The sequence below is a fragment of the Virgibacillus profundi genome (assembly GCF_002287375.1).
GTDB classification, from domain to species: domain Bacteria; phylum Bacillota; class Bacilli; order Bacillales; family Amphibacillaceae; genus Virgibacillus_K; species Virgibacillus_K profundi.
This window is the reverse complement of record NZ_NPOA01000011.1, coordinates 57,672-114,864: the sequence shown is the minus strand read 5'-3', so window position 1 is coordinate 114,864 and position 57,193 is coordinate 57,672. Positions and strand designations below refer to the sequence as shown.

Genomic DNA, 57,193 nt, shown 5'->3' with positions numbered 1-57,193 from the left:
GATTTTAGCCCCTTGTGCATTTAAATTCATAATGGTGTATTCATCAAGATCATTCGAAGCATAAATTTGGGAATCAACAAATCCTGCTTGATCTAATAATTTTCTTGCTTCTTTGGAAAGGTAAGCCAAATCTCCACTATCTAACCGAATGCCTACAAAATTTATTTTATTGCCTAGTTCCTTGGCAACTTTGATTGCCGTAGGAACGCCTGATTTAAGCGTGTCATAGGTATCCACTAAAAAGACACAATTTTTGTGACGATTTGCGTATTTATGGAAAGCAGTGTATTCATCTTGATATGCTTGAACAAAAGAATGAGCGTGCGTTCCTGAAACAGGAATACTAAATTTCTTCCCTGCTCGAACATTGCTTGTGCTTGAGAATCCACCAATGAAAGCCGCTCTTGTCCCCCATAATGCAGCATCAAATTCATGTGCACGTCTTGTACCAAATTCTGATACGGGTTCGTCACCCACGACTTGTTTGATTCGAGAAGCTTTGGTTGCAATAAGCGTTTGATAATTAACGATATTTAACAAGGCCGTCTCAATAAGCTGAGCTTCAACTAATGGTGCCTCGACACGAAGAATTGGTTCATTGCCAAATACAACTTCTCCTTCTTTCATGGCACGAACACTTCCTGTAAAACGTACAGTTCGTAAAAAGTCAACATAATCTTCCTGGTAGCCAAGTTCTTTTAAATAATCCAAATCGCTTTCTGAAAAATGAAACGTTTGAAGATAGTCAATGATTCGTTCTAATCCAGCAAAAGTCGCATAGCCATTTCCAAATGGCAATTTTCGAAAGTACAATTCGAATACAGCTTTTTTGGTATGAATATTGTCTGCCCAATAGGCTTCTGCCATATTGATTTGGTACAAGTCCGTGTGTAGGGCGAAGCTATCGTCAATATAGTTGTTCATCATAATTTCCTCCTAAACTAACAAAATATGCTCGGACTTGCTTGCGATAAGCAGATTTTCCTTATTATATTTTCTCAAATTAATTTTCACTGCTTTTCTGTAAAAGGTCTTTTGCAAAGTCAACAAGTCCATATGCTTCCGCTGTCCGAAGAAACTTTACATCTAAACCATCAGGTCCGAGACGGAAGCGATCGAGTGCGTCAGCATCCTTGAAAACCTGATACAGCAGCACGCCTTGTTCACTGTGGTCAAGTGATTTCCTAATCCCTGACAAACCAAGCGAATCATCCTGGTCATGGTAATAGGTGATATAGTAGGTTAACTCATCATAAGGCAAATTGTGCTCACGGCAGTAATCTTTGTAATACGCTGCCGCACGACTGCCGTGTCCCTTATCAATCCCATCATCAAGACGCCTGGAATCGTGGAAAATAGCTGCCATTCCTAATTTGTCCTTCTCCACATCACTCAGACCTTTTTCATGTCCGATGAGAAGTGCCAAGAGCAGCACTCGGGCAGAGTGAGCTTTCGTATGCAACTCACTATCCGGCAGCCAAAATTCTACCTTTTCTTCCATATATTTATACCATCGTTCATAAGGCTTTTTAATTGGTTTGCAGACAGGATCATCCAAAATATTTGCTAGAAACATCTTTTATTCTCTCCTCCGTTTCTAATAAATCCGCTTATTTTATCAACACTAATTGTTCTAACACTTCCGTAATATTGCCATCGACACCAATCGATTTGTCGGCAATGGCATCTGGAATATAAAGCTCCCTCCCTTTATTTAGGGTAATATAGGTAGCATTTTCTTCAAGGCTTGTTAACTTCATGAGAGGCGCTTTAATCAATTGATTTCTTGCACCCACACCTAATTCCAGCAGAACCATCTTTTTACCATGCGCATTCTTAATAAAATCCTGATATGCTTGATAACTGGCTTGCCACGCTTCACCTTGCAGAAAGTTCCGGTCTACTTCGAGATGAACTTGCATTGGACCGTCACACTCAGGACACTTGGGAATAAGATCCTGAGGGACTTTACCATTTTCTTGTTTTTGAGCCATTTCGCTCAGAATGTTGTCACCTGGATAAATTTGATTATGACAGCCATTCGTACATTGCAGATTCCGACAATTTCCTTCTATTTCGAAGAGACGGTGCTCTGGAAATCCTGTCTGTCTAAAATGATCATCTATATTAGATGTAACTACAAAGTAATCTTTATCCTTTACCAAATCATAAAGATTTTTCATTACCGAACTTGCTTCTCCGGTATATAAAAAGTAATCGTACATTCGGCTGAAGAATGCCCACTTTTCTTCCTCAGATGGAAATGGGTAAAAGCACCCCTGTATGATACTGCGAAAACCATACTTTTCACGGAAGTCACCGAAATTTTCCAGAAAGTCCGCGTTTTCGGCAAATATATGAATGCCTTCCGAGATGGACAGGCCGTTACTTGCCCCGACAACAATCCCGTCAGCCTCTTTAATTTTTGTTATTATCTCAGCGTATTTCTCTTTCATATGACTTTCCCTCCTAAATGAAGCCAATAATATTTATCTAAATTACATTAAACTAGTTGAATATCCACATTTATCGTATTACTCTAATCTACCCTATCAAACCGCACCTTGTTTTCTATCTTTTTCCAGTTCAGCTTGAACATCCCTTAGTACGAGTGCTATATCTTCATGAATGGCTAGTCCCTTATCCTTCAATTGCTCGGGCAGCAACGCGTCATTTGGATTGATAGTAATATAGAATGCATCCGGCCAACTGTAAGTCATGTTCCAGAAGGGTTCTTGGATGAACATCGGAGTCATTCGTCCGACACCCAACTCCAAAAAGAGCACTTTCTTATTTTGATTTTCCAAAAGAAATTCACGGTATTTTTTATGCTCATCTCTGTATTTGAATCCTTCCAAAAATACAAATGAACGTACCCACAGTTCCATAGGTCCACCGCATTCCGAGCACTTGGGAACCATGCTAGATGGAACCTTCGTTCCTTCCATATGGTCACACATTTCTTTTGCCTGTTCCACAAAAGGATAAACTTGGTCATGACAAGGTCCAGAGCATTGTATCGATGTCCAATCCCCTTGAATGGCACTGACCTTTTCTTCAGGGAACACTTGTAAAAATTGCGTATCCTGATTTGTCGTAAGAATAAAGTATTCTTTAGCTTGCAGGATTTTTTCTAAATCTTTGTAGGGCTCGCCGACAGGAACTTCCGCCACAAAATTGATTAAAGTGGCTAGATAGGCCCAACGTTCTTCCTCTGTACAGAATTTATGGTAAAAACCTCCAAAGATACTATCGATGCCATACTGTTTAGCAAATGCATCAAAGTACTTTCGAAACATCTCATCGTCTCGATACCAGTTATACCCAGCAGCCGCAGACATGCCGGAGGCTCCGCCAACTACAATCGCTTCAGCTTCTTCAGTTTTTTGTAGTACTATATCTATATTGTCTTGATATTGTTGTGAAATCATCATCGTTTACTTTTCCTCCCCTATATTTTATAAGTTATTTTACCTTATTTCATCAGTACTAATTGTTCTAACACATCCGTAATATCGCCGTCGATACCAATGGATTTATTAGCAATTACATCTGGAATATAAAGCTCGCCTTTATTCAGGGTAATGTAGGTAGCATTTTCCTCTAAGCTAGTTAAATTCATAAATGGAGCTTTAATCAACTGATTTCTTGCTCCTACGCCTAATTCCAACAGTACTAAATTCTTATCATAAGCATTCTCGATAAAATCCTTATAAGCCTGAAAGCTAGTTTGCCATTCTTCGCCCTTTAGAAAATTCCGATCGACTTCGACATGGACTTGCATTGGACCACCACATTCCGGACATTTAGGAATAAGATTTGAAGGAACTTTTCCATTTTTTTGGTTTCGAGCCATTTTACTCAATATTTCGTCGCCTTGGTAAATTCGATTATGGCAACCATTAGAACATTGTAAATACCGACTATTGCCCTCTATTTCGAAAAGACGTTCCTTTTGAAATCCTTCCAGTGTAAAATGGGAATCTGTATTAGAGGTAACCACAAAATAATTTTTATCTTTCACCAGTTCATAAAGGTTCTTCGTAACAGGATTAGCTTCCTTGTTGTTTAAAAAGTAGGCATACATACGGCTGAAAAATGCCCACTTTTCTTCCTCGGAAGGATATGGATAAAAGGCTCCCTGTAGGATACTACGAAAACCATATTTTTTACGAAAATCGCCAAAATGTTCCAGAAAGGACGAATCCTCCGCGAAAATATTATAACCTTCCGAAATGGCGAGACCGTTACTTGCGCCGATTAGAATGCTGTCTGCCTCCTTGATTTTGCTTAAAACTTCTTGATACTTCTCTTCCATATGAACCTCCACTTTTTTCTAAAATTTGATGAATCTATTTTGCTTATTAAATTCCTGTAAGGCGAATTCAAATTGCTCAGAACTTATCCAATAACCGCATCTCTTTTTTCCTTCTCGTTTAAAGCATCTTGTAAGGCACGGGCAATATCTTCTTTAATGGCAAGTCCTTTTTCACTTAACTCTTGAGGAACAACTGCATCTTTAGGATTTATTGTAATATAGTAAGCGTCCGGAAAACTGTAAGTCATATTCCAGAAAGGCTCTTTAATAAACATCGGTGTCATTGTTCCAACGCCTAATTCCAGAAAGAGAATCTTTTTATCCTTGTTTTTGATAAGAAACTCATTATATTTTCTTAATTCACTTTGATAAGTGCTTCCTTCGAGAAATACAAAAGAGCGCACCCACGGTTCCATTTCCTGCCCACATTTTGGACATACTGGAATTAACTCTGTTGGAATTCTGGTTCCATCTATATTTGCATACATGTTCTCAACTTGCTCTTTATTAAAATAAACATGATCATGGCAACGGGAGCCACATTGAAAATAACGCATATCTCCTTGAATTGGGGAAACTTTCTCTTCAGGGAAAGTCTTGGAAAACTGTGCGTCTTGATTTGTTGTAACAGTGAAATAGTTTTTTCCTTGAAGTAGTTGCAATAAATCAAGGTAAGGGCGACCAGCTTCTGCATCATATAAAAACTTTATTTCAGTTGCAAGAAAAGCCCACCGTTCTTCTTTTGTGGAAAAACGGTAATAAAAGCCCTCAAAAAGGTTTTTAATACCATATTTATCTGCGAATTCCCCAAAATGTTTGAGAAAATTTTCATCAGTATGATAAAAACTGTGTCCGATAGCCTCAGACATCCCAGCAGCGCCACCAACCACTATCGCCTCAGCCTCTTGTATTTTTTGCCTTAATGTTGCTATGTTGTCTTGATATTGTTGTGAAATCATCGTTTACTTTTCCTCCTAATAATTTTATTCGTAGTCAAGAATATCCAAATTCATAGCATACCTCTCAAATATTCAGGTCCAAAAGTATATTTTGTCTTCCCTATGAATTCCCTTTTACGATTCTAAATACATTATATAGTTGGTATGCAACCGAAAACAAGTATGCACTTTTTTGACATATACTTTCCTATTAGATAGTGTAGTTGGAAAGAAGACATTAACATTACTGACTGTAATTCATTAGTCTAATAAAATTGTAGGCCAATCACAGAGCGACTTGTCTATAGATTTTTTGCTTCCACCAAGTATCAAAAGGAGTTACTGGTAACATCCCATTCACTTATTTTCCTTTCAAGACATCTTGAAGCACGCGGGCAATGTCTTCGTTAATCGCAAGTCCTTTTTCCTCTATCTTTCCGGGAACTACAGCATCATTCGGATTAACACTAATATAGGATGCACTGGGCAAACTATTAGTCATCTCCCAAAATGGCTCTTTAATAAACATTGGCTTCATCGTTCCTACGCCTAATTCCAGGAAGAGAATCTTTTTAAATTTGTTTTTCATAAGATACGCAAAACATTCCCACTTCCAAATACAAATTGAAAAATCGAGGGTGTCATATATATTTTGAAACACAGCTTTACTTGAATCTAAATATATTATATAGTTGATATAAATCAAATAACAAGTATGTACTTTTTTGACGCATACTATCTAGGAGGATAGTGTAAACATGAAAACATCTAAAGTTAATATTGATGACAACCAAGAACCTTTTTTTGGATACACACTTTCCATAATAAACGGGAAATGGAAGCTACAAATTATTTATCAACTATCAAAAAACGGTGCAGTACGCTATAATGAACTGCAGCGTAAGTTAGGCAAAATAACCTACAAAACACTTAGTACTACACTAAAAGATATGGTGAATGATGGTATTATTCATCGTGAGGAATATCCGCAAATTCCTCCCAAGGTTGAATATAGCCTTACTGAAAAAGGGCACACACTCTGGCCTATTATTCAGGAAATGTGCCAGTGGGGAGAGCATAACCAACCGTATAAATATTAGATAACTTAGCTCTCGTCAAGCTTTTTAGGCGAATGCCTAAGTTGCAATCAATAATTGTAAAAAAGAAAAAACCCGGGAAAAGTTAATTTTCATCCCGGGTTTTGTTATGAACTCTTTTTTAATTCATGTCGCACTCAATGGATTGTGTTGTTTGATCTCTTTTATCGATAGATACAAAGAATAATTTCCAAACCTGAGTATTTCATTCAGAAAAAGATTCAATTGTTCTTGTGAATTAACCTTTACTTTCAAATGGTAACATCCTTCTCCTGATACGCGGTGTGCTTCAACCACTTCTTTCCGTTCCTTAATACAATGCAGAAATGGGTCATGTTTTGCTGTTTTCATATAAATTATTACAAATGCTGTGTAAGAAAGACCTATTTTCATTTCGTCAACGATTAGAGAATAGGCTTTAATCACACCACTATCCTCAAGCTTTTTAATCCGATTTCCTACGGCTTGTCCTGTCATATGGATTTGTTCTCCTAAGTCTTTCCACTGAACACGTGAATTTTCAGTTAATAGCCGAAGTATTTGAAAATCAATATTATCAAGTTGCATAATTAATTCCTTTCACCATGAAATGATTTGCTGTAAAAGTGTTTCATCAAAGTATCGATAAAAATCGGGGTATCATTTATCATTATATTGTAACAGAAAATTATATGAGGTGATATTAATGAGTACAGCTTTAATTGTTATCGATATTCAAAATGACTATTTTCCAAATGGAAGGATGGAACTAGTCAACCCTGATAAAGCGGCTTCCAATGCTGCTAAGGTTCTTGAATGGTTTAGACAAAATAACAAAGAAAATATTTTTCATGTTCAGCATATTGCAGCTGACCCAGCGTTAGGTTTCTTTCTTCCAGATACGGAAGGGGTAGAAATAAATGAAGCTGTTCTACCATTGGAAAACGAAACCATTATCAAAAAAAGTTTCCCTAACAGCTTTTTAAAGACAGAATTAGAAAGCAAATTAAAAGAACAGGGAGTAACCAAAGTTGTTGTTGTAGGCATGATGACACATATGTGCATTGATGCCACAGTCAGGGCTGCAGTAGATTTAGGCTATGAAACTACACTTATTGAAGATGCATGTGCAACAAGAGATTTATCCTATCAAGGTAATGCCGTACCAGCTGAACAAGTCCACTATGCATTTGTCGGTGCTCTTGATGGTATGTATGCGGAAGTAACTTCGACTGAGGATTTTCTGAAACAAAGCTAACACACATGTAATCCTATATAAATGGGAGCTTGTTTGAAAACAAGCTCTCTTATTTTTATTAGAGATGCTGCGAGACATTCTTATTAAATAAAAGGGTCACTCTAATTCTGATCCAAATAAGTAAATATCATTAGTTCATCATGCTGTCCAGATTTTCTTGACAGCATGAATTTCATTTGGAAAGTGGCAATGTAAACCAGAATGTATGATTATTAGCTTCTGAACTAAATCCAATTTTTCCATTGTGATGTTCGATGAGTTCTTTTGAAATGGCAAGTCCAAGCCCTGAACCGCCAGTTTCCCGGTTTCTGGAAGGATCAATACGGTAAAAGCGCTCAAAGATTTTCTCTTGTTCAGCTAATGGAATTGCTTGACCTGGACCAGTGACAGTAAACCTATATTCCGACTTAAGATTTTCTCCTTTTAACATGATCGGCCCTGCCCCCTGATAGTAACGAATGGCATTATCAAGCAAATTCGTAATAACTTGAGAAACACCTCCATTGTATACATTTACTTTTCCAGATTCTATTTGAACGTTGACAGAAATACCTGCTTTTTTCAATGACCAACGAAACATCTCTACTGCTTGCTCTACTAACAACTGCATATCTACCAGTTCTTTTTCATAAAAATTCTGTTTTGATACATAATCCCATTCTTTCAATTGTTCAAGCTGCTCAACCATGTTGATAATTCTTTCTGTTTCCTCGTGAAGCGATTGGTAAAGTTTAGGATCACCTTCAATAACTCCATTGGTCAATGCATTTAGGTAACCATTTAAATTTGATAGAGGGGTGCGAAATTCATGTGATAAATTAGATACAAGCTTATTTCTGTGTTGATGATTGTTTTTCAGTTGCTGTACCAGTTCATTAAAATTAGCAATCAACTGCCCTACCTCATCCTCTGATCTCACCTCGATTGGACTGGGATATTGTCCTTTCTTCATCCTTTTGGTAGAATCTATCAATCGCCTTATTGGACGGATCATTTTTCTAGTTAAATAAAAGTGAATCAGACTACCTATTACTATTGCAGAAACACTAAATATCCATAAATAAAGAAAAAGAGTTGAATTAAACTGTTGTTGTTTTTGATTATTCATTGTCCCCATTCCATCAACTAAATAACAAGCTGTATGATAAATTGCCAAGCTGCTTATTACGATAAAAGAGGCAACAACAAATATATTAAGAAATGTTAAACGCCATAAAAATCGTTTTGGAAGTACTGACTTTCCATGTTTATTCATTAACAAATTTATACCCCATTCCCCGAACAGTACGAATTCGTTTAGGTGAAGCAGGACTATCTTCAATTTTTTCTCTAAGTTTTTTTATATGGGCATCAATTGTACGATCCAGAACCGTTCTGTCGGCATAAGGATACAATTGATCGATTAAGTGCTCTCTTGATAAAACTATGTTAGGACTTTTCATGAAATGATAAAGCAGATTGAATTCATGTTTGGTCAAATTCAGTTGTTTGTCATATAGTAGAACCTCGCCTTTTCTCGGTTTAATACATAATCCGTCAAAGACAATCTTTTGACAAAATTGTCCTGTTCGCCGTAATACAGCCTCTACGTGAGCGATAAGTTCATTCGGATCAAACGGCTTCGTCAAATAATCATCTGCACCGATTTTCAATCCGTTTATTTTTTCTTCTATACGAGCTTTAGCAGAAAGCATAATAATGGATATCTCGCCCTGTTCTTGTTCACGGACCCACTTACAATATTCCTCTCCGCTTAATTTTGGGAGCATTAAATCGAGAATAATTAAACATGGGTGGTATTTTAAAAAAGCTTCCTTTGCCGCCATCCCGTCAGCAGCCTGAACCACATCATAGCCGGCCTTTTCCAAATAAATGGTTACAAGGTTACGAATCATGTTATCATCTTCTACAACTAATATGGTTTGCTTCATCTTAGTCACCTCCCCCTTATTGTAGGCAAAAACAGGGGCTATTTCATCTTTTCGAATTCCTGCACCATCAAGTCATAATTTAATGCACCTAAAGCCTTATATTGAATGATCCCATTTGAGTCAATCATAAAGGAAGTTGGGATTGGGCGAATACCATAACTGGTAGCTACTTCAATTTCCTCATCTAATAAAATAGGAAACGTTAAGTTAAATTCATTCACAAAATTTTGTACCTGTTGTGTATTGGGCTCCGTTTCCGTTAAATTGACAGCCAGGATAACAACATCTTTAGCTTGATGGAACTTCTCCATGTCTGGCATTTCAGCACGGCACGGTGGACACCAGGTAGCCCAAAAATTAACCATGACACGTTGACCCAAGTAATCTGATAATTTAGTGGTTTCACCTGCTAATGTCTGCAGCTGGAAGTCTGGAGCCATATCTCCTACGTTTAACCCAACAGCGGCTTGGGTTGCAGTTTCGCTTTTTTCATTAACTACTGTCTCATTTCCCTGACTGCTGACAAAACTAGATTCTTCTTGTTCAGACACCTCATTATCCGGAGCTGCTGAATTATTCGATTGTAAAATCAGATCATACACCGCCCATCCTAACATTCCCACTACAATCACGATAATAATTGTTTTTTTCATTGAATATCACCTACCTTCCTATATTAGATAACCCCAACCATTGGTGCTATTACTCAAGATACTTCTTTCAAGTCATCAATAATCACATCTAATTTCTTTGGATCTGTACCGGAATATCGTTTAATTACTTCCCCTTCCGGAGGCTTTTCCAAAGGGGATTGAAATGATTTGATTGATAACTCCTTGATTGTTTGAAACTCATAACCTGTTAAAAATGACCAGTTGCTTAGGTCGGCCTGATAACTCTCTGCATACTCCTCCAACACTTTAGGTGTATCGTATTCAGGATCCACGCTAAATGAAACAAGCTGAACATCCAGATTTTCCTGCTTGATTTTATCCTGAAGCTTTGACATATTGGTTGTCATTGGAAGGCAGACAGTCGTACAATTTGTAAAAATAAAATCCGCTACCCACCATTTTCCTTCTAAATCTTTAAGTGCCAGCGATTCATTATCCTGTGTTGTAAACTCGAAAGCCTGCACATCTCTTGACATATTTGTTTCAATCTTTTCCCCGCATGCAGTTAGAAAAAGCATAAAAGCAAACACCATAATTAATAAACGCTTCACCCTTATTCAATTCCTTTCCTATCTAAAAGTTTGCTTTAGCATAATTATTGCCATTCTCACTTTTATAAACCCTATTTCCTGATAAAAATACTAAAATGGAAATTTAAAAAGTGGTTGAATTTAAACAGCTATTCCATCATTTCCAGTTGTTGTACCATAAGATCATAATTCATTGCACCCATTGCAGAGAATTGAATATGACCATTTGAATCAACCATATAGGAGGTCGGATATGCCCCAACCTGATAGGTAGTAGCGAGTTCAGAGTTTGTGTCCATTAACACCGGAAAAGTCATTTCAAAGTCTTCTACAAATTGGGCAACATCTTCTTTACTTTCTTCTGTTTCTGTTAAATTGACTGCTAAAATCTCCACATCCTTATTGTCATAAAGCTTTTGCAAGTCAGGAATTTCCTCAATGCATGGTGGACACCAAGTAGCCCAAAAGTTGATTATAACTCGTGTCCCTCTATAATCAGATAAACGTACGGTTTCTCCGTCCAGTGTCCCCAATTCAAAATCAGGAGCTATCTGTCCTAATGCAAGTCCAATCTCTTCAGACTCTGTGACTCCCCCTTCATCATCACTAGGTGATGGAGAAGTAATCATTCCCCCCTGCTCTTCTTCAATGGCGGTTTCATTAGTTGAACTTGTAAAATCATACACAGTCCATCCAAACATTCCTACTACAATCACAATAAGAATTGCCTTTTTCATTGAATATCACCTCTGTTATCCTAGTTTTGCTAACCATGTGTCTTGTACTAATTCAAGCAGAAATCCAGTGATACGTGGCATTAGTCCGAAAAATAAAATCAGACCCATAATAATCATAATAACTGCGCCTACCTTCATAATTATCTGGCTATGCCGAACAATCCATCTCGTCGATCCAAGATAGAAAGTCAAAATAAGAAATGGCAATGAAAAGCCGATAACGTACATAACTGTGTAAAATACACCTTGACCAGGGTTACTTGCAGCCAGAAGTAATATAGATCCAAAAATTGGACCTATACACGGGGTCCAGCCTGCAGCGAATCCAAGGCCAATAAAGAATGTCCCCAAATAGCCTGCTGGCTTTTTAGAATAACGAAAACGCTTTTCTTTCATTAATGTTGGAATGGTAATCCAGCCTGCAACAAATAGCCCCATAATAATGATAAAAATCCCTGCGATTCGTTGAATAAATAACCCAGAATCGCCAAGTAGTAAATCTTGAGCCCATTGCCCCAAAAACGATGCGCTTGCACCCAGGCTGATAAAGACCAGCGAAACCGCAAGTAAGAAAAATAAGGAATGGCTTAGTAACTGACGACGAATTTGAGTATTCTTAGTCCCTTGTAATTCCTTTACACTAATTCCAGTAATATAAGACATATATGCTGGAAAAATTGGCAGAACGCAGGGTGACAAGAAAGATAATGCTCCTGCACCAATCGCTAAAAACATCCCTACAATCAACATTGTATCTGCTTCAATTCCACCCATTACAATCCCTCTTTCTTTTGTGATATATGATTAATGATAAACTTATGATGAAAAACAAACTCACAAACCACGGTGCCATGATATAGCCGAATACTGTAGCAAATGGCTGAATATAGGACAATAATAAAATGCCTGCTGTGAATCCGATTAACATCACGATTATTACCTTACTGACAGGTACACGGTCACGAATAAGGAGGTATAACACAAGGAGGACAGTAAATAGAACTAAGTTTCCGAGTGAATATGTATTGTTATTCCAAACAAGTTGAATAAACTCATACAAAAATGACGAACTAAAAATACTGATAAAAAAGATTCTATAAACAGAAGAATATCTATTTCATTCCGTTTCGACTTATACATAAGTACAATAGCGCTAAACAATAAAGCCAGGTAAAAAGCATCTGAATCACTTGGATACGCTAATATGGCTAATGGATCTTTTATGAATATGAAAAAATTCAATATGATTTTCCCAAGCCAAATAAAGATAATGAAGTTAATAAGTTGTGCAACCATTTCTTCGATATGTACTTTCCTTTTTTCCTTTGGTAAGTCACTCACTATATAGAAGAAAATAAGTCCTGCGACTATACTTATAACAATAATACCGATTGACATTATTTTATCTACTGACGCCATTTCGCATTTTTCCTCCGTTTCATTATCCTGCAAACACTATAATACATAGGCAATGTGAAAATTTGATGAAAGTAATACTATTTTATATGTAAAATATGGAAATTCTAAGACATAAAGCGAAATTTTCAATCAGCACAGAGGTTTCTTACATATATCTTGACTGAAGTTCATAGCATTGTTTGTTTAAATATATGGCAAGGGAAAGTCTGTTGTATGTTTTCAATGTTCTGATAGGTATTATAGCTTTGATAGAAAGCAACAAAGATATCAGATAACTTATGTCCTATTACCGCCTTATACAGTATTTTCTTTTATTTTTTGAATTTACTTTTTTATAGCCATCTAATGGTGAACAAAATAAACTTGTAAATGTTTTTTTGGTGAGGAAAATGAGGTATACTTTATGTAGAAAGTCATAAAAAAATAAAAGACCGACCATGCTGGTACATGGAACGGACTATGGTGTAACAGCCCTTCTTGGGGGCAGCTCTACACGTCCTGAGTTAGAAAGTAATCAACTCAAATGCTCGCTAGGTGTTTAATGGGTGGTTACTTTTTTTGTTGTGACAGTATAGCTACAATTAAGGATGCGAAAGAGATCATCAGAAAAATCTTATCAATACCTTTTTAATAAAAATGGTGAATTGAATAGTGTTCTTTCAATGTAGACATGTACTTAAAGAATAAATGTATATCTCCGTTTTCACTTAATTATTTAAGGGCGATTGTGACTTCGTTATACCACAATCGCGCCCGTTCGTATAATGAAATAACTAAAATGCTTTGAATCCTATCTAATTTGAAGTGTCTATGCTACCGTCAAGCAAATGAAATCCATTAGAAAAAAATTGTTCATAATGGCTATTCACTTATGTAAGTTTAATTTTCCATAACTATTATTATATACTTTCCCTTCTTTGGGATGAGTAAATTTTAACCCAGACCAAAATCATAACCTAATTTGATAACAGTTTTCATAGTTAGATCTGTTCGTAATTTGCCACCTTTGAGCCAAGAAACCCATAACATTCCACTGGGCTTTAAATAGAGCTTCAGCTTGGGAAAGCACTCTTTAAATCCTGCTTTATTTTTAGTAAACAGATGTATATAGTCAAAATTTCTATTTAATTCTGTTAATATATCAAGAGCTGGTAATTCAATATTTTCTATTGCTTCAATATCGCCATTTTTAATGAATGCATTTGTATTTTCTTTAACACCCATTTTCATGGCTACTGTTTTTTCATCTGTTAATATCCCTTTCTTTTATCTAAACTCTTTACTTTAAAATCACGTCCCGATTCTTATTTAATTATATTATCTGTTTTCGTATTATGGAACTTGAAACGCCTTTAGCTTGCAATGTTCATAAAGCTATGAAAAATCATTCATCTTTGTTTTGAATTCCGGAATTCAATATTTCCAAATAGTGAGGATTGTACATGATACCTAGTACATTACCAAATGGATCAATGACGGAAGCCGTGATAAAACCTGCCTCACGGTGTGTGAGTGCCTCGTACTCATTCGACCCAAATGGAGAATAGCTTTTCAAGGGTTGCTGTCACATCGTCTACGTGCCAAAAAGTGACAGTACCGCCTGGTCCAGGAGTCGCACCATCCGGTTCATAGCGTCGATCGATTAGGCCAAGCTCGTGCTGGTAGTCACCGAAGCGAAACTCAATATAAGCAAGCTTTCCGTCCTTACCCGAACGTTCAAAGTATGGTTCAATGCCCAAAAATTCAGTGTACCACTTCTTGGCTGCCACCACATCATCTGCCCAGTAACTGATGGTGGAGAATCCTCGTAGTCTCTGTATTTTACTCATAATCAAATACCTCCGTTAATATCAGTATACAATTACGATTATAATCGACCATCACTGATACCTGCATGTCAGTGGTTCTATTTTTTTGTTCAGCGAAATAGCTTTTATAAGCAAAAGTGGCGCAATTCTTATGCCGTTCTTGCGCCCATTAACGTAACAAATTAGTTCTCTGCTTGCCTGTCATAAAGATACATAATATAATCCGTTGGTACGCTAGGATAACCCTGTTGGCGAATCATAGAGGCAAGATTCCTGCGGTGGTAGGTACCATGATTGACGACAAGCTGCACGAGTTCTGAAAGATGGGTTTCCAGTCTTCCGATAGTCGTATGATCCGTAGCCATAAGTTTGTCCATATCTTCTTGACTATTGAAAAAGGCTTTATACAGTTTGGCCGGCTCTGCATACCCATCCACTATATTTCATTAGCTTTACCCTTAGACATATAGATTGAACATATTTATATCGTAACCAAGCTGCTTCAAATAGTTAAAAAATTGACCTCGATGGTGAAAAAAGTGGGAAACATCTTCAATGAGCCAATGCGCTTGAATTTCACCTTCTTCTAAGTAAAAAGGTTTTGTCTTTTTGGTCAGAAATTCTTGTTCAGACAAAGACAACATATACGCTTTATAACAATCAAATCCATAATACATCGCTTCAATCATGGCATCAGTTGATTCTAATTTATCGTACTTTGCTTCCAACCTTTGAATGGTTGCCCGATCTTTTTCCTTCCAGATGTTGAGATCTACCTCTAATATGGAGACGACATGTTTAGCTAGTTCCTGAAGATTCCGCATATTGTCTGCTAGCCGATATTCCCAATCCTTCTCTTTTACCTTTTTCAACAAACCCTCCATTGTTCGAACACCTAATTTAAGTTCAGCCAATAATTCATTTCTAACAATATCTGTAGCATTCATTGCTCTCATCCTTCCATGTGTAATTTTTTTCATCATACCATGGAATAATGACAAATCATGTCACTATTAATAGATATTTAAAATAAATCAACTATATTGTTCCGAGAGCTTTTTTAGTTTTTGTTTCATATATGTGATAGCATCCGTAGGTTCCAATATTAAGGCTTCATTTCCAAAATTCCAGATGAGATCAACAAAATAAATCAGTTCAGATTTAGGGATATCTGCGTTTATCCTGCCAGTACCATCCTCTCGTACTTTTACAATCCGTTCCAAATCCAACTCAGACTTTGCACGACGAACTCCCGCTTTCGTCAATTCTACGGAAAAAGTAATCGGATCAGAAACCTCTTTATCAAACAGTTCAATCCAATCCATTATGGATTTATAGGACAGGTTCTGCACCTCTGCATCTGTTTTTATTGCTTTTAAAATTCGATCAGCACGGAATAGGCGAATGTCTTTACGAAAGAAGCAATAAGATGGACAATACCAAAATCCATTATGACTATATAAACCAATCGGTTGAATGGTTCTCTCCTTTACACCTTCCTTGCTGTCATAATGAATAAAAAGTGCGAATTGATCAACTGCAGCATTCAGAAGTATTTCCAGATGATCAGTAGGCTGGACACGGTTTGGATTCCAAAAAACTATTCGATCCTTCATTGTATCAATGCGTGCCTTTGTATCTTGGGGTAAATATAGATAGAACTTCTTTAAAACGTAACCCGTTTCCGTTTCAAATGGAAGGGATCCGAAAAATTGCAAAGATTGGAAAGCAAAATAAAGTGCAACTGCTTCCGACTCCTTCAATAAAACTGGTGGTAACATTCGTTCTTTCAATACATGATAACCGCCGTCTGCACCAACTTCTGAATAGAGAGGAACACCTATTGCACTCAATTCATCCAAATCACGAAGAATCGTACGGTAGGAAACGCCAAACTCCTCAGCTAATTCCCTTGCCGTAAACTTACGCTTTGTATTCACAGTCATCATTAATTCAATTAAACGTTGTGCTTTGGACATTATCATTCCTCCAAATTTCTATCACCCATCCGTTGAACTTTCCACAATACGACTGGTTCTTTTACTTGCAGCATACGGTCTATAATTTTACAGCACCGACGAATTTGAAATTGCGGAACAGATTCTATAACTATATTTAAGAGGTTTTAGTCTTTGGTAATTGTTGAAGATATTTCTCTATATTAAATAAGACACCTAATCGTTTGCCGATAAGAGACTTTGTTACCCGAACAGGTTTTTCTAATGCTAACAAAGCTTTGTACAGTTGCTTTATTTTTATACAATACTCATCATCCCTAGCAGACCAATTAACAGTTTTAGTAGCACATGTCTGCTTACGTTATCGGGTAAATGCTTAAATAACCATTCCTTATCGTGTCGATACAGGTGGATATATTCCTTTTTAAAGCATTCTCTAATTTTCGTTCTTGTATCATTAGGGTAATCCTTTAATCCATCAAGCAATAGCTTTTGATACTGCTGAAACAATGGAAGACCTGCTTTACTATCGGCTTTTTCTTTTTGTCTGTTCTTAGATAAATACTTTTTTACGGTCTTAGAATCGACTTCAAACATTTTAGCTATTGCTCGTACGCTTAGATTCTCATTACTTTTTGCTTAGACCTGTAACTTTTGTATATAATTGTCTATATTTTTTGTATTCTTGGCCAGATTGCATTAACGCAGGGTAAGGATCGAGTGAAAAACCCATTTCTGAATCAAGGAAAAATGGAGCCTGTTTCATGATAACATTGGTTAATTGCCACTTTTAATAAATCAAATTACGGTAAGTGTAGTAGAGTTACTTAAAATCTTGAATAAAGTATTTGACATTGCTCGCTAAAGAGAAAATAGGTAAAAATACACTTTTTCATAGATAGTAGTTAGCCTAGTTCTATATGATTAATATTACGTATGGATAATAATATAATGATAACCGCAACAATTGATAGCGCGAGTGGAATATAAAAAATATTTGCTAATGAAAAATCTGATCCGATTGAAGAACTCGTTACCATAACAATTATTAAAGAAGAAATAATTGTTGCTGGTGTTGAGAATTTAATCATTCCAAAATATAGTGGAACAAGTGATGCTCCGGCAGCCATGAGATTAAACATCATCAGACTTATTATTTCTGACACAAAATAATTATTTGGTAGATCAAGTATAGAAGTGAGATGAAAAAATTGGTTTAACCCAGTAAAACTAATGATTATAATTATTGTAGAAAAGAACATCGTAACTAAAGTTAAAGAGAAAATAAGCAATAATTTTGAAGCCATTATTTTTTTGCGATTAATAGGATAGGAAAACATAATAAGACTTGTGCGATTTTTAAACTCATCAATAATCACTTTGGAAATAAGCACAGCTGCAAATACAGTAAAAGTTCCTCTTATAAGTATTCCACTTATCATAAAAAAATCATTAAACGTTCTGAATATAGTTTCGCCCTCAACCTTTTCGATTACTGTAAGCAAACATAACATGCCAAGAATAATTATATTAGCAATTATAGCCCCCTTGATATACCAACCTATTTTATTTTTTTTAAATTCAAGCTTTATTAATTGATACATAAAAATACCTCCCTAAACTTCACTAAATGAAGCACTATCTATAGAATTAAGCTAGTTCTCCTTCTGATCCAACCCAACTTTTTTTATAAAATAATCTTCTAATGTTGTTCGTTTTTTATTCATAGACTCAATATGAACATCATCCACTATTAATGCTTTTGAAATAATTGATTGTGGAACATCTGTAGAATAGATTCGAATAATTTGATTGTCTAATAATTTAAAATTAGTTATATTCAATTTATCATGAAGGATTACAGTCGCTTTCCTCGAATTACTCGTCATTAACTCAATATATTCAGTATTTTTTACTTTTAAAGTCTCCATAGATGCTTCCTCAATTAATTTACCTTTTTCAATTAAACTGACAGTATCTGCAATCTCCTCAATTTCTCCAATAATATGACTAGAAATCAAAAGGGTCATGCCGTATTCTTTATTAAGCATCTTGAATAAAGTTCTCATTAATTTAATTCCAGCAGGGTCTAGGCCATTAATTGGTTCATCTAAAATCAAAAAATCCGGTTTTGTTATAACTGCCCTTGCGACACAAAGACGCTGTCTCATCCCTAGTGAAAAGTCCTTTGGAAACTTATGTTCCACGTTTTCTAGGCCCACCCATTCCATTGCTTCATGAATCGCCTGCTTATTATAGTACCCCATGTATGCGCAATGAAGTTCTAAATTGTCCAACGCAGTCATTTTTTCATAAAAAATCGGGTATTCAATCATACTTCCTATTCTTTTCAGGTATTCAAAAGAATTATTTCGTAAAGGTTTTCCGAAGATGTTTATTTCACCATGTGATGGTTTAATAACGTTATTCAGCATCTTCATAATGGTTGATTTGCCTGCACCATTAGACCCTAGAAAACCGTAAATCTCCCCTTTTTTTATATTCATTGATACATCGGACACAACATCTTGTCCTTGATATGTCTTCGTTAAATGGTTTGTCTGCACAACGTAGTCCATGTTCACCCTCCTTGTTTACCTAACTGTTTTGATTTTAGCAAAAAACATTTTCTTTTCTCTCTCTTAATTCTAACAAAAGTCTAAATAATATAGGAGGTCAACCATTTAAACGTTTCATTGAACAACTAAATGATGTTCTTTCGTATGGCTTAGAATACACAGAGATGCTTCCCTGCATCTCTTCCATTAACCTTTTTGATATGGTTAAACCCAGTCCACTTCCTTGAAATGCTTTATTTCTAGATTCTTCAAGTGTAAACATTCGTTCAAAAATCTTCTCCTGTTCAATTTCATTAATTCCAATTCCCTTGTCGTAGATTTCAAAAAAAACGTACGATTTATCGTAACATAACCTTAAACCTATTAATTTGCCATCTGCACCATATCGGAGGGCATTTGAAATCAAATTGGACAAGACACGATTTAATGCTTCTTCGTTTCCAAGGGCAAAAACAGGTTTCTTTGGTAAATCAATTATTATTTCAAATCCTTTTAAATGAATCAACTCATAAAATAAAAGAATATTTTTTTTACATATCTCAGAAATATTGACTTTACTAAGTGGGATATCCATGTCTCCCGCTTCTAGCTTGGCTAAATCAAAAAATGTATTCATTAAAGTAATGATTTCCTCAGTTTTCTCGTTTACTTGATGAAGAATTCGACTTTGCTCTTTATCAGAGATATTAGTTTGACCTTGGAGCATTTCTATATAACCAGCTATCACTGTAAGTGGGGTTTTTAGATCATGAGAGACATTTGCCAGCATACGCTTCATAGAGAGTTCCATCCTCATAAAACGTATCGAATTATCTCTATTTTTATCAATTAGTTTATTTAACCAAAATAATAGGTTAATCATTTTCTTGTCTTCAGTAACAACCAAAATAGGTCCACTCGATTTTTTTTTAATAATGTGCTCAATTTGATTTTTTATATAGGTAATATGTTTATTTTTTATCCTGTTTGTTTGAAACTGATAAACATTACACGTAAGGAGAAAAAAAATGATACAGATTAAGATGACTAAATTCATTTGAAATCACCCAATTTATAACCAATGCCCCATACAGTCTTAATATAAGCTGGGGTAGCTGGATTATCTTCAATTTTTTCTCTTAGGCGGCTCATATGTACGTTAATCACATGTTCATCTCTATAGTAGTTATCGCCCCATACAGAAGAGTAAATTTGTTCTTTTGTCAGCACTTTTTTCTGATTTTGAAAAAACAACTGTAGAATCTTCCATTCTTTTGAGGTTAATTTAATTTCCAGACCGTTCTTCACGACAAGGTAATTATTTAAATCTAGTTCAATTTCATGAACTTTGATTAATGATGGTTTTTCTGTATTATTGCGTTCAGTATACTGTGTTGACCTTCTAATCGCTGCTTTAACTCTAGCCAAGAGCTCCATCATTGAGAACGGTTTTGTAACATAATCATCTGCCCCAAAACCCAATCCTAACGCCTTATCAACTTCACCATCTTTTGCTGACATAATAATAACAGGAACGTAACTTTCTCGCCTCAACATTTGGAGGAAATCCATGCCACTTAGTTCGGGTAGCATTAAATCGAGTATAACTAAATCATAATGGTTACTTTTGAAGAAATTAACTGCTTCTTTTCCAGTGAAAACAGCTTTAATCTGGAATCCTTCATTACTTAAATAGATTCTTACCATCTCACTAATTGATGGATCGTCTTCAACAAGTAATATTTTCTGCATTAGCAACAACGCCTTTCCTATATTTTAATTGATCATCATTTTTCATATTACCACCTCATTGATACTTCTTGTTAAACTCTTATGTCCAAATTGTTCAATAAACCTTCCTCCATTAAATAGCCCTTATACGTAAGGCGCAGCTCTTTATTAAAGAATAGCGCCCTATTCTGGAAGATCAAAATATAATAAAAGCATATTTTTTATTATGAAGAAAAAAGGGCAACAATAAGTCTAAGCTTCTTCTTAGAAAATGGGGGACGGATTAAGTATGAACTTACAGTTGATTGAAATTTATGCCCAGAGGGATTTCTTAGATATTGAAGAAATTAAGGAAGATTTTCCTGTTATCGCCCATTGGATTTCCGAAGAATTAAAAGAAAGGAAGCTAACATGGATTCTTTTGGAAACAAATGATGTAGAACAAATCCTTAATTATTTGGAGGATTTGTCCGGTGGTAGGGACGCTTATCAAATCATGTTGCTACCTGTAAAAACGTATCTTCCTCGGGAAAAAGAGGACCAAAAGAATGAAGAAAAAGATCTGCAGCGAGCCAGTCGGCACGAATTATATACGGCAGTTGAGAATTCAAGCCGTATGAGTATCAGCTATATCTGGTTTATTGTTTTTTCCTCAGTTGTTGCGACGGTCGGCATTATAAAAAACAGTCCTGCCATCGTAATTGGTCCCGTTACCGCTGTTTCATTTGCTTCCGTTCTCGGCGATTTCAGGTTAATACGCCATTCTCTCCTTACATCATTATTTGGAATTGGAATTCCTATCTTAATCGCCACTACATTTAGTTTATTCTTCTATCCTCCTATATATAGCGATGAGTTTCTTTCAAGGACAGATATTCAAATTATTGATGTTGTTGCTGCGCTCGCATCAGGTGCTGCAGGAGCTCATTCCTTTGTAAAAAGGAATGAGGGTGCTCTTGTTGGAGTTATGAGTTATGGTATCAGTTGCTTTGCTGCCGCCTGCTGTCGTACTCGGTATGATTATTGGCACGGGTAGATGGGGAGAGGCTATTGTTCCATTTACTTTGTTAATGGTCAATGTAAATTCGATACTTTTCTCAGCTGTGATAGTATTCTGGGTAAGTGGCATTAAACCAAACAATTGGCAGGATCTACAAAAGTCAAATATCTTGCGAAAACTTTCTCTCCTGTTTATTTCAACAATCTGTATTGTACTTATAACGGCTATTATTTTTATAAACATTCTCTAATCCATACTCTCTGTTCTTAAACCAAGTTAACCTTTTCCTTTTATTTATTAGGTTATGTTAAAGCTTACAGTTGCTAATTATAGACTATAAGATAGTAACTTCTTGTTTTTTTGGTTGTTACTTATCTTATTCTATTAAATGGACCGTTTGTTGAAAAGATAGTTAGAGCGCACTCTTTAGTAACCTGCCACTTAAAATAACTCCTTCTTAGATACTACCATAATATTCAAATAATATCTCCAGAAAAAAAGACGACTATTTCAATGGTCACCATATTTAATTCTTGCACCATATCGTTGAAGAAGTTAATTCATTATTCGATAAATTATCATTGAAATTCTGTAATACTTAGAGTTTATTTCACACTATGAAAAATATAGGACTTAGCTTTTGATGTCGCTAGTTTAAGCTGCCAATCCACATATGCCTGAACTTTAGTAAATCCAGCCTGATACAATGACTGGCTTATTTCCTCATAGCTACGGAAAATAAGTTGTACCTTGTCTTCAATTACTTTGTTTGTTTTTTCATTTTTTATCTTTTCATAGAAAGTAAAGACGGAACCGTTTAATCCTTCGTATTCTTCCCAGATTGTTAATGTATCCCCTGTGTTCAAATCTTGAATTTGGTCTACTGTATCGTCTTTCTGCCATTCTTCCCATGTCTTCGCATTTGGATTGCGTGTATCAAAAATAAAATGACCACCTGGTTTCAATGCGGAATAAGCATCATTAACCACTGCTTGCCAGCTTTCATCCGTTATAAATACTTGGGCGACATTCGCTGTCATGATAACTACATCATAGACTTCTGGTTTCAAATTTGCACTATCGCCTACAATCCATGTCAATTCTTGTGCATATGCTTTTTGCTTAGCATAATGTATAGCTTCTCCATTTGGATCAATAGCTGTTACAACGATAACCAGCTTTTGCCATTTGAATAGTTATTCTTCCTGTGCCACAACCTAAATCGGCAATCGTATTGGGCTGCGTTGATTCTAGTAACTCCATAGATAAGTCATCATCTTTTCCCCAAGGATTTAATTGATCATATACAAGTGCAATCATATGTTTTTCCCCATCTTTAATACCAAACTAATTTATTAACAAGCCAATCAATCGAAAATCTGTACTTTTATTATGCATTAAACATCAGTTTCTTCTTTTGTAAAAATACCTTCAATAATTAGAAACAAAATTCATTATTTTCTTCCTTTCTAAATAAGTGAAAAAAGTTATGTGTTGTTTGGATTAACTTCTTGTTCCTGTACAACCAGATAGATAAAGAATGAAGTATCCTAGCAAAACGTTTAAAGCATTCTGAAACACATTGTAACTCTCCTTTCAACTTGCCCTAAATTACTATCGTAAAGCTCCACTCTTTCTGCTCAAAGTTTTTCATACTTAGTGTCATTTCATTACCTCCTATGTGAAATGGCATTCAATAAAACACTAATACGTTCATATAATGATTGTGAAGACGAATAACATTCATACCATCCATCAGATACTATTCCATATCTTGTTTTCGTAACTTGCAGTTTTGTTTCAGGAATTAATAAAGAATGATTCATCTTTAAATGCAATATAATCTTTATAAATAGGATCATCTTCTTTCCCAATATATACTTACGGAAATAATCGCGAAGAAGAAAAATATGTCGGTGAACTGTTGTATGTAATTAGAAATCCAGCAGTCAGAAAAGGGAAAGAATGTGAACGAGAAAGAAAGTTACAGAAAGGTGGACATGAAGGGTAGGAGGAGCGTGGTTGATGCGATTGAACAAAGGCATGTTTTTTTATCATTGGAGGCTGGTGCTGATCTATTGTATTTTTCTAGACGATTAGGACATGGCACAATTAAAACAACAGCTGATATTTATTTAGATGTCACACCACAATATGAATCACACGAACTCGAAAAGATATCCAACTACTTAAACAGTCAAAGTAATACTAAAAACAAGCAATTATTGGATTAAAAAATGAAAGAAGAGGGATGAATGGGCACAAACACTTTTTCAAAGAAAAAACCCCCACCACAAACACTGTTGTGACAAGGGTTTAAAGAGTTTAACCGATTGAACCTTCCATCTCATACTTGATTATTTTTGAATTTCATTTTAAGTCATATCTACTCAAAATGCTTATGTTATCTATTTTTCTCTAAGGAAGCTTTCAAACTTATTCATACTTTTTCAATCTGAAAGGGCACGAATGGGGCACAAATACACTATAACTTTTTTGAAGGAAACAAACCAAATTTTCAGCTTTTTATTTAATGGCTTATCACCAGATTGTTAGGAGATCTACAAAAAGATGGTTGTTTTTTCGGTAACAATTGGAACCTGAGCAAGACTATCAAATTAAATGGAATAAATTTGACGGTCATTATGAATTACAAGGAATATATTCTTTTGTGGGACCAAAAATATACCGAAAATGAAATTGTACTTGGAAGGAAAGAGTAATTACGAGGACCTGGATTAAAACTTTGGGCGGGGAGTTAATTCGTCATTTGTTCGGTAAACGTTAATCTAAAAACGAACGGAGATAATTGAAGCAAGGGAAGCGCGGCAACGGTTCTCTTGCTTCAATTAATGATAAATCCCTTTACTTTCAAGAAGGAAATCAACAGAAATTAAATTGAGACTATCTTCTGAAAGGGTATATTCCTTTAATTCTTCGGGTTTCATTCCATTGAGGAATAGTCTATGTTTAAGATTATAAATGTCTATTTGTTTTTCCATCCCCTTTTGGTATGTAGTTTTAACATCTTCTTCAATCTGTTTGGTGACCAGTTTTTCTATCGTCTCTATAGGCAGTTCCTCTTTCAGATCAGCTAATATCCCAGTTGCTTTTATAATTATATTGAACTGCGCGTTATCCCCCTCCCCCACTTGTTTAATCTTTGCTGAAGGGCTACTTATTTCAACATTTCCGATTATGTTTCCTTCATCAACAAGTTTGACCGTCGTATTTTCAGTTTTAGATTCAACCCATCTTAGTCCTGTCAGTTCTTCATAGGACATCCAGTCTTTATACTTTCCTTCATTAATCTGGAAGCCGCCATTGATTTTTAAGGTTTTTTTTGCCTTCTCTTCGGGTCCGGCTTTCTTCCAGGCAGACTTGTCTATTGAAATCGATGGAAGAATTGCAGTTCCACCAGGATCTTTGTAAATGGAAATAAACTTGTGCATACGTAGAGGTTTAATATAAGAATATTTACCATGAATATCTTCTGGCTGATACATAATGGTGTACAATGGAGGTAGGTGGAAGAATCCAGTTAACCCAAATAATTCATCAATCGACTCCCTCGTCCCGAACATCCAAGGAGTGTACCTAAATTCTCCATTTCTTTGAATTGCCTGCTGAACCTTCTCAATGCCATTTTTCAAAACGGCCTCAGAATAAATTATGGATCCAATTTGTCCCCAATTAAACGGCTGCTGCGATGTTTTGTATAGATCATTCACAGCTTCCTGAAGTGTGGCTCCTGAACTTTTTCCAATATATAGAGGAGCCTCTTCAGACTGCTTCTGTCCCTCTTGTTTGGCTACATTGGAAAAATCCAGCATCTGTACATAAAGCAAGTATTTTTCTTCTTTATAATCAATTCCTATCGCAGTCGCATAATTATGCTCGCCAATCTCTTTTTCGTCCCAGCAGCCGGTAAGTGACACTAACAGAAGAATTCCTATTGATAACTTTCTGATTTGCTTCAATTCATTCACTCCTCTGCCTGTCATCATCCTGTGTTTTCAGAATCCTCGCTCGTTTATTCTGTTTAATCACTGGTAGTTTTGAGATTGCTTTTGAAAAGTCTCCTTTTACAAATGGTGAAACAGGAATTAAATATGGAACATTAAATGATTCAAGCTTAGCTAGATATCCTATTGTAAGAAATAAACTGATGAAAAATCCATACATCCCTAATACACTTGCACAAAGAATAGAAAATAATCTTATAATTGTTACCGTTCCAGACAAAGATTGATTCCCTAAAGTGAAGGTCGCAACAGCAGTAATGGCAGTCACCACGAGCATGGTAGGTGAAGTAAGTCCAGCACGAATTGCCGCATCTCCCACAATTAATCCACCTACCACCGCGACCGTTTGACCGACAGCCTTTGGCAATCGAACACCCGCTTCACGGAAAAGCTCAAATAGCGTGATCATCAATATTAATTCAACTGTAGTGTTAAATGGTATTCCCAGCCTGGAAGCACCAATAGTCGCGAGCAGTGAAAAGGGTATCTGATCCACATTGTATGCAGATATAGCAACCCAGAATGATGGAAGGAAAATAGCCAAAACCAATCCAGCAATTCTAAGCAGCATTTCAAATGATGCATAGTAAAACGGCATATGCTCATCCTCAGATGTATTTAGGAGCAATTGAAAATTAGCTGGACCTATAAGGACATTTGGTACATTATCGATAAAAATGGCAAAACGCCCCCTTGCCAGACTGCCAGTAACCCCATCTGGACGCAAAACGCTTACAAGTAATGGAAATAAGGAATAATGGTTGCCTGGTAGAATTTCAGCTAACTCATTATCACTGTTCAGCACATCTATATCAATCTCTTCTATTCTCCGTGTAACCTCTTTGATTATTTCCTGATTTTGAATGTCTGTCAGATAAACCAAACTGACCTTGGTGTTGCTTCTTTTTCCAACCGTGAATGATTTGGTGACCATGGACTCCGTCTTCATTCGTTTACGGACCAATGCAATATTTGTTCCTATATCCTCTACAAATGCATCCTTTGGCCCCTTTACAGATACTTCAGTCGTCGACTCTTCTGGTGACCTTATTGGTGGCTTTGACGTGTTGAAAAAATAAATGATTTCTTTTATTAAAATAGCAGTATATCCATCGAATACTTTTTCCCTTACAGCTTTATCGTTTGACGGATCATTCCTGCTCCATTTGATTGTTTCTGAGCTGTTCAATTCCTGGATCCCTTTATGGCCATTTAAATTAATGGTTCTTTGAATTTCAGGGAGTATACTTTCTATTAGTAAATCGCTGTTAATCAGCCCTTCACAATAGATTAGTATCGCTTCTTCCGGTTTCTTATCATTATTGAACTGGTTTTTTTTAATCTTTATATCGGAGGAATGATGAAATAAATCCTGAAAATACGTAATATCGACCTTTGTATTCTTATTTTTCATTTTCTGTCATCCTATTCTTTGATTTTCTGACAAGTATAGCTAAAAATACTGTCATCACAATTGCAAAAATACAGGTGGTCAAATAAAAATAATCTTTTAGGATTGCAACAAATTGCATGTCAGAGATTGGTGCTGAAATAAGCACTAAATATAATATACATATTAAAACCTGGATTATAATGGGTTTCTTAAACTTGAATGCTTTTGCAATTAAATACAAAATCAGTGCCAGCCGAATAAATGAACCTGATAGCCACTGATAGATTGAAAAAAAGTCCAAATGGTTAAAGTACTGACCAATACTTAATATTCTCCATTGAAGAAATGCCGGGTATTTTATTTTCCCAGCCTCTTCCACCCCAAAAATTGCAATGCTCCCAAGCAATGGCCCCATGACTAATATAAATAGGACGAACGACAGTAAAAACAGGTGCCGGAATGCTACTTTCCTCATGATTTGATGCTGGAGCATAATCAGCATAAATATTTCAGAAAGAGAACCAAAAACATAAATTGACCCTTTAAATACATCAGTCCAGTTCTGCTCCACAAGTACTGGCAGGATAAGCGAGTAATTTTTGTCCGGAATGGTGCCAACCGCTACAAGCACACCCAAAAAAACCACAAACGGAAGAAGTATTCCAGCACAGATGGCTATAACATTTACCCTTCCGGCAATATAGAGTGATGCAGCAAGAATTGAAAATGCAACTACTAGCATTGGTGTATTCAGCAAATATGTATCATGGGTCCAGGAAACAGTTTCCCATGCAGTAGTAAAACCTGCTATAAATAGAAAAATCACAAGCAAGCCGGCAACAATTTTACGGATTGTATTACTATAAGTGACTTCCAGCCATTCAAATACAGAAGTATTTTTCAGCTGCTTCGTGACGTACAGGACTATAAACAAGAACGGGATAATCATCAAAAAACCAACAATTACACTAATCCAAGCATCACGTCCAGCGACATCAATTATTAAAGGAACGACAAGAACATGATTGCTTAAACCAGTACTTAATAAGAAAATAATAATAAATTGCGAAATACTGATCTGTCTGGCCATAGTACCTCCGGAGGAATTATAATTACTTCATATCATGCGGATTTATTGTCATTCCTATTCATAGAATCATAAGCGTCAAAAAATCCCCACCTGTTTAGATGGGGATTTTTGACTTACACTTACAGTTATATAAATATAAAACTTTTGATTCTCTATCAAAACAACAGCTGATACTTACCTGCATATAACAGAAAAAATAGAAGAAGACGAACTTAAAAAGTTCGCCTCCTACACCAAAAGAAAAATCTGAATCGGCACGTGCAGTTTTTCTTACTTTATAGACAGCTTACAAATGTTGTTACACCAACGTTTGTAGCGTATTACCCAATACTTCCTTCCATCTCATACTTGATCAGACGGTTCATTTCAACTGCATATTCCATTGGAAGCTCTTTTGTAAATGGCTCGATAAAGCCCATGACGATCATATCTGTTGCTTCCTGTTCTCCAAGCCCTCTACTCATGAGATAGAATAATTGTTCTTCGGAAACTTTGGATACTTTCGCTTCGTGCTCCAATGAGATATTATCATTGTAAATTTCGTTGTATGGAATTGTATCTGATGTTGATTCATTATCCATAATTAACGTGTCACACTCGATATTTGAGCGGGCACCGTCTGCTTTTCGTCCAAAGTGAACGATTCCGCGGTATGATACTTTACCACCTTTTTTCGAAATGGATTTCGAAACAATCGATGATGATGTGTTTGGTGCCAGGTGATACATTTTAGCTCCGGCATCCTGGTGCTGACCTGCTCCAGCTAAGGCAATGGATATTGTCATACCACGTGAACCTTCTCCTCTTAGAAGAACAGATGGGTATTTCATTGTAAGCTTAGAGCCCATATTACCATCGATCCATTCCATTGTGCCATTTGCATCAACTGTTGCACGTTTTGTTACTAGGTTATATACGTTGTTAGCCCAGTTTTGAATTGTTGTGTAACGGCAATAGGCATCTTTTTTAACATAAATTTCTACTACCGCACTATGCAGTGAATTTGTTGTAAATACAGGTGCCGTACAACCTTCTACATAATGCACGGATGCCCCTTCATCAACAATGATTAATGTTCTTTCAAACTGTCCCATGTTTTCCGAGTTAATCCGGAAATAAGCCTGCAATGGAGACGTTGTTTGTACGCCCTTAGGTACGTAAATAAATGAACCACCAGACCATACAGCAGTGTTTAATGCTGAGAATTTATTATCAGAAGCAGGAATTACTTTACCAAAGTATTCTTTGAAAAGTTCTTCATTCTCTTTCAACGCTGAATCCGTATCTTTAAAGATAATTCCAAGATCTTCCAAATCTTTTTCAAGACTTTGGTATACAACCTCTGATTCATACTGTGCAGATACACCAGCTAAATATTTTTGTTCAGCCTCGGGAATCCCCAACTTATCAAAAGTTTCTTTAATTTCTGCAGGAACTTCATCCCATGTTCTACCTTGCTTTTCGGAAGGTTTTACGTAATAAACAATTTCGTCAAAATCAAGTTCTGACAGATCGCCGCCCCATTGTGGCATCGGCATACTATAAAATAGTTCCAACGCTTTTAATCGTTGGTCAAGCATCCACTCCGGTTCCTCTTTCATCCGTGAAATTTCCTCAACAACTTTCTTTGTTAAGCCTCTTTCTGTACGGAAAACCGAAACGTCTTTATCATGGAAACCATATTCATAACCTTCCATTTCAGGTATTTCTTTGGCCATTATTAAAACCTCCTATTAGATATTCGTACACCAACGACCGTATAATCGCTGGCAAGCCATTTGCTTACGTACTTTAATCCATTGGCTAACTATTCTTTATGAACACCTTTTTCCATCGCTTTCCATGCAAGGGTAGCACACTTAATTCGTGCAGGAAATTTAGACACCCCTTGCAATGCTTCGATGTCTTCCAAATCCAGGTCTCCTGTATCAATATCTTCACCCATCATCATCTCGGAAAAAAGCTTTGACATTTCCAATGCATCTTCAATCTTTTTTCCTTTAATTGCCTGGGTCATCATTGATGCGGAAGACATGCTGATCGAACACCCTTCACCATCAAACTTAACTTCTTTAACGATATCGTCATCAACGAGTAATTGCAGTTGAATCCGATCACCACATGTCGGGTTGTTCATATCGATGGTTAATGCATCACCATCGATAGTCCCTTTGTTACGGGGACTTTTATAATGATCCATAATTACTTGCCGGTATAATGTATCAAGATTATAAGACATCACCGAAATACTCCTTTGTTTTCAAGAGTCCATCAACTAAATGATCTATATCTTCTTTCGTATTATACAAATAGAAACTAGCGCGTGCTGTTGCCGTGACATCCAACCAGCGCATTAGCGGTTGTGCACAATGATGACCTGCACGGACTGCAATTCCTTCTGCATCAAGCACAGTTGCAGTATCATGCGGGTGTACATCACCTAAATTAAATGTTACAAGTGCTGCACGACTTTCTGGACCAAATATTGTCAGACCATCAATTGTACGCATTTTTTCCATTGCATATTCCGCTAAAACTTTTTCATGATTTAAAATGTTATCCATGCCAATTTCATTTAAAAAGTCGATTGCCGCACCTAATCCAATAGCACCAGCTATAATTGGTGTTCCACCTTCAAATTTCCATGGCAGTTCTTTCCATGTTGAATCATATAAATTTACGAAATCTATCATTTCTCCACCAAACTCAACTGGTTCCATCTCATTCAGGTATTGCTTCTTCCCGTACAATACGCCAATCCCTGTTGGTGCACACATCTTGTGTCCGGAGAAAGCATAGAAATCACAATCTAAATCTTTTACATCCACATTCATATGTGGTGCACCTTGCGCACCATCGACAAGGATAACTGCACCATTTTCATGGGCAATTTGTGCAATTTCCTTTACTGGATTGACAGTCCCAAGTACATTGGATACATGTGTTATAGCAACTATTTTCGTGTTGGCTGTAATCGTGTTACGCACATCCTCCAATGTTACGGTTCCATCAGCTTGTAAAGGGATATATTTCAATGTTGCTCCAGTTGCTTTTGCCGCCTGTTGCCATGGAATGATATTACTGTGATGTTCCATTGGTGTAATTACAATTTCATCACCAGCAGTTAAATTCCGGCCATAACTCTGGGCAACTGTATTAATTCCTGTCGTTGTTCCCCGATTGAAAATCACTTCTGCAGTACTGTCTGCATTAATAAATCGGCGCACTTTCTCACGAGCGCCTTCATATAAATCAGTTGCTCGTGAGCCAAGTGTATGGACCCCTCGGTGTACATTGGAATTATGCTGCCGGTAATAATCGTCAACAGCATTAATAACAGCCAATGGCTTTTGTGAAGTTGCAGATGAGTCCAGGTATACTAACGGATGTCCATTAACTTCCTGATCTAATATCGGAAATTGTTCCCTGATAGCTTTTACATCCATCAGTAAACTTTCCTCTCAATGATCTTCGTTAGTTGTTCTCTAACAGAAGCAATTGGTAACTTAGATACTACTGGTGCAAGGAATCCATGAATGACTAAGCGCTCTGCTTCAGTCTGTGTAATACCCCTGCTCATTAAATAATACAGTTGCATAGGATCCACGCGTCCTACAGAAGCTGCGTGTCCCGCTGTAACATCATCTTCATCAATTAATAAAATCGGGTTAGCATCTCCACGAGCTTTCTCACTTAACATGAGTACGCGCGATTCCTGCTCAGCATTGGATCTTGTTGCACCATGCTCAATTTTACCGATCGCATTAAAAATGGATGTTGCTTTTTCTTTCATTACACCGTGCTGTAAAATATGACCATGTGTATCTTTTCCAAAATGAACACTTTTCGTTGTAAAGTTTTCAATTTGCTTGCCACGCCCTACAACAACTGCTTTCGATTCAGCTGATGAATTATCTCCAACCAAATGTGTAGCATTCTCAAACACTGTATGTCCATCATTCATTTGTCCCAATGCCCAATCAATGGTTGCATCACGATAAGCTATACCACGACGGTTCATATAGTTTGTTGTACCGGCTGCAAAGTTATCAACGCCACCAAACGAGATTTTCGCACCATTTTGTGCGATCACTTCTGTTATAACGTTTGAGATTGTTTCTTCTTCATCATTATGTGAAATATAGTTTTCCACATAAGTTAATGAACTGTTCTCTTCTGCTACTACTAGCACGTGGTTAAACAATGCTACCTCAGGATCTTCCTGCCAAAAGATAGCTTGCAGTGGCTCTTCCACCTGTACATTTTTTGGAATATAAACGAAAATTCCACCATTCATTAAGGCTACATGTAATGCAGTCAAACGATGTTCATCAATTGAAACAGCGTCTTTCATGTAGTATCGCTTCACTAAATCTTCATGTTCTGTTAAAGCGGTGAATATATCTGTGAAAATAACACCTCTTTGCTTTAACTTTTCACTCATTGTTGCATATGCTACAGATTGATTACGTTGTATAAATAAGTTTTCTGGTAGATTATCCGGATCAAGGAAATCCTGAATTTCTGCTGGTAACTCAGTTAAAGATGTAATTTCATCGCCTTTTGCTGCATGCTTAAAACGACTGAAATTCCATTTACCTATTTTTGTTTTATCAGGCTTAGGCATTTCAAGTACGTCAACTTGTTCCAATGCTTGAAGGCGTAAGACCTGCATCCATTCCGGTTCATTTCTATCACTGGAAAATTGAGTTATATAATCTTTATCATATGGAAGCTTTGTTTCAACAGTCATTTTACCCCTCCTAACTACTATGCGTTTTGCCCTACAGTTTCGTCTTCAATTCCCAGTTCGTCTTTGATCCACTCATAGCCTTCAGCTTCTAAGCGTTGTGCTAGTTCAGGACCACCTGATTTAACAATACGTCCCTGCATCATGACATGAACATGATCTGGTGTAATGTAATTTAATAAACGCTGGTAATGCGTAATAATCAAGCAACCGAAGTTTTCATCACGTAGTTTATTAATTCCTTTTGAAACTACTTTTAATGCATCAATATCCAATCCTGAATCAATTTCATCCAGAATTGCAATTTCAGGTTTTAAAAGCAATAACTGAAGAATTTCGTTACGCTTTTTCTCTCCACCTGAGAATCCTTCATTTAAGTAACGTTGTGCCATATTTTTATCAATTTCAAGGTAATCCAGTGTTGAATCCATTTCCTTGATAAATTTCATTAATGGAATTTCATCGCCTTCTTCGCGACGTGCATTAATAGAAGAACGCAAGAAGTCAGATGTAGTAACACCACTAATTTCACTTGGGTATTGCATTCCTAGAAACAGACCTGCACGAGCACGCTCGTCAACTTCCATTTCAAGTACATCCTCACCATCTAAATGAACGCTTCCTTCAGTAATTTCATACTTAGGATGTCCCATGATTGCTGATGCCAAGGTAGATTTACCAGTTCCATTTGGCCCCATTACCGCATGAAATTCTCCACCTTTTATTGTAAGGTCTACACCTTTTAATATCTTTTTACCTTCAATTTGAACATGAAGATTCTTAATTTCCAACGTTGATCCTGCCATTCCGATACCTCCAAGTACTAATTTATATTTTTTCAAATGAATGACAACATTCATTCTCAATCTATTCTCATTATAATCTTAAAGCATTTCGAATTTAATATCAACTTTTTCAGGTTACTTATCCGGTGTGTGAAATATTATGTAATTCCTCATAAAATAACCGTGTTTTTCCTATAGTAATACGGTTTACAAAATTCAAGATAAAAACGGATTGTTTCATTAAATTGGTTTCTAAAAGTTGGAACTACGGTTAATCATTCCACCGAAAATCATTGATTTACTTCAAAACATATAAACTAATATTTGCGCTGGGTTGATTTCCACTGCGGACCGTTGCTTTCCGCAGGCACGGCTTCAGCCTCCTCGAGAAACCCACTCTGCGGGGTCTTCAGACACGTGCTATTCCTGCAGGAGTCAACGGTCCTCCGCTCCAAACAACCACACAAATGTGCAAGCAATTTTAAAAAGTTTTAAAGCACGATTCCAGCGAAGGAAACACATGAAGACTCCTGCGAGAGTATAGGCATAGGTGAGACCCCGGAGTGCGCAGCACGAGGAGGTTCACCAACCGCCCTAAGGTCCGCGAAATGTGTTTCCGTAGCGGTCGATGAGATCTACTACCATTAATTTTACGTCACCCTTTGTATTCATTGCAACAATTAAAAAGCATCATAACTTACAAAAAGAGATTCCATTAAAGTCATGCATCTGCTCTAATAAAAATACTGATGCCCTCAACCTGAGCATCAGTACCATTTTTTATATTTATCATCTTTGAATTTGGCTATCAAGTCCGGCAACTAAAAGTTTGCATTGTTCATATTCCTGCTGCCGTTTTTTTTCAACTGCAATCCGTTTATCTAATCTTCTTCCATACTCCGCATAACAAATCTTATGCGTTTGTTGCATTGCCTTCTCCATCTCCGGAGTGTAATTCATCGTTATTCCACTATTAATAGTGAATCATCCTTTCAATTTGAATACAATTATAAGATTAACATAAGGACAATTCCCAGCACAAAGTGGTTATAAACGTTTATTCGTGATTTAATCCGGATGTGGATGGCTGAAATATATATAGCTCTATTCGTTCATTAACATTTAGCTTATTGCTAGCATATACTAATAAATGCTCCATTTTTGCAAAAATTAATTTTTTCCACCAACCGGAACGATGGCGCCTTCATAATTTTCAATAATGAAATCCTGAATTTCTTCTGATTGTAGTACGTCTACTAATGTATTCAATGCTTCATTATCTTTATCTTCCGCCCGAGCAGCAACAATGTTTACATACTCGGAATCTTCACCTTCGATAAATAGTGCGTCTTCCAAAGGATTCAAATCTGCACCAATAGCAAAATTTGTATTGATGACAACAAGTGTATTCTCTTCGGAATGATATAATTCCGGTAAAATTTCCGGTGTATAATCTGGTGAAAATTTCAGGTTTTTAGGATTTTCAACAATATCATCAATGGTGGCTTCTGACTTTTCCACAGATTCATCCAATGTAATTAATCCCTCTGATTCAAATAATGCCAGGACACGTCCATGATCTGGTACTGAATTACTTAAAATCACTTCTGTTCCTTCCTCGATATCATCGACGCTTTCAATTCCTTTAGAATATACTCCCATCGGTTCTACATGGACTCCACCGATGTTTTCCAATTCATACCCTGTATCACCAATTGTTTGTTTTAAAAATGGAATGTGCTGGAAGTAGTTGGCATCCAAATCACCACTTGCCAGATCGTCATTTGGAAAAACATAATCCTGATATTCTTCTATCGTTAATGTAATTCCTTCTTCTTCTAATAGTGGTTTAGCTTCTTCCAAAATTTCAGAGTGGGGAACACTGGAAGCTCCAACAATAAGTTCCACATTTTCTTCCGATTCTGCATTACTATCACCTGAAGTATTTTCATTTGAAGTATCTTCCTCAGAATCTCCTCCACCACATGCTGCCAAAACTAAAACGAATAATACAGATAAAAAGACTAAAAACTTTTTCATGATGTATTCTCTCCTTCTATTTTCAAATTATATTAAAATTAGCTTTCGCCTAATTTCCTATCTTTTATCCAATTTATTCGTAATAAAGTCACCAATAAATTGAAAAATAAATACAATAATAACAATGACAATTGTACATATCAATAATACATCCCAGTCACGTCGTTGAAAACCAAAGTAATATGCATAGTTTCCAAGACCGCCTGCACCAATTATACCTGCCATGGCCGTATAACCTATTAAAGCTATTACTGTGACAGTTAAACCGGAAACAAGGGCTGGCATCGATTCCGGAAGTAAAACACGGAATATAATTGTCCTCGTTTTTGCCCCCATTGACTTAGCCGCTTCCACAACACCTTTGTCCACTTCTTTTAAAGCTATTTCAACAAGTCGACCATAAAATGGTGCAGAACCAATTATCAATGCTGGCAGTGCTGCATTTGGACCCCGAATTGTTCCAATTAGAAAATCGGTAAACGGAAATAATAAAAAAATTAGTATAATGAATGGAATAGCACGAAACACATTCACAATTGCTGCTACAATTAAGTTAATATATTTGTTTTGCCAAATACCATCCTTCATTGTCAAATATAAAAGCAATCCCAGCATTACCCCGAAGACACCTGTCCCAATTAAAGCTAATATTGTCATATAAAATGTTTCATAAGTAGCTTCAAGGAGATCCTGTAAATCAATATTTGCAAAAATATCAGTTTGCATCACGGATAACCTCCACTTCTACTGAGGTCTCGTTGTGGATAAAATTCACCGCGTTTTCAATTTCTCGATCATCCCCTGACAGTTGGACAAACAATGTACCGTACGCCCCTCTTTGAGTTTGGGTGATTTTTCCTTGCAGTATATTAATATCAATCGCAAACTTTCTTGCTACATGGCTAATCAATGCCTGGTTGGTAGTTTCACCAAGAAAATGGAGCTGAACAATTTTACCTTCATCATACGTATCAATCAATAGTGCTACACTATCATCTTCATTCGTACCCATAATTTGTTCCACGAATTTCTTTGTTACCTGCTGTTTTGGCTGTAAAAACACATCCAGTACATCACCCTGTTCTACTATTTTACCTTGTTCCATTACTGCAACCTGATTACATATTTTACGAATAACATGCATTTCATGGGTAATCAGGATAATCGTAAGTCCCAATTTCTGATTAATATCCACAAGCAAATCGAGGATTGAATTGGTTGTTTCCGGATCCAATGCGGACGTTGCTTCATCACAAAGTAATACTTTTGGATTGTTCGCAAGTGCCCTGGCAATTCCCACACGCTGCTTCTGTCCACCACTCAGCTGTGAAGGGTAGGCATTTTCTCTGCCTGATAAACCAACCAGATCAATTAACTCCTGCACACGCGCTTCCCGCTCCATTTTTGGGAATCCCGCTATTTCCAATGGGAAAGCAATATTATCCTTCACTGTTCGTGACCAGAGCAAATTAAAATGCTGAAAAATCATTCCCATTTCCTGTCTTGCCAAACGAAGCTGTTTGGAATTCAGTGCTGTAATTTCCTGATCGTCGATTACAATTCGCCCACCTGTCGGCTCTTCCAACCGATTCAATAAACGAACGAACGTACTTTTACCAGCTCCACTGTATCCAATAACACCAAATATTTCACCCTCTTTTATATCAAGTGTCATACCATCAACTGCTGTAATGTTTTTCTTATTTGCTTTAAAAGTTTTACTTAAACCCTCGATCGAAATCACTGGTTATTTCCTCCTTACACAGATCCCGCAATTTCCAGTATACCCAAAAACCATCAAAAAACGCCTTTCTGTAAGAGAACAGAAAGACGTAAATTTAAACATTAAAGTCTTCAGGTTCCCTCATCTGTCAAAGTATCCACTTTGCAGGAATTGGCACCTTTCAAATAATAAATCATTTGAAGGTTGCCGCGGGTTCATAGGGCCAGTCCCTCCACCGCTCAAGATAAGAGATAAATAATTTTTATAAAAATTTCATATGCTAAATACTAGCATGCACCATTTATTATGTCAATTAAAATAGATTTATCCTTCGTTTTTAACAAATAACTCCGGTTTATATTCCATTAAATAGGTGTAAATATTCGGTATGGATTTAAATGCATAAACCTTTTCCTTTATGTCATTCCCATTCTTTATCAAAAGACAAGGAACACTTTCTATTTGGTGCTTCTGCATAAATTCAGGATGTAATGATGCATTCATTTCATAAAAAATATTCTCATTGTGTACCGATTCAATTTTAGTCAACATAGCTCTGGCTAAATGACAGGTCCCACAGAATGGGGTATAAATATAAAGTAGATAATTCTCATTATCTATTTGTTCTTCTGTAATCTGCTGCAAAAAATACCACCCTAAACTAAGAAAATTGGATTAACGGAAATGCGCTTACTCAATAAGGCGGTCGCGAGAATGTTTTCAGGGGTTGTTGCAACCTCGCGATAATCACTGCTTACACGTATATGCTCAGCATGCGGCAGCTCCCGAGCCAGCTGCTTTCGAAGCTTCATTCCTGATTTATCCTCATCAACCAAAATGATAACATCTCTGTAATCCAAATCATATTCTTCCAAAAGATCATCAAACCGTTCAATACTAAGTGTACCGTTTGTACATAGAATCGTAACATCATCTGTAATTAACTTTTCAATTTGCCTTTTATCTGTCAAGCCCTCAACAATAATAACTATCTCGGATTCATCTGTTATCATCACATAGCACTCCCTAGGAAATCAAGCAAGATGATTGAATTACTTTAGTATATGATGTAAACAAGGCTGACTATACAATCTTTCCTAAAATTGTACGTCAGCCCGATTTATTGTTTCATTTTATAGGATGTTCAAAAAGTCCGGTAAAAATGACACATCGAGTTTCTTCGTTGGCTTGCTTTTCCACTCCTCACGTATTAATTGCATACGTTCCGGTGCTCAAAGCTACGCCGCCTCGAACTTCTCGGTCCTTTTTATCCTCCTTTTGAACAAGCACTTTAATTAATCTTCTTTAATAAATTCTTCATATTGCTCAGCTGATAACAATTCATCCAGTTCTGATTCATTCGCTGGCTCAACAATGATCATCCAAGCATTTTCATATGGTGATTCGTTAACAAATTCCGGGCTATCCTCTAATTCTTCATTCACTTCGACAACTTTCCCGTTGATAGGTGCATATAATTCAGAAACAGTTTTCACAGATTCAACACTTCCAAAAGTCTCGTCTGCTTCAATTTCATCCCCAACTTCAGGAAGCTCTACAAATACAATATCCCCTAGCTCGGATTGGGCAAAATCAGTAATACCAATTCTTACTTTGTCGCCTTCTATTTTTATCCATTCATGTTCCTTAGAGTATACTAAATCCTTTGGTAAGCTCATATATATCCCTCCATATATTATTTCAATATAATCATACAAGTTAAATAAGTATTTTACTAGTGTTTATAACCAATTTTCATGATAATCTTCTTCCTTGAAACCGACCGTCACTTTTTGACCGTCTGTTACAATTGGCCGTTTAATCAGCATGCCATCCGAAGCAAGAATTTTCGCCATTTCTTCCGTGTTCGCATCTTTAATTTTATCTTTTATATTCAATTCGCGGTATTTTTTCCCGCTTGTGTTAAAAAACTTTTTAGCTGGCAGATCACTTTTCGCAATCAGACTTTCCAACTCTTCCTGTGACGGTGGGTTTTCTACAATATGTATGCTCTCATAATCAATATTATTTTCTTCTAACCACTTTTTAGCTTTTTTACAAGTGCCACAGTTGGGATACCAATAAAATGTTAGCGCCATGTTCAAAACCTCCGAATCTACTCTGTAATTCAATTCCATTATAACAAATATTATGACCTTAGCAATGTAAAGCCTTTTTGACCGAACCTCTACAAATTAATAACACAATAAATAAATTGAATAGTCGACAAATTTCTAAACCGTATCAGTAACAAATCGATTGGGCTCATATAATATGCTATAATTAATTGTATTAAAATATATGGAGGTACAGGGGATGGTTGATAATGATGACAAAAATAAATCGAAAATCAATAGATACTATAGTTAAGGAAACCGGACTTACATACGATGATTATGCAGCAATTAATGATGATAACCGTTATGAATTAGCTAATGGACAATTAGAGCTGATGAGCCCAGCACCATCAGTAAATCATCAACTAGTTAGCTTTGAAATAACATAAAGCCTTGCTAATAATTGTAGATCTGACTATATAATTTTGAACGCACCAATTGATTTAATTTTATCCCACAAGATAAAAAAGTAATTTCCCAAAACATTCCCTGTATTTCATTTTCTATGATAGAGATCATGGAAAACATCCCTGATATTAGAGAGTAAAACTCCCCTGAGAGGAATATGACATGCTCGATTTTATTTACACATTACCAATATACTTTATGACGCTGACCGTTATCGTTTATATTCCGATACGATTATCCCTTCTGAAACGAAGAAACAACGAAGTATCCTTATACAAAGAATTTATTTATATTTTGTCCATTATATATCTGGAAAGCTTACTTTATCTCACCATATTTCCTGCAAGCAGTTCCATAGAAGGCTGGACTGGAATTAACATCTTACCATTCCATACGATTAATGGTTATCTATACTTATTTTCTCAAGGGTACACAGAAACAGCCATTATTAATCTAGTTGGAAATGTTGTCGTATTTGTACCAATTGGAATATTGCTAGTCTTAATATATAAAAAACATACCTTTAAAAAAATGCTTCTAATCGGTTTTCTTTGTTCATTAGGGATCGAAATAACACAACTGGTTTTATCCTCATTGCATATTCTCTCAAGAAGCTTTGATATTGATGATCTGATTCTAAACACATTGGGAGTTATGTGTGGATATTTACTAATGAAAATCATTTTGAACATAAATAAAACAAAGACTTAGAACATCAACTAGTGTAAGTAGGAAGGAACAAACGTCTTGAAGGCAACCATTTAAAAGGGGAGAAAGTCTACTTTGCTTTTAAGCATGAGCTGGATTTGTTTCCATATAAGCAATAAAGCCAACCTCCATTATGGAAGGTTGGCTTTTCTTTTTATACTAAATACTTCTCTTCCTCAATAATTTTCACAGCGATTTCACGTTTTTTCGCAATTACATTTGTTGGTGTATGGCGAGTTAATTTACGTAATGATGATAGCATCATTCGTAAGGTGTCCCCTTCTTCTACAGCAATCAATGTTTCTTTTGCGTCTGCTTCGATTCGGTTGAAGGCTTCCTGTACATAAGATTGCGTGTAAAGGAACTTTTGTTTATTCTTTTCCTCACCAGTTTTGTTAATCGCCTTTTCTGTGCGAAGAATGGCTGATTCCATGTTATATACTTCTGCCGTCATATCAGCAAGATTCACTAAAATTTCCTGCTCATTTTCAAGCTTTTGCATATATTTTTGTGCTGCAAGCCCTGCGCCAAGCAGAACCATTTTCTTCGCATTTTTCAATAAATATTTTTCCTGTGCCAGTGTTTCGTCACCAACTTCTTCCGGCATCATCATCATTAATTCTTCTTGCAGGCTTTGTGCTTTTTGCAGTAATGGCAATTCACCCTTCATCGCTTTTTTAAGCAATGTTCCAGGTACAAGCAGGCGGTTAATTTCATTTGTTCCTTCAAAAATACGGTTAATCCGGGAATCACGGTAAATCCGCTCAACCTCATATTCCTGCATAAAACCATAGCCACCATGCATCTGAACTGCTTCATCTGCTGCATGATCCAATAATTCTGTACACATATATTTACCCATCGAACATTCGATTTGGTATTCGGCAATTGCCCGTGCTACTTCACGTCCATCTTTCAGCTGCTCATCCGTTAAAGCACCCATACGCTGTTCAAATAATCCTACTGTCCGGTACACAGCACTTTCATTTGCATAAATTTCAGCTGCAATTGTTGCCAGTTTTTCCTGAGTTAATGAAAAACTGGAAATTGGTGTATTAAATTGTTTACGCTCATTTACATATTTCGCAGCTAGTTCAAGTGCCCGTTTCGAACCACCCACACCACCTATTGCAAGTTTATAACGTCCCACATTAAGGATATTAAATGCAATAATGTGACCACGGCCTTTTTCACCTAATAGATTCTCGACAGGTACTTCCGCATCTTCTAAAACTAATGTACGAGTGGAAGAGCTTTTGATCCCCATTTTCTTTTCTTCAGGGCCTGTAGAAATCCCAGGAAATTCACGTTCAACAATAAATGCAGAGAAGTGTTCACCATCGATCTTTGCGTAAACAATAAATACATCTGCAAATGCCGAGTTGGTAATCCACTGTTTTTCCCCATTTAAAATATAATGTGTTCCTGCTTCATTTAATTTAGCTGTAGCTTTTGCACCAAGTGCATCTGAGCCTGAGCTTGGTTCTGTTAATGCATAGGCTGCTAATAATTCACCTGTAGCAAGTTTAGGTAAATACTTTTCCTTTTGCTCGTCATTTCCGAAAAATACAATTGGAAGTGAACCTATACCTACATGTGCTCCATGTGTTACCGAAAATCCACCGGCACGTGAAAATTTTTCCGTAATTAAGGAAGAACTGATTTTATCTAATGCAAGACCACCATATTCTTCTGGTACATCTGCACCAAGCAATCCTAATTCCCCTGCTTTTTTCAATAGCTCTACTGAATATTCAAATTCATGATTTTCTAGATTCTCAACCTTTGGAAGTACTTCTCCAACAACAAAATCCTCTGTTGTTTTCGCAATCATTTTATGTTCATCTGTAAAGTCCTCTGGGGTTATAACATCCTCACCCGTCAAATCTTCAATTAAAAATGCCCCGCCTTTAAAAATCTTATCTTTTGTTTCACTCATATGAATCGTTCCTTTCCATATTAGAATATGTTTTAAAAATGGCAGTTCCCTAAAAGATCGGGACTGCGTTTACTCGTCCCACCAAAAACATTTGTTGCTTTTGACACAAAAACTATAAAGTGCGACACAGTAATAATTCTTTTGTATGACTTCCTTCCACCCTTTAGAAGATGAGCGCTAATTCAGCGCTCCAGAAATACACTACGCTTTCCGCGGGCGGCTGGTGAGCCTCCTCGTGCTACGCACTGTGGGGTCTCACCTATGCCTTTCCTCCCGCTGGAGTCTTCGTGTATTTCTTCCGCTAGTATTCCGGTTCTGCCGATGTACTGCATTAGTATCAATATTCAATACATCAACCAACTCACCAGTCCGGGTGAGCGAAGGGCGGTGACTCCTGCGGGAACAGCACGTGTCCGAAGACCCCGCAGAGTGATTTTCTTGAGGAGGCTAAGGTCGTGCCCGTGGAAAGCATCCGCCCGGAGCGATCTCGGACGGCGATTATAACGAATACTTATAGAAAATAGTAATTATGTCGTCTTTTACATCAACTGCGATGATTAAAGAGCAACAAATGGTTTCGATGGGACGAGCAGTGCGCAGTCCCAGTATTTTGGTGGGCGAACGCAGTGCAGTCCCAAAATTCACGAAAAAGGCCATAAAAATTAACTAGATTACAAGAGTTCAAACACCCCGGCAGCTCCCATACCGCCACCAATACACATTGTAACTACACCAAATTGTACGTTACGGCGTTTCATTTCATGCATCAGGCTTAATGTTAATTTTGTACCTGTCATGCCCAGTGGATGTCCAAGTGCGATTGCACCACCATTTACATTCACTATGTTTGTATCCAAGTCCAATGCTTGGATCACACGAACAGACTGTGAGGCAAATGCTTCGTTTAATTCAAATAATCCTATGTCAGAAAGTTCCAATCCAGCTATTTTTAAAGCTTTAGGGATAGCTTCAACTGGGCCTACACCCATAATTTCCGGTTCTACACCTGCCACCGCAAACGAGCGGAATTTAACAAGTGGAGTCAAACCCTGTTCTACAGCTTTTTCACGATCCATTAGAAGAACTGATGCAGCTCCGTCACTCATCTGAGATGAGTTTCCTGCAGTTACTGATCCTCTTACATTGAATGCAGGCCGAAGTTTTGCCAGTACTTCCGCAGTAGTTCCAGCACGTACACCTTCATCCATCTCAAACATAGATTTCTTTTCTTCGATTTTATTCTTTTTGCCAATTACACGCTCTGTCACTTCAACTGGAACAATCTCATCATTAAATTTACCTTCCTGAATTGCTTTTGCTGCACGTTCATGACTTTGCACAGCAAATGCGTCCTGGTCTGCGCGTGAAATGTTAAAACGGTTGGCAACTTCTTCAGCTGTGTGACCCATTCCCATGTAGTAGCCTGGTGCATCCTGAACAAGCTTAGTATTAGGCTTGATCACATGGCCACCCATTGGAATCAGACTCATCGACTCTGCGCCACCAGCGATTATTGAGTCACTTGCGCCAACCATGATCCGTTCAGCCCCATAAGCAATACTCTGCAGGCCTGATGAACAATAGCGATTAATCGTAATTCCCGGAACATCATGTTTTAATCCCGCAAGTCCGGCAATATTTCTTGCCATATTCATCCCTTGTTCTGCCTCAGGCATTGCGCACCCGATAATAACATCGTCAATATTCCCCTCATAATTCCCGGCACGTTTTAAAGTTTCTTTAATCGTTAATGCAGCTAAATCATCTGGTCTTGTATTTGCCAGAGATCCTTTATTCGCTCTCCCTACAGGGGTTCTTGCACCTGCAACAATTACTGCTTCCTTCACATTCATTCCCCCTCTTCGTTTAATTGCGTAATGGCTTTCCTTTTAGTAACATGTGCTGCATTCTGGCTTGAGTCAGCGGTTCAGCAATTAAGCTCAGGAATGCTTCACGTTCTAGATCGAGCATGACTTGTTCATCAATCCATGTTCCTTCTTTAACCCGTCCACCTGATAATACATAGGCTAATTTTTCTGCAATTTTCACATCGTGATCGGAGGCATATCCGCCAAATCTCAATGTTTTTGCACCAAGTAGCATTGCTGCATATCCAGCTTCACCTACAACAGGGATCTGTTCGCGTTTGGGTGCCCGGTAGCCCGATTTTGCTAATGCCAGTACCTTCTCTTTTGCATCATATAAAAGATGGTCAGGATTCACACTAATGCCATCATTATTATCTAAAAATCCATTCTCCCTTGCTTCAGCAGCTGATGTGGAAACTTTGGCCATGGCTACTTTTTCAAATACATCATTCGCTACTTTAGTCAGGTCAAAATTAACTCCTTGTGGCAAATTACGAAGCTCTTTTAAATAAAGCTCTTTCGTTCCGCCACCGCCTGGGATTAGACCTACACCAAATTCAACAAGGCCGATGTAAGTTTCTGCTGATGCCTGAATAGCAGCTGCTGGTAGTGATACCTCAGCTCCGCCACCAAGTGCCATATTGAATGGTGCTACTACAACCGGTTTATTCGAATACTTGATATTCATCGCCATATCTTGGAACTTTCGGACAACCATATCAAGCTCAAAGAAATTATCATCCTGTGCTTCCATTAACATCAATGCAAGGTTTGCACCAACACAAAAGTTATTACCCTGGTTTCCGATTACGAGACCTTCGTAATTTTTATCAACTTCTTCGATAGCGAAGTTAACCATTTGCATAATATCAAGACCGATTGCATTGCTTTTAGAGTGGAATTCAAGACCTGCCACCCCGTCACCCAAGTCTATTAAACTAGCACCTGTATTCTTTTTAATAACGCCATTTACTTCTTTTAAATTTCTTAGATTAATATTCTTTTTATTAAAGGTTTGCTGCTTGTATTCAGCCTGGTCATAGTAATATACATTTCCATTTTCCTTTTTATAGAAGGATTCATTTCCGTTATCCAGAAGGTTAAGCACCCATTCAGGTACTGTTTCCCCTTCTTTTTGCATACGTTCCACTGATTTCCTGAGACCGATGGCATCCCATGTTTCAAATGGCCCAATTTTCCAGCCGAATCCCCATTTCATCGCCTGGTCAATCGAAACAACATCATCTGCAATTTCTCCAAGCAGTTCAGCAGCGTAAATTAATACAGGCTTAAGAATCGACCAAACAAGATCACCGGCCGGGTCTCCCTTCGCTGATACAAGCGCTTTCAATTTACGGTTAGATCCTTTTTCCTGTTTTGCCATTTCAGTTGCAGCTGTTTTTAGTTTTTTCAAGTCCTGGTATTCCATTGTTTCCGGATTCAGTTCATAGATGATGCTGCCATCTTTTCCTTTTTTCTTCAGGAAAAATCCTTGACCGCTTTTTGAACCAAGCCAGCCATTTTCCTGCATCCTTTTCATGAATTCCGGTACATCAAATACTTCTTTTTCAGCACCATCAACCTGGTCATATACATTCTTTGCTACATGAATGAATGTATCAAGTCCTACTACATCCAATGTGCGGAAGGTTGCACTTTTCGGACGACCAATCATTGGCCCTGTGACAGAATCAACTTCTCCGACACTGTATCCGCCCTTTAGCATTTCTCTCACTGTTACAAGCAGACCATATGTCCCGATCCGATTAGCAATGAAGTTCGGTGTATCCTTAGCCTCAACAACGCCTTTTCCTAAAGTATCTTCACCAAACCTTTTCATAAATGCGAGTACTTCAGGATCAGTATCTTTTGTAGGGATAACCTCAAGTAATTTAAGGTAGCGTGGCGGATTGAAAAAGTGTGTTCCGAGAAAATGCTTACGGAAATCCTCTGAACAATCTTCCGCCATATCTTCCACCGAAATTCCTGATGTGTTAGAACTTACGATAGATCCTCTCTTGCGATACTTATCTACATTGGCAAAAACCTTTTTCTTAACATCCAGGTTCTCAACTACTACTTCAATGATCCAGTCAACATCACTTAACTTTTCAATATCATCTTCCAAATTACCGACTTCAATTAAATCAAGGCTTTTCTTCGTCGTAATTGGTGAAGGTTTTTGTTTTAAAAGTGCTTTTTTACTTTGTGCTGAAGTGCGGTTACGTACAGCCCGATCCTCTAGTGTTAATCCTTGTTTCTCTTCACTCTTTGTTAATTCGCGTGGCACAATATCAAGCATTATTGTTGGAATTCCCACATTAGCCAAGTGTGCAGCAATTCCTGATCCCATAACACCTGAGCCTAAAACAGCCGCACGCCTGATTGATTGCTTCATATTTTATCCCCCAATCATAATTTGAATGAATACTCATTCATTTTACTGCTAAAAGAAAAAGATAGTCGCCTATCACCTAATTACTACTATAAATTAAATTCTGATATTTCGCAATAAAAATATCCATGTTTTTTAGAAAAAGCTGATTGCCGCAGATTTAGGACCCAGCTTTGCTGATGTTCTGGCTCTTGAGCTTGATGTACCTGCTCACTAGTGGAAAGCTCTCTAATCATTAGCAGGCTAAAAATAACTCGCATAAAAAATCCGCAAATAGGAACCATTCTTATTTACAAATCGGAATCATTACGGTAGTATAGAAAAAGTACAAAAATACAGCAATTGAAAGGGATACGCACATGAAAATTTTACAAGCAATTATGATATTACTTATAACAGCAGTAATTATTACTGGCTGTGCATCTTCAAATGATAAAACGAATAACACATTTGAACTTAATATATATACCTCGGTTTATCCCATTCAGTATGCTATTGAAAGAATTGGTGGAGATTCCATTTCAGTTAAATCAGTATACCCACCGGGCGTAGATGCACATACCTACGAACCGGCTTCAAAAGATATTACCTCTATCGCCAAAAGTGATGCTTTTTTCTATTTAGGTGCAGGCATGGAAGGGTTTGCTGAAAGTGCTTCAGAGGCGTTGAAAACACAGGATGTCGAATTAATAGAGATCGGTCAGCATGAAGAGTTGTTTCATATAGAAGATGTTAATCATGAGGATGAGAAGCATGAACATGAAGAAGAACATGCTCATGACGGCCATAGCCATGGCGACCAAGATCCGCATATATGGATAGATCCGCTTCGGATGCTGGAAATGTCTTCAATTATTAAAGATAAATTAATTGAATTAAACCCTGAATCCGAAAAAAAATACACTGAAAATTTTCATGAACTGGAGCAAGATTTACTTACTCTACATGAACAGTTTATCAATACATTACAAGGAAAAAGCAATAAAAAAATACTTGTTTCACATGCAGGCTACGGCTACTGGGAAGCACGCTATGGGATTGAACAAATTGCAATCAATGGGCTATCTTCCAGCAGTGAGCCCTCACAGAAAGAATTGATCGAAGTGATTAACCAGGCAAATAAATATAATCTGGATTACATTATTTTTGAACAGAACAGCTCCAATCGTGTTACTGAAATCATCCAGGAAGAGATCGATGCTGAAGCCTTAACCATTCATAATCTGTCTGTGTTAACAGATGATGATATCAGGCAGAATAATAATTATCTTTCCTTGATGAAGGATAATTTAGAGGTTCTTGATAAAGTAACTAACTAATGAAAGAGGTGTTTATCCATGACAGAACCCGTTGTTTCCATGAAAAATATAACCTATGCCTATGAACAGAAAAAAGTGTTGAGCCACATTAACTTTGAAATCCCCCGTGGAGCTTTTATGGGGTTAATTGGGCCTAATGGTGGTGGAAAAACTACATTAATCAAACTCATACTTGGGCTTTTGAAACCGGACGAAGGAACAATACAACTGCTCGATCAACCAATGGATAAATTCAATAATTGGAATAAAATTGGTTTTGTTTCACAGAAGGCTAATTCATTTAATAAAGGTTTCCCTGCGACCGTATTTGAAGTAGTTTCCATGGGTCTTACAGCAAAAGTAGGCTATCTGAAGTTTTTCAAAAAAAAACATAAAGAAAAAATACTCCAGGCCATCGATCAGGTTGGTATGCTCGACTATGCTTATGAGAACATCGGGAACCTTTCCGGTGGACAGCAGCAACGGATTTTCATTGCACGTTCGCTTGTGAGCGACCCTGAGTTATTAATTCTGGACGAGCCTACTGTTGGTGTCGATTATGAGAATGTCAAACGTTTTTATGAATTATTACATCGATTAAATGATCAACGAAATATTACATTATTACTTGTAACCCACGATACCGGAATAATGACAGAACATGCTACAGATATTGTTTGTTTAAATAAAACATTGCATTTTCACGGAAAACCGGAAGAATATTCTTCTCTGTCTGAAAAAGACTTATCCGGATTTTACGGTCATCCTGTAAATATCGTCACCCACAATCATTAACGCCTGGAGGAACAACCATGATAGCAGACTTTTTTGAATTCGATTTTTTACGCTATACTTTTTTAACAGGAATATTAATAGGAATTATCGCACCATTGCTCGGAACATTTATTGTTGTGAGAAGACTATCATTAATTGCTGATGCATTATCACATGTAACATTAGCCGGGATTGCATTTGGATTAATGCTTGAAAAAAAATTCGCAGTTACAATGATCACCCCTTTATACAGCGGGATGGCTTTTTCTGTAATTGGTTCCATTTTCATTGAAAAACTCCGCAGTGTATATAAAGCTTATCAGGAGCTTGCTATTCCGATTATTTTATCCGGTGGAGTCGGATTAAGTGTCATCTTTATTTCGATTGCAGATGGATTCAATACGGAATTATTTAATTATTTATTCGGTTCTGTTTCAGCAGTCAGTCTAAATGATCTCTATACGATACTAGGAATTTCTATTTTTATCATACTTGTTGTCGGTTTATTTTATAAGGAGCTCTTTACCCTTTCATTTGATGAAGAACATGCAACGATATCAGGGATTCACGCAAAAAGAATCCATCTCCTGTTTATCATTTTAACTGCATTGGTAATCGCAGCATCCATTCGCATTGTTGGTGTATTACTGGTATCTGCATTAATGACACTCCCTGTCGCAGCAAGCATGCGGCTAGCTAAAGGATTTAAACAAATGTTGTTTTTATCCATTGTATTTGGTGAGTTAGCTGTTATTATAGGGTTAATATCAGGCTATTACTTAAGTATCCCTCCAGGGGGTACAATTGTTATGGTTTCTATCATTATTTTACTAGTATCAATCAGTCTGAAACGATTTACTTTTACTGCAAAAAAAGTGAGGGAAGCGGAATGAATATAAATGAAGCAATCGATCTTTTAAAAGAGAAGGGTTATAAAACTACTGGAAAACGCAAAGAAATTCTGGCATATTTTGAAAAGGCTGATGGCTATCGAACTGCTAAAGACTTAATTCAGTTCATGGAATCAAGATATAAAGGAATTAGTTTTGATACAGTATATCGTAACCTGCATCTATATAATAAAGTAGGTATTTTGGAAACGACTGAATTAAATGGAGAAAAACAATTTCGAATGAACTGTACACACCATCATCATCATCATTTTATTTGTAATGATTGTGGTAAAACAAAGAAAATAGAAGTTTGTCCAATGGATGAAGTTCAAAACACCCTAGCTGAATATGCCATCGAAGGACATAAATTTGAAATCTATGGATTATGTCCTGTTTGTCAAAGTGCATGAATATTAAGCTCTATATAGCAATAGGTATTGGTGGGATGATAGGTTCAATGGGACGTTATGGAATTTCCATTTTATTCACTGCTGATCATGAATTTCCCTTTGCAACCTTGACTGCAAATTTAATTGGCTGCTTTTTGCTTAGTTTTCTATTAAACCATCCGTCTATAAAGCAGAAACTATCTCATGAGATGTTTACAGCTGTTAGCATCGGCGCGATTGGTTCTTTTACTACTTTCTCAACTTTTGCTGTGGAGACAATTGAACTCTGGAGTTCCAATTTACTTTTGGCAGTTGGTTATATTCTGATCAGTATACTTGGTGGATTAGTATTTTGTTATGTTGGTTTTAAGGCTGCTTGTCGCGGGCAGGTGGAACAATGAGTTTTTTTCTGGTAGCTCTCGGAGGATTTACAGGCAGTATTACAAGGTTTTATATTTCAAATAAAGTAAATAAACGGTTAATTGGTACGTGGATAGCTAATATTACAGGATCCTTTCTCTTAGCTGCTTTATTTATACTTTTCAAGACTGAAATTATCCCAGAATGGTTATGGGTCTTGGCAGGGATTGGTTATTGCGGGGCATATACAACTTTTTCCACCTTTGGAAATGAAACATTACAATTAATTTTTGCTAAAAAATACAAAATAGCTTTTAGTTATGTCGGTAGTTCACTGGCGATGTCGCTAATTGTTGTTTTCTCTGTTTTTTATATTTTTATGTAAGTAAGCTTTTTAGATAATTTATTCCCATTTTCTATCAAATTCGTGTATACTATTTTTTATACTGATAGGAAAGTATAACTTTTTTCAGGAAATCAGTATAAGGGCATAAGTAATACTTCGAAGCATTTACATCGCAGACGAAAAGTATTTTTCGTTGAACTAAGGCTTTCGCCATTAAGGCTTGGCGATAAGCCAAGTTTTCTAAGATAAGCAAGGTTAGGAGAAATGAACATGAACAAAGGAAAAGGACTTATTGTTGGAATCTTAACGATTTTAATCGCTGCTTTTATAGTTTTTGTTGTAATTATGCAAAATAACTTTAATAATCCTGAGTTTGCTCAAAGTGAACTGGGAAAAGTACAGATCTCCAGCGATGAAGAGAACACTGACAAAGATTCCAATGATATGAATCAATCAACAAATACAACTGAATCAGCTGATGATACGGATGAAGAAAATACCGAAGAAGAATCTGTTACGCATTCCACTAGAAATGTAACTGTTGAAATATTAAATGTGCGCAGTGGCCCAGGTGTGGATTATGACATAGCTGGTGTTGTAACAATTGATCAGGAACTGGAAGTAGAAGACAGTGGAGATGAATGGGTGGAAGTTACCACAGATGAATTCAGTGGTTATGTAAATGAAAAATATTTATCTGAAGAGTGATAAAAGAGCCCAGTTGAATGGGCTCTTTTGCTTTTCTATCCGAATACTTCCTGCAATACTTTAGATTCCTCATGATCCAGCATATTCTTTTGAATGACTTCATCCACTGGTTTATTCATCTGTTCTTTTAATTCATGAGAAGAATCTGATTCACCTACTACATAAATTTTTTCCCAGCTATGATCTTTAGCCCGCTTGTCCAATTTAGGTGCTATTTTTTTATACCAGCGATGCTGATTTGCCTCATAGCGGGCTTCAAAATTATCCTTTTGTAAATTGGTTGCACCAGGTCCCATGGCTGTATTTGCTTTACGTGGGCCTAATTTTTGACGCCAATCATCTGTTTTAATATCCAATTCAAAGGATGTTGTATCCTCAATTTCATTTAAATAAGATTCAATTACTTTTATTTCATTTTGCTGTACAAGTATGATCCCGGATTTAGGAAACTTATTTTTCAGTTCCTTGAGTTGTCCTAATTCAGGCGTTTCCTGCCAAAAGAACTCAGTTTCCACATGCATTTGTACACGGTCAGCAAACCACACCTCTTCATCCGCTGTAGCAAATACTACAACTCCTTTTAAGAAGTTTAGTTCATTTCCTTTAACAAATTTATCTACCTTCTGCTTAATTAATTGAAAGTTCTTCAGTTCTTCTTTATTATCATCTTCTTCTAAATACTGCTCAAAATTCCGGAGTCCATTTTTGAAGTGAATTCTCCATTCACCTCCCTGTTGATCCGGGTCTGATGGATCAGTATTTAAGTACATTGTAAAGACTTTATTTGCACCTTCTCTTCTGATACTCTCTAATCTCTTCAGTTCTTTATTTAAATTCATTAGATGTAGGCACTCCTTCTAATTATCATTTAGTAGTCTTTTTCCTATATTAATGATAAATAAACATACGAACAGGAAATCAGGAAATCAATTTTAGACCAACAGCAGATGAAAGCACCATTCCAATAAATAAAAGTCTCCGCCAATCCTTGGACTCTTTAAAAAAGATCATCCCGGCTAGTGCACTGCCTACTGTCCCCATTCCTGTCCATACAGCATATGCTGTGCTCATAGGAATGGTTTCCATGGCAATCGATAAAAAGATGAAGCTCAATACAAAACCTCCAAATAAAAGTGCAAGGGAGGAAAAATTCACTTTCTTGTTTACTTTATTTATCCCCATTACACCAACAACTTCACCAGCTCCGGCAAAAATAAGAAATATCCAATCCATTAGGAATGTCCCCCTTCCTTATCTGCAACTGGTGTAATTGTTTTCAAACCAAAGACACCACAAAGCAGCAGCATAATTAAAAGGATTTTACCCAGTCTAAACGGTTCATTAAAAACTAAAATCTCCATGATAACAGTTCCGGCAGTTCCCATACCTGTGAAGACTGCATAGGTTGTTCCAACTGGAAGCCTCTTCGATCCTATAATCAGCAGGTGCATGCTAAAGTATATCGCAAATATGGTTAATCCCCATGTCCACCAATTAAATGCATGCTTTAATCCAATGACCCAGCCAATTTCAATAATCCTGCCAAAAAAATAATATTCCAGTCGTTTTTCATCATAAAAACCTCCAATAAAAAAAGCCCTGGAGTGATATCAGTATATTGATATCCTCCCGGGCTTTTGTCCCTCCGTGTACACGTACGTGCGTTTTCTCTCGGACCAGACCAGCATTTCATTTCATACTGCGGAACCCTAGAAAACTTTTCGTTTATTAACTAAAATAATAACATTCGCTTCTAATATGGTCAACTTTACAGAATTTAAGCTTCAGATTCCGCTTCGCTTTCGCTTATTTGTTTTTCCATCTGCTTCAATTGATCTTTTAACAGCTCTTTCTCTTGATTGCTCACATCCACTTCACCATATCTCACCTTTTGGTAAACAGTCATATCTGAATTCATCCCAATTCGTAAAAACCAGTCCTCTATTGTTTCAAACGGTTTTCTTCCCCTATTATTTTTTGTTGCGAATCGTTCGAACTGCAGAACCATTCTCCGAACAGGGTGGTCAGGCTTTTTAAATAGATCTTTTAATCTATTTCTTAAAGAATGTATGTTTTGGCCTGAATCTTGATCCAGTTCACTATACGAAATGGATACATTTTTCTCTTTTTCCTTTTGTATACTCCGAAAACGCTTCCTTAAAAGAAAGAAGGCGAACGTTAAAAGTAATAGGACAAGAGCGATTAGCACAAATGATGTGATGCTTTCGATGGTAGTATAATCCTTAGCAGGTTCATTCCAATTGCTAGCATCACCACTTATCTCAGCTGGATCTTGTTTAGGTAACTCCTTTTTCTCTATTTCCAAGAAGCTGAAGAAACCAGATGTTCCGCTCAATAAGAGACTGAGTAATTGTAATAATCCATGCCAAACCGATATAAGCAGTCCACGAATTCCATCAAATAGCGTGAGAAACAATCCCGCACCTAATGCAAGGAAGCCAACAAAGTAAAGGGATAATTTTAAGTCGAATTCATTGCGCTCTTGTTTTGTAATGACAGCCAAGTGACTTGTGATGTAGCCGGTAATTAAGATGATTATTTGCAGGAATGCAAATATCATGATACGGCTATCCTGAATGAGTAGACTCATAATTGCTGTTAGCACTAGTGTAATGATTATATACTGATTTTCTCTGCTTATTACTTGCTCTTTGCGAATATTGATATATCTCCAGATAAATAAAATTGGGATTAATACAGCAGGTACAATAGGATACCCCCAAAAGTAAAACATCCCAAAGATAACAGGAGCGGTTAAAGCATACCAGAAGTAATTAACTGTAAATCTCGTAATTATAGTAAATAGAATTGTGGTGACCAGAGTAATTACTAAATAACTCCAATAAGGCACCCGGAAGAAATGATCGTACATGATTGGTAGCAGGATTAGAAATATGATGATTGCTTCACTAATAAAATGATATGCAAAAGAAATCGTTGGATGGTTATTTCGCATTTGTTATCCCATCCTTTTCTAAAGGCTTTATTATTGCTCCATCCTCTTCCTGCTTGACATGAAACACTGATTTTTGCACCATTTTCCATGAATCCATAGTTTGCATAGCCCCTTGTGGAATTTCTCCGATGAAAATAATCGTTTTCGGTTTATAAAAATATTTCCCTAAACGATGCAGCATTTTATTAATTGGCATAATCATCGATTGTTTATGAATTCTTGCCAGCATCTCCAGGGCTCGAGCATATTGATTCTTTCCTTCCCCTTCATGTAGATGAACATATGGAACCTTCCCTGGTTTACGTGAATTAATGAATATTTCATATGGAACTCCTTTTCGTGATGCATGTTCACATAAATAGGCCGTGTATGATAATAAGTTCTCCAAATTATTATTAAATCGCACCATATTTAAATCACTTGTTGTACCAAGGTTTATAATAAAAACATAAGCCATATCCACAACTTTTTCGTATACATTTGTCTGCAGGCTCTGGGATTTCACAGAAGCATTCCAATTGATTCGATGGAAAGGGTCACTATAACTGTAATCCCTCGTACCTAACTGGCTTTGAACATCTTCAAATGGGGATATGTTTGATCTGCCTTCACCCGGAATCATATGAAAAACGGTCTCTACATTCTGTACCCGAAGCAGCTTGGGAAATACGACAAACTCTGTCTGATAATTTGAATTATACTTTAATGTAAGCTGATCAAAATCAAATAGATGTGGAATAATGAATGTTATATTATAAACCTTTGAAACACCACGCTGTTCAGCTAAAACAGGAAGTTCAATGATTGTTTTTCTTTTCCGGAATATGGATAATGGAATTTTAATTTGATTCCAGTTATCTTCTGTATCCTCAACATGCTCATAGGCTTTTATGGCAGGTCCTGTTTGAAATTGAAATTCTCCATTAATGATTGGAAACACAGATCTATTTTGTAGATTAAGTGTTAATTTTGCTCCTTCACCGGGAAATAGTTTTACAGTTGTTTGCGGGGTGCTTAATTCCAGTTTTGTTCCAATTTCTTTATCATACAGCTTATGTATAATCAGATAGGCTGCAAAAACCCCCAGACCTATGAAAGCAATCTGATTGTTAAAGATGATTCCAATTAAAAAAAATATAATTATAGCACCAAGTATATAGTCGAAATTCTTTAAATGTTGTGCCCCAAATTCTTTTTGCCACTTCATTTGCCGACTGCTCCTGCCTCAACAGGTACGGAAACATTTTTAATAATCTCGTTCACAACTTGCCTTGCTGTCTTTTTAATAGAACCTTCCATTGATAAAATAAGCCTGTGTTCGAATATATATGGTACTAATTCCTTTATATCCTCAGGTGTGACATAGTTACGGTTTTGCAGAAAAGCCCGTGCTTGCGCTGCCCGCATCAATGCAAGCATTCCCCTTGGACTGATCCCGAGCTCTACATCAAAATGTGATCTTGATTCATGAATAAGACTTAATAAATAATCTGTAACCACATCGGACAAGCTTATTTGTTTAATCTCCTCCTGCAACATGCGGATCTTTTCCAGTGTCAGTGATGCAGTTATTTCATCATATGGGTCATTTGTTCGGTATGTATGTAAAATTCTTTTTTCCTCTTCATTGGAAGGATATCCTAAATCAATTTTAAATAGGAAACGGTCCAACTGTGCTTCAGGCAATGGGAAAGTTCCATAATTGCTTTCCACCGGATTCTGTGTTGCAAGCACGATAAAAGGTGCTTCCACTTTAATGGTTTCCCCATCAATGGTAGATTGATATTCTTCCATGACTTCAAGCAGACTGGATTGTGTTTTCGGTGTCGCCCGGTTAATTTCATCAGCAAGTAGTACATTTGAAACGACCGGCCCCACCCGAAGCTCAAATTCCTGCGTTTTCGGATTGAAAAAGCGGATTCCTGTCACATCACTGGGCAGGACATCAGGTGTAAACTGGACACGATTAAAATCACCTTCCATTACTTTTGCAAAACTTTTTGCCAATTTAGTTTTCCCCGTTCCTGGAACACTTTCCAATAAAACATGCCCCTGTGCCAGCAGCGCAATAAATAATAAATCAACAACTTCTTCCTTACCAAAAATAACATTGTTTAACGTCACTTTTGCTTGTTTTACTTGTTCCATTTCTGTAAAACCCCCATGTTCATAATTATTAATTTTCGGACAATTATAGTTATTATTACATATCTTTCATGCGTTAACAATTATATATTGATAAAAAAAGATGTCTCATGTAATAAAAACACT

General features: G+C 36.8%; 65 protein-coding genes, 2 pseudogenes and 2 riboswitches (1 of these 69 running past the window's edge). Of the genes and pseudogenes, 14 read left to right on the top strand and 53 right to left on the bottom strand.

Annotated features, from left to right (window positions below; all coding sequences use genetic code 11):
- The 7 genes from CIL05_RS15600 to CIL05_RS15570 all read right to left on the bottom strand — a co-directional run.
- On the bottom strand, positions 1–927 hold the 5' portion of the coding sequence (locus CIL05_RS15600; protein WP_095656469.1) for a nicotinate phosphoribosyltransferase. The gene continues 540 nt to the left of window position 1, outside the view; only the first 927 of its 1,467 coding nucleotides appear in the window; the start codon lies at positions 925–927; its stop codon lies off the left edge, out of view.
- A gap of 76 nt (positions 928–1,003) precedes the next feature.
- A complete protein-coding gene (locus CIL05_RS15595; RefSeq protein WP_095656468.1) occupies positions 1,004–1,576 on the bottom strand; it encodes an HD domain-containing protein in 573 nt (190 codons plus the stop codon).
- 34 nt (positions 1,577–1,610) lie between these two features.
- On the bottom strand, positions 1,611–2,456 hold the full coding sequence (locus tag CIL05_RS15590) for an SIR2 family NAD-dependent protein deacylase (RefSeq protein WP_095656467.1): 846 nt from the start codon (positions 2,454–2,456) through the stop codon (positions 1,611–1,613).
- Positions 2,457–2,552: 96 nt separating this feature from the next.
- On the bottom strand, positions 2,553–3,434 hold the full coding sequence (locus tag CIL05_RS15585; RefSeq protein WP_095656466.1) for an SIR2 family NAD-dependent protein deacylase: 882 nt from the start codon (positions 3,432–3,434) through the stop codon (positions 2,553–2,555).
- Positions 3,435–3,475: 41 nt separating this feature from the next.
- Entirely contained in the window at positions 3,476–4,318 is an 843-nt protein-coding gene (locus CIL05_RS15580) for an SIR2 family NAD-dependent protein deacylase (RefSeq protein ID WP_095656465.1), read from the bottom strand.
- An 83-nt stretch (positions 4,319–4,401) separates the two neighbouring features.
- Complete coding sequence (locus CIL05_RS15575; protein WP_095656464.1) at positions 4,402–5,277, bottom strand: SIR2 family NAD-dependent protein deacylase; 876 nt, start codon at positions 5,275–5,277, stop codon at positions 4,402–4,404.
- 340 nt (positions 5,278–5,617) lie between these two features.
- Positions 5,618–5,845, bottom strand: coding sequence for a hypothetical protein (locus CIL05_RS15570; RefSeq protein ID WP_095656463.1), 228 nt, complete (start codon positions 5,843–5,845; stop codon positions 5,618–5,620).
- A gap of 169 nt (positions 5,846–6,014) precedes the next feature.
- Here CIL05_RS15570 and CIL05_RS15565 point away from each other — a divergent pair, with 169 nt between their 5' ends.
- Positions 6,015–6,356 (top strand): winged helix-turn-helix transcriptional regulator, encoded by a 342-nt coding sequence (locus CIL05_RS15565; RefSeq protein ID WP_095656462.1) that lies wholly within the window; start codon positions 6,015–6,017, stop codon positions 6,354–6,356.
- Positions 6,357–6,479: 123 nt separating this feature from the next.
- Here CIL05_RS15565 and CIL05_RS15560 read toward each other — a convergent pair whose 3' ends face one another.
- Positions 6,480–6,920 (bottom strand): Lrp/AsnC family transcriptional regulator, encoded by a 441-nt coding sequence (locus tag CIL05_RS15560; protein ID WP_095656461.1) that lies wholly within the window; start codon positions 6,918–6,920, stop codon positions 6,480–6,482.
- 118 nt (positions 6,921–7,038) lie between these two features.
- Between CIL05_RS15560 and CIL05_RS15555 the strand changes: the two genes are divergently transcribed.
- A complete protein-coding gene (locus tag CIL05_RS15555; RefSeq protein ID WP_095656460.1) occupies positions 7,039–7,590 on the top strand; it encodes a cysteine hydrolase family protein in 552 nt (183 codons plus the stop codon).
- Positions 7,591–7,762: 172 nt separating this feature from the next.
- Here CIL05_RS15555 and CIL05_RS15550 read toward each other — a convergent pair whose 3' ends face one another.
- The 18 genes and pseudogenes from CIL05_RS15550 to CIL05_RS15465 form a co-directional block, all read right to left on the bottom strand.
- Positions 7,763–8,845 (bottom strand): sensor histidine kinase, encoded by a 1,083-nt coding sequence (locus CIL05_RS15550; protein ID WP_095656538.1) that lies wholly within the window; start codon positions 8,843–8,845, stop codon positions 7,763–7,765.
- Entirely contained in the window at positions 8,838–9,521 is a 684-nt protein-coding gene (locus tag CIL05_RS15545; protein WP_095656459.1) for a response regulator transcription factor, read from the bottom strand. The genes CIL05_RS15550 and CIL05_RS15545 overlap by 8 nt, the downstream gene beginning before the upstream one ends.
- Positions 9,522–9,559: 38 nt before the next feature.
- On the bottom strand, positions 9,560–10,174 hold the full coding sequence (locus tag CIL05_RS15540) for a peroxiredoxin family protein (RefSeq protein WP_095656458.1): 615 nt from the start codon (positions 10,172–10,174) through the stop codon (positions 9,560–9,562).
- 53 nt (positions 10,175–10,227) lie between these two features.
- A complete protein-coding gene (locus CIL05_RS15535; RefSeq protein WP_240510216.1) occupies positions 10,228–10,746 on the bottom strand; it encodes an SCO family protein in 519 nt (172 codons plus the stop codon).
- A gap of 128 nt (positions 10,747–10,874) precedes the next feature.
- Positions 10,875–11,462, bottom strand: coding sequence for a TlpA family protein disulfide reductase (locus CIL05_RS15530; protein WP_095656457.1), 588 nt, complete (start codon positions 11,460–11,462; stop codon positions 10,875–10,877).
- Between the two features lie 15 nt (positions 11,463–11,477).
- Positions 11,478–12,236 carry a cytochrome c biogenesis CcdA family protein gene (locus tag CIL05_RS15525; protein WP_095656456.1) on the bottom strand — a complete coding sequence of 253 codons (759 nt, stop codon included), beginning with the start codon at positions 12,234–12,236 and terminating at the stop codon, positions 11,478–11,480.
- 228 nt (positions 12,237–12,464) lie between these two features.
- Positions 12,465–12,881 carry a hypothetical protein gene (locus tag CIL05_RS22680; protein WP_240510215.1) on the bottom strand — a complete coding sequence of 139 codons (417 nt, stop codon included), beginning with the start codon at positions 12,879–12,881 and terminating at the stop codon, positions 12,465–12,467.
- Between the two features lie 933 nt (positions 12,882–13,814).
- Complete coding sequence (locus tag CIL05_RS15515; protein WP_206207790.1) at positions 13,815–14,105, bottom strand: hypothetical protein; 291 nt, start codon at positions 14,103–14,105, stop codon at positions 13,815–13,817.
- Between the two features lie 160 nt (positions 14,106–14,265).
- Positions 14,266–14,710: pseudogene (locus CIL05_RS15510) on the bottom strand (VOC family protein).
- A 161-nt stretch (positions 14,711–14,871) separates the two neighbouring features.
- The gene (locus CIL05_RS15505; RefSeq protein ID WP_276245349.1) at positions 14,872–15,126 is read right to left on the bottom strand and encodes a DinB family protein; all 255 of its coding nucleotides are present in this window, start codon (positions 15,124–15,126) and stop codon (positions 14,872–14,874) included.
- A gap of 21 nt (positions 15,127–15,147) precedes the next feature.
- Entirely contained in the window at positions 15,148–15,636 is a 489-nt protein-coding gene (locus CIL05_RS15500) for a DinB family protein (protein WP_095656455.1), read from the bottom strand.
- Positions 15,637–15,723: 87 nt separating this feature from the next.
- On the bottom strand, positions 15,724–16,668 hold the full coding sequence (locus tag CIL05_RS15495; protein ID WP_095656454.1) for a helix-turn-helix transcriptional regulator: 945 nt from the start codon (positions 16,666–16,668) through the stop codon (positions 15,724–15,726).
- A gap of 136 nt (positions 16,669–16,804) precedes the next feature.
- Entirely contained in the window at positions 16,805–16,942 is a 138-nt protein-coding gene (locus CIL05_RS22950; RefSeq protein WP_369126511.1) for a hypothetical protein, read from the bottom strand.
- Positions 16,943–16,944: 2 nt separating this feature from the next.
- Positions 16,945–17,265 (bottom strand): annotated as a pseudogene (locus tag CIL05_RS15485) (TnsD family Tn7-like transposition protein); the annotation flags it as partial.
- A 287-nt stretch (positions 17,266–17,552) separates the two neighbouring features.
- Positions 17,553–18,251, bottom strand: coding sequence for a hypothetical protein (locus CIL05_RS15480; protein WP_095656451.1), 699 nt, complete (start codon positions 18,249–18,251; stop codon positions 17,553–17,555).
- Between the two features lie 51 nt (positions 18,252–18,302).
- On the bottom strand, positions 18,303–19,226 hold the full coding sequence (locus CIL05_RS15475) for an ATP-binding cassette domain-containing protein (RefSeq protein ID WP_095656450.1): 924 nt from the start codon (positions 19,224–19,226) through the stop codon (positions 18,303–18,305).
- Positions 19,227–19,323: 97 nt separating this feature from the next.
- On the bottom strand, positions 19,324–20,262 hold the full coding sequence (locus CIL05_RS15470) for a sensor histidine kinase (RefSeq protein WP_095656449.1): 939 nt from the start codon (positions 20,260–20,262) through the stop codon (positions 19,324–19,326).
- Positions 20,259–20,957: a response regulator transcription factor gene (locus CIL05_RS15465; protein ID WP_095656535.1), complete on the bottom strand. Its 699-nt coding sequence runs from the start codon at positions 20,955–20,957 to the stop codon at positions 20,259–20,261. Before CIL05_RS15465 ends, CIL05_RS15470 begins: the two co-directional genes overlap by 4 nt.
- 268 nt (positions 20,958–21,225) lie before the next feature.
- Here CIL05_RS15465 and CIL05_RS15460 point away from each other — a divergent pair, with 268 nt between their 5' ends.
- Positions 21,226–21,972: a DUF389 domain-containing protein gene (locus tag CIL05_RS15460; protein WP_240510213.1), complete on the top strand. Its 747-nt coding sequence runs from the start codon at positions 21,226–21,228 to the stop codon at positions 21,970–21,972.
- A complete protein-coding gene (locus tag CIL05_RS22945) occupies positions 21,911–22,186 on the top strand; it encodes a DUF389 domain-containing protein (protein WP_369126510.1) in 276 nt (91 codons plus the stop codon). The genes CIL05_RS15460 and CIL05_RS22945 overlap by 62 nt, the downstream gene beginning before the upstream one ends.
- A gap of 355 nt (positions 22,187–22,541) precedes the next feature.
- Here CIL05_RS22945 and CIL05_RS15455 read toward each other — a convergent pair whose 3' ends face one another.
- Together CIL05_RS15455 and CIL05_RS22670 are read right to left on the bottom strand one after the other, a co-directional pair.
- Complete coding sequence (locus CIL05_RS15455) at positions 22,542–23,072, bottom strand: methyltransferase domain-containing protein (RefSeq protein ID WP_240510218.1); 531 nt, start codon at positions 23,070–23,072, stop codon at positions 22,542–22,544.
- 16 nt (positions 23,073–23,088) lie between these two features.
- Entirely contained in the window at positions 23,089–23,256 is a 168-nt protein-coding gene (locus CIL05_RS22670; RefSeq protein ID WP_240510212.1) for a hypothetical protein, read from the bottom strand.
- 698 nt (positions 23,257–23,954) lie between these two features.
- Here CIL05_RS22670 and CIL05_RS15450 point away from each other — a divergent pair.
- Positions 23,955–24,170, top strand: coding sequence for a site-specific integrase (locus tag CIL05_RS15450; RefSeq protein WP_095656448.1), 216 nt, complete (start codon positions 23,955–23,957; stop codon positions 24,168–24,170).
- A gap of 615 nt (positions 24,171–24,785) precedes the next feature.
- On the opposite strand, the gene CIL05_RS15445 is transcribed toward CIL05_RS15450, so the two are convergent.
- From CIL05_RS15445 to CIL05_RS15370, 16 genes are all read right to left on the bottom strand, one after another.
- Positions 24,786–25,916: a Ger(x)C family spore germination protein gene (locus CIL05_RS15445; protein WP_165769146.1), complete on the bottom strand. Its 1,131-nt coding sequence runs from the start codon at positions 25,914–25,916 to the stop codon at positions 24,786–24,788.
- Position 25,917: 1 nt separating this feature from the next.
- Positions 25,918–27,375, bottom strand: coding sequence for a spore germination protein (locus CIL05_RS15440; RefSeq protein WP_095656446.1), 1,458 nt, complete (start codon positions 27,373–27,375; stop codon positions 25,918–25,920).
- Positions 27,365–28,444 (bottom strand): endospore germination permease, encoded by a 1,080-nt coding sequence (locus CIL05_RS15435; protein ID WP_095656445.1) that lies wholly within the window; start codon positions 28,442–28,444, stop codon positions 27,365–27,367. The genes CIL05_RS15440 and CIL05_RS15435 overlap by 11 nt, the downstream gene beginning before the upstream one ends.
- Before the next feature lie 320 nt (positions 28,445–28,764).
- Positions 28,765–30,162: a Fe-S cluster assembly protein SufB gene (gene sufB / locus CIL05_RS15425; protein WP_095656444.1), complete on the bottom strand. Its 1,398-nt coding sequence runs from the start codon at positions 30,160–30,162 to the stop codon at positions 28,765–28,767.
- Between the two features lie 89 nt (positions 30,163–30,251).
- Complete coding sequence (gene sufU, locus CIL05_RS15420) at positions 30,252–30,683, bottom strand: Fe-S cluster assembly sulfur transfer protein SufU (RefSeq protein WP_095656443.1); 432 nt, start codon at positions 30,681–30,683, stop codon at positions 30,252–30,254.
- Positions 30,673–31,890: a cysteine desulfurase gene (locus CIL05_RS15415; protein ID WP_095656442.1), complete on the bottom strand. Its 1,218-nt coding sequence runs from the start codon at positions 31,888–31,890 to the stop codon at positions 30,673–30,675. Before CIL05_RS15415 ends, sufU begins: the two co-directional genes overlap by 11 nt.
- A complete protein-coding gene (gene sufD, locus CIL05_RS15410; protein ID WP_095656441.1) occupies positions 31,890–33,197 on the bottom strand; it encodes a Fe-S cluster assembly protein SufD in 1,308 nt (435 codons plus the stop codon). Before sufD ends, CIL05_RS15415 begins: the two co-directional genes overlap by 1 nt.
- A 17-nt stretch (positions 33,198–33,214) precedes the next feature.
- The gene (gene sufC, locus CIL05_RS15405) at positions 33,215–34,000 is read right to left on the bottom strand and encodes a Fe-S cluster assembly ATPase SufC (protein WP_095656440.1); all 786 of its coding nucleotides are present in this window, start codon (positions 33,998–34,000) and stop codon (positions 33,215–33,217) included.
- Between the two features lie 768 nt (positions 34,001–34,768).
- Positions 34,769–34,939: a YuzK family famiily protein gene (locus CIL05_RS22300; RefSeq protein ID WP_165769145.1), complete on the bottom strand. Its 171-nt coding sequence runs from the start codon at positions 34,937–34,939 to the stop codon at positions 34,769–34,771.
- A gap of 210 nt (positions 34,940–35,149) precedes the next feature.
- Positions 35,150–36,019, bottom strand: a complete 870-nt coding sequence (locus tag CIL05_RS15400; protein ID WP_095656439.1) for a MetQ/NlpA family ABC transporter substrate-binding protein — start codon at positions 36,017–36,019, stop codon at positions 35,150–35,152.
- A 57-nt stretch (positions 36,020–36,076) separates the two neighbouring features.
- Entirely contained in the window at positions 36,077–36,745 is a 669-nt protein-coding gene (locus tag CIL05_RS15395; protein WP_095656438.1) for a methionine ABC transporter permease, read from the bottom strand.
- Positions 36,735–37,763, bottom strand: coding sequence for a methionine ABC transporter ATP-binding protein (locus tag CIL05_RS15390; RefSeq protein WP_095656437.1), 1,029 nt, complete (start codon positions 37,761–37,763; stop codon positions 36,735–36,737). Before CIL05_RS15390 ends, CIL05_RS15395 begins: the two co-directional genes overlap by 11 nt.
- A gap of 117 nt (positions 37,764–37,880) precedes the next feature.
- Positions 37,881–37,993, bottom strand: a riboswitch (SAM riboswitch).
- Between the two features lie 73 nt (positions 37,994–38,066).
- Entirely contained in the window at positions 38,067–38,387 is a 321-nt protein-coding gene (locus CIL05_RS15385; protein ID WP_095656436.1) for a thioredoxin family protein, read from the bottom strand.
- 11 nt (positions 38,388–38,398) lie between these two features.
- Entirely contained in the window at positions 38,399–38,755 is a 357-nt protein-coding gene (locus CIL05_RS15380) for a toprim domain-containing protein (RefSeq protein WP_095656435.1), read from the bottom strand.
- A gap of 282 nt (positions 38,756–39,037) precedes the next feature.
- Positions 39,038–39,421, bottom strand: a complete 384-nt coding sequence (gene gcvH, locus CIL05_RS15375) for a glycine cleavage system protein GcvH (RefSeq protein ID WP_095656434.1) — start codon at positions 39,419–39,421, stop codon at positions 39,038–39,040.
- 63 nt (positions 39,422–39,484) lie between these two features.
- Positions 39,485–39,841, bottom strand: coding sequence for an arsenate reductase family protein (locus tag CIL05_RS15370; protein WP_095656433.1), 357 nt, complete (start codon positions 39,839–39,841; stop codon positions 39,485–39,487).
- Positions 39,842–40,068: 227 nt separating this feature from the next.
- Between CIL05_RS15370 and CIL05_RS15365 the strand changes: the two genes are divergently transcribed.
- Together CIL05_RS15365 and CIL05_RS15360 are read left to right on the top strand one after the other, a co-directional pair.
- Positions 40,069–40,248 (top strand): PDDEXK family nuclease, encoded by a 180-nt coding sequence (locus tag CIL05_RS15365; RefSeq protein WP_095656432.1) that lies wholly within the window; start codon positions 40,069–40,071, stop codon positions 40,246–40,248.
- Positions 40,249–40,429: 181 nt separating this feature from the next.
- Positions 40,430–40,978, top strand: a complete 549-nt coding sequence (locus CIL05_RS15360; protein WP_095656431.1) for a VanZ family protein — start codon at positions 40,430–40,432, stop codon at positions 40,976–40,978.
- A 151-nt stretch (positions 40,979–41,129) separates the two neighbouring features.
- Here the strand turns inward: CIL05_RS15360 and CIL05_RS15355 are convergent, their stop codons facing one another.
- The 3 genes from CIL05_RS15355 to CIL05_RS15345 all read right to left on the bottom strand — a co-directional run bounded on the left by CIL05_RS15355 (position 41,130) and on the right by CIL05_RS15345 (position 47,180).
- On the bottom strand, positions 41,130–42,914 hold the full coding sequence (locus tag CIL05_RS15355; protein ID WP_095656430.1) for an acyl-CoA dehydrogenase FadE: 1,785 nt from the start codon (positions 42,912–42,914) through the stop codon (positions 41,130–41,132).
- Between the two features lie 671 nt (positions 42,915–43,585).
- Complete coding sequence (locus CIL05_RS15350) at positions 43,586–44,761, bottom strand: acetyl-CoA C-acetyltransferase (RefSeq protein ID WP_095656429.1); 1,176 nt, start codon at positions 44,759–44,761, stop codon at positions 43,586–43,588.
- Positions 44,762–44,780: 19 nt separating this feature from the next.
- Positions 44,781–47,180 (bottom strand): 3-hydroxyacyl-CoA dehydrogenase/enoyl-CoA hydratase family protein, encoded by a 2,400-nt coding sequence (locus CIL05_RS15345; RefSeq protein ID WP_095656428.1) that lies wholly within the window; start codon positions 47,178–47,180, stop codon positions 44,781–44,783.
- A gap of 356 nt (positions 47,181–47,536) precedes the next feature.
- Here CIL05_RS15345 and CIL05_RS15340 point away from each other — a divergent pair, with 356 nt between their 5' ends.
- From CIL05_RS15340 to CIL05_RS15310, 7 genes are all read left to right on the top strand, one after another.
- Positions 47,537–48,496 (top strand): metal ABC transporter solute-binding protein, Zn/Mn family, encoded by a 960-nt coding sequence (locus CIL05_RS15340; protein ID WP_095656427.1) that lies wholly within the window; start codon positions 47,537–47,539, stop codon positions 48,494–48,496.
- A gap of 18 nt (positions 48,497–48,514) precedes the next feature.
- Positions 48,515–49,270, top strand: a complete 756-nt coding sequence (locus CIL05_RS15335; protein ID WP_095656426.1) for a metal ABC transporter ATP-binding protein — start codon at positions 48,515–48,517, stop codon at positions 49,268–49,270.
- Positions 49,271–49,287: 17 nt separating this feature from the next.
- Complete coding sequence (locus CIL05_RS15330) at positions 49,288–50,142, top strand: metal ABC transporter permease (protein ID WP_095656425.1); 855 nt, start codon at positions 49,288–49,290, stop codon at positions 50,140–50,142.
- Positions 50,139–50,552 carry a Fur family transcriptional regulator gene (locus CIL05_RS15325; RefSeq protein WP_095656424.1) on the top strand — a complete coding sequence of 138 codons (414 nt, stop codon included), beginning with the start codon at positions 50,139–50,141 and terminating at the stop codon, positions 50,550–50,552. Before CIL05_RS15330 ends, CIL05_RS15325 begins: the two co-directional genes overlap by 4 nt.
- On the top strand, positions 50,528–50,932 hold the full coding sequence (crcB, locus tag CIL05_RS15320) for a fluoride efflux transporter CrcB (RefSeq protein ID WP_338066947.1): 405 nt from the start codon (positions 50,528–50,530) through the stop codon (positions 50,930–50,932). The genes CIL05_RS15325 and crcB overlap by 25 nt, the downstream gene beginning before the upstream one ends.
- Complete coding sequence (locus CIL05_RS15315; RefSeq protein WP_095656422.1) at positions 50,929–51,276, top strand: fluoride efflux transporter FluC; 348 nt, start codon at positions 50,929–50,931, stop codon at positions 51,274–51,276. Before crcB ends, CIL05_RS15315 begins: the two co-directional genes overlap by 4 nt.
- Before the next feature lie 231 nt (positions 51,277–51,507).
- On the top strand, positions 51,508–51,945 hold the full coding sequence (locus CIL05_RS15310) for an SH3 domain-containing protein (protein ID WP_165769144.1): 438 nt from the start codon (positions 51,508–51,510) through the stop codon (positions 51,943–51,945).
- A 35-nt stretch (positions 51,946–51,980) separates the two neighbouring features.
- On the opposite strand, the gene CIL05_RS15305 is transcribed toward CIL05_RS15310, so the two are convergent.
- From CIL05_RS15305 to CIL05_RS15280, 6 genes are all read right to left on the bottom strand, one after another.
- Positions 51,981–52,784, bottom strand: a complete 804-nt coding sequence (locus CIL05_RS15305; RefSeq protein ID WP_095656420.1) for a VLRF1 family aeRF1-type release factor — start codon at positions 52,782–52,784, stop codon at positions 51,981–51,983.
- Between the two features lie 79 nt (positions 52,785–52,863).
- Positions 52,864–53,178, bottom strand: a complete 315-nt coding sequence (locus tag CIL05_RS15300) for a DMT family transporter (RefSeq protein ID WP_095656419.1) — start codon at positions 53,176–53,178, stop codon at positions 52,864–52,866.
- Positions 53,178–53,462 (bottom strand): DMT family transporter, encoded by a 285-nt coding sequence (locus tag CIL05_RS15295; RefSeq protein ID WP_338066950.1) that lies wholly within the window; start codon positions 53,460–53,462, stop codon positions 53,178–53,180. Before CIL05_RS15295 ends, CIL05_RS15300 begins: the two co-directional genes overlap by 1 nt.
- Before the next feature lie 107 nt (positions 53,463–53,569).
- Positions 53,570–53,669, bottom strand: a riboswitch (guanidine-I (ykkC/yxkD leader).
- 53 nt (positions 53,670–53,722) lie between these two features.
- Complete coding sequence (locus tag CIL05_RS15290) at positions 53,723–54,922, bottom strand: hypothetical protein (protein ID WP_095656418.1); 1,200 nt, start codon at positions 54,920–54,922, stop codon at positions 53,723–53,725.
- A complete protein-coding gene (locus CIL05_RS15285; RefSeq protein ID WP_095656417.1) occupies positions 54,912–56,129 on the bottom strand; it encodes a DUF58 domain-containing protein in 1,218 nt (405 codons plus the stop codon). Before CIL05_RS15285 ends, CIL05_RS15290 begins: the two co-directional genes overlap by 11 nt.
- Entirely contained in the window at positions 56,126–57,070 is a 945-nt protein-coding gene (locus tag CIL05_RS15280) for an AAA family ATPase (protein WP_095656416.1), read from the bottom strand. The genes CIL05_RS15285 and CIL05_RS15280 overlap by 4 nt, the downstream gene beginning before the upstream one ends.
- Between the last annotated feature and the right edge of the window lie 123 nt (positions 57,071–57,193).

What these genes read in the sequence shown, in the direction of transcription:
- CIL05_RS15345 (WP_095656428.1), bottom strand. Translation starts at nt 47,180, where the DNA reads ATGAAGCAATCAATCAGGCGTGCGGCTGTTTTAGGCTCAGGTGTTATG.
- CIL05_RS15305 (WP_095656420.1), bottom strand. Translation starts at nt 52,784, where the DNA reads ATGAATTTAAATAAAGAACTGAAGAGATTAGAGAGTATCAGAAGAGAA.
- sufU (WP_095656443.1), bottom strand. Translation starts at nt 30,683, where the DNA reads ATGTCTTATAATCTTGATACATTATACCGGCAAGTAATTATGGATCAT.
- CIL05_RS15585 (WP_095656466.1), bottom strand. Translation starts at nt 3,434, where the DNA reads ATGATGATTTCACAACAATATCAAGACAATATAGATATAGTACTACAA.
- sufC (WP_095656440.1), bottom strand. Translation starts at nt 34,000, where the DNA reads ATGGCAGGATCAACGTTGGAAATTAAGAATCTTCATGTTCAAATTGAA.
- CIL05_RS22680 (WP_240510215.1), bottom strand. Translation starts at nt 12,881, where the DNA reads ATGGCGTCAGTAGATAAAATAATGTCAATCGGTATTATTGTTATAAGT.
- CIL05_RS15495 (WP_095656454.1), bottom strand. Translation starts at nt 16,668, where the DNA reads ATGTCCAAAGCACAACGTTTAATTGAATTAATGATGACTGTGAATACA.
- CIL05_RS15560 (WP_095656461.1), bottom strand. Translation starts at nt 6,920, where the DNA reads ATGCAACTTGATAATATTGATTTTCAAATACTTCGGCTATTAACTGAA.
- CIL05_RS15540 (WP_095656458.1), bottom strand. Translation starts at nt 10,174, where the DNA reads ATGAAAAAAACAATTATTATCGTGATTGTAGTGGGAATGTTAGGATGG.
- CIL05_RS15500 (WP_095656455.1), bottom strand. Translation starts at nt 15,636, where the DNA reads ATGAATGCTACAGATATTGTTAGAAATGAATTATTGGCTGAACTTAAA.
- CIL05_RS15325 (WP_095656424.1), top strand. Translation starts at nt 50,139, where the DNA reads ATGAATATAAATGAAGCAATCGATCTTTTAAAAGAGAAGGGTTATAAA.
- sufD (WP_095656441.1), bottom strand. Translation starts at nt 33,197, where the DNA reads ATGACTGTTGAAACAAAGCTTCCATATGATAAAGATTATATAACTCAA.
- CIL05_RS15335 (WP_095656426.1), top strand. Translation starts at nt 48,515, where the DNA reads ATGACAGAACCCGTTGTTTCCATGAAAAATATAACCTATGCCTATGAA.
- CIL05_RS15280 (WP_095656416.1), bottom strand. Translation starts at nt 57,070, where the DNA reads ATGGAACAAGTAAAACAAGCAAAAGTGACGTTAAACAATGTTATTTTT.
- CIL05_RS15300 (WP_095656419.1), bottom strand. Translation starts at nt 53,178, where the DNA reads ATGGATTGGATATTTCTTATTTTTGCCGGAGCTGGTGAAGTTGTTGGT.
- CIL05_RS15380 (WP_095656435.1), bottom strand. Translation starts at nt 38,755, where the DNA reads ATGATAACAGATGAATCCGAGATAGTTATTATTGTTGAGGGCTTGACA.
- CIL05_RS15285 (WP_095656417.1), bottom strand. Translation starts at nt 56,129, where the DNA reads ATGAAGTGGCAAAAAGAATTTGGGGCACAACATTTAAAGAATTTCGAC.
- CIL05_RS15530 (WP_095656457.1), bottom strand. Translation starts at nt 11,462, where the DNA reads ATGAAAAAGGCAATTCTTATTGTGATTGTAGTAGGAATGTTTGGATGG.
- CIL05_RS15315 (WP_095656422.1), top strand. Translation starts at nt 50,929, where the DNA reads ATGAGTTTTTTTCTGGTAGCTCTCGGAGGATTTACAGGCAGTATTACA.
- CIL05_RS15545 (WP_095656459.1), bottom strand. Translation starts at nt 9,521, where the DNA reads ATGAAGCAAACCATATTAGTTGTAGAAGATGATAACATGATTCGTAAC.
- CIL05_RS15400 (WP_095656439.1), bottom strand. Translation starts at nt 36,019, where the DNA reads ATGAAAAAGTTTTTAGTCTTTTTATCTGTATTATTCGTTTTAGTTTTG.
- CIL05_RS15580 (WP_095656465.1), bottom strand. Translation starts at nt 4,318, where the DNA reads ATGGAAGAGAAGTATCAAGAAGTTTTAAGCAAAATCAAGGAGGCAGAC.
- gcvH (WP_095656434.1), bottom strand. Translation starts at nt 39,421, where the DNA reads ATGAGCTTACCAAAGGATTTAGTATACTCTAAGGAACATGAATGGATA.
- CIL05_RS15590 (WP_095656467.1), bottom strand. Translation starts at nt 2,456, where the DNA reads ATGAAAGAGAAATACGCTGAGATAATAACAAAAATTAAAGAGGCTGAC.
- CIL05_RS15570 (WP_095656463.1), bottom strand. Translation starts at nt 5,845, where the DNA reads ATGAAAAACAAATTTAAAAAGATTCTCTTCCTGGAATTAGGCGTAGGA.
- CIL05_RS15340 (WP_095656427.1), top strand. Translation starts at nt 47,537, where the DNA reads ATGAAAATTTTACAAGCAATTATGATATTACTTATAACAGCAGTAATT.
- CIL05_RS15370 (WP_095656433.1), bottom strand. Translation starts at nt 39,841, where the DNA reads ATGGCGCTAACATTTTATTGGTATCCCAACTGTGGCACTTGTAAAAAA.
- CIL05_RS15415 (WP_095656442.1), bottom strand. Translation starts at nt 31,890, where the DNA reads ATGGATGTAAAAGCTATCAGGGAACAATTTCCGATATTAGATCAGGAA.
- CIL05_RS15550 (WP_095656538.1), bottom strand. Translation starts at nt 8,845, where the DNA reads ATGAATAAACATGGAAAGTCAGTACTTCCAAAACGATTTTTATGGCGT.
- CIL05_RS15465 (WP_095656535.1), bottom strand. Translation starts at nt 20,957, where the DNA reads ATGCAGAAAATATTACTTGTTGAAGACGATCCATCAATTAGTGAGATG.
- CIL05_RS22670 (WP_240510212.1), bottom strand. Translation starts at nt 23,256, where the DNA reads ATGATTGCACTTGTATATGATCAATTAAATCCTTGGGGAAAAGATGAT.
- CIL05_RS15470 (WP_095656449.1), bottom strand. Translation starts at nt 20,262, where the DNA reads ATGAATTTAGTCATCTTAATCTGTATCATTTTTTTTCTCCTTACGTGT.
- CIL05_RS15435 (WP_095656445.1), bottom strand. Translation starts at nt 28,444, where the DNA reads ATGGCCAGACAGATCAGTATTTCGCAATTTATTATTATTTTCTTATTA.
- CIL05_RS15525 (WP_095656456.1), bottom strand. Translation starts at nt 12,236, where the DNA reads ATGGGTGGAATTGAAGCAGATACAATGTTGATTGTAGGGATGTTTTTA.
- CIL05_RS15460 (WP_240510213.1), top strand. Translation starts at nt 21,226, where the DNA reads ATGAACTTACAGTTGATTGAAATTTATGCCCAGAGGGATTTCTTAGAT.
- CIL05_RS15515 (WP_206207790.1), bottom strand. Translation starts at nt 14,105, where the DNA reads ATGGGTGTTAAAGAAAATACAAATGCATTCATTAAAAATGGCGATATT.
- CIL05_RS15365 (WP_095656432.1), top strand. Translation starts at nt 40,069, where the DNA reads ATGATGACAAAAATAAATCGAAAATCAATAGATACTATAGTTAAGGAA.
- CIL05_RS15480 (WP_095656451.1), bottom strand. Translation starts at nt 18,251, where the DNA reads ATGTATCAATTAATAAAGCTTGAATTTAAAAAAAATAAAATAGGTTGG.
- CIL05_RS15330 (WP_095656425.1), top strand. Translation starts at nt 49,288, where the DNA reads ATGATAGCAGACTTTTTTGAATTCGATTTTTTACGCTATACTTTTTTA.
- crcB (WP_338066947.1), top strand. Translation starts at nt 50,528, where the DNA reads ATGTCCTGTTTGTCAAAGTGCATGAATATTAAGCTCTATATAGCAATA.
- CIL05_RS22945 (WP_369126510.1), top strand. Translation starts at nt 21,911, where the DNA reads ATGGTATCAGTTGCTTTGCTGCCGCCTGCTGTCGTACTCGGTATGATT.
- CIL05_RS15290 (WP_095656418.1), bottom strand. Translation starts at nt 54,922, where the DNA reads ATGCGAAATAACCATCCAACGATTTCTTTTGCATATCATTTTATTAGT.
- CIL05_RS15475 (WP_095656450.1), bottom strand. Translation starts at nt 19,226, where the DNA reads ATGGACTACGTTGTGCAGACAAACCATTTAACGAAGACATATCAAGGA.
- sufB (WP_095656444.1), bottom strand. Translation starts at nt 30,162, where the DNA reads ATGGCCAAAGAAATACCTGAAATGGAAGGTTATGAATATGGTTTCCAT.
- CIL05_RS15360 (WP_095656431.1), top strand. Translation starts at nt 40,430, where the DNA reads ATGCTCGATTTTATTTACACATTACCAATATACTTTATGACGCTGACC.
- CIL05_RS15310 (WP_165769144.1), top strand. Translation starts at nt 51,508, where the DNA reads ATGAACAAAGGAAAAGGACTTATTGTTGGAATCTTAACGATTTTAATC.
- CIL05_RS15440 (WP_095656446.1), bottom strand. Translation starts at nt 27,375, where the DNA reads ATGAAAAATAAGAATACAAAGGTCGATATTACGTATTTTCAGGATTTA.
- CIL05_RS15355 (WP_095656430.1), bottom strand. Translation starts at nt 42,914, where the DNA reads ATGAGTGAAACAAAAGATAAGATTTTTAAAGGCGGGGCATTTTTAATT.
- CIL05_RS15555 (WP_095656460.1), top strand. Translation starts at nt 7,039, where the DNA reads ATGAGTACAGCTTTAATTGTTATCGATATTCAAAATGACTATTTTCCA.
- CIL05_RS15395 (WP_095656438.1), bottom strand. Translation starts at nt 36,745, where the DNA reads ATGCAAACTGATATTTTTGCAAATATTGATTTACAGGATCTCCTTGAA.
- CIL05_RS15595 (WP_095656468.1), bottom strand. Translation starts at nt 1,576, where the DNA reads ATGTTTCTAGCAAATATTTTGGATGATCCTGTCTGCAAACCAATTAAA.
- CIL05_RS15575 (WP_095656464.1), bottom strand. Translation starts at nt 5,277, where the DNA reads ATGATTTCACAACAATATCAAGACAACATAGCAACATTAAGGCAAAAA.
- CIL05_RS22300 (WP_165769145.1), bottom strand. Translation starts at nt 34,939, where the DNA reads ATGAATTACACTCCGGAGATGGAGAAGGCAATGCAACAAACGCATAAG.
- CIL05_RS15565 (WP_095656462.1), top strand. Translation starts at nt 6,015, where the DNA reads ATGAAAACATCTAAAGTTAATATTGATGACAACCAAGAACCTTTTTTT.